We start from the raw sequence: 51,529 nt of genomic DNA on the forward strand, positions 1-51,529 counted from the left end.
GCAGGGGGAGGAGCAGCGCTCCCACGACGACACGAGGGGAGCCGCAGCGGCCACCCTCAGGCCAGCGCGCGCGGCGCCCCGCTGAGGATCGAGCGGCGCTTCTCGGCCTCGCCCCGCTCGATGGCCTCCGCGGCCGCGACGACCGCCTCCGCCTCCGCCGCCTTCACCACCACGACCCCGTCCGCGTCGCCGACGACCAGGTCGCCCGGAGAGACGACCACGCCCGAGATCGCGACCGGCTCGTCGAGGCGGCCCGGCCCGTGCTTGTACGGCCCCGCCGGGCTGACCGCCCGCGCGAACACCGGCATCCCGACGTCGCCCAGCGTGCCGGCGTCGCGCACGGCTCCGTCGATGACGAAGCCCGCGATGCCGAGCGTGTCGGCGCGCAGCCCGATCAGGTCGCCGATCAGCGCCCGGGTGACGTCGCCGCCGCCGTTCACGACGATCACGTCGCCGGGCTGCGCGGCGTCGAGCGCCCGGTGGATCAGGAGGTTGTCGCCCGGGCGGGTCCAGACGGTGAACGCGCGGCCCGCGAGGCGCGCGCCCGCCCAGACGGGGTGCAGGCCCGAGGCGATGCCGAACCGCTCCTGCGCGTCGCCGATGTTGGCGGTCGGCAGCAGTCGCGCCCGGTCGATCAGCTCATCGGTGATGAGGGGGATCCGTGACATGAGGGGTGTCCTTCCGGTGGGCGGAGCTATTCGGCGATGAGTTCTTCGATGACGGGCTTCGCGGTCTTCTCGCGCTCCTCCCAGAGGGCGGCGACCTCGGCCGCGTCCTCCCAGGTGGGCACCGTGCCGGCGGCCTCGAGCTTCTCGGCGACCTCGGGGTCCTGCGTGGCCGCCTCGAGAGCGCCCTCGAGAGCGGCGATCGTCTCCTCGGGGGTGCCGGCCGGGGCCGAGATGGCGAAGTTGTTCGTCATCGGCTCGAGCTCGAACCCGGCGTCGGCGATGGTCGGCACGTCCGGCAGGAACGGGCTCTGCTGGTCGTTGACGACCGCGAGGATCGAGATCTCGCCCGACTTGTACTGCCCGATGAAGCTCGAGACGCCGCCGAGGGCGAAGTCGACCTCGCCCGAGACCAGGGCGGCGATCTTGTCGGCCCCGCTGTTGTAGTGGACGATGTTGAAGTCGAGCCCGAGCTCCTTCTCGATCGTGCGCAGGTTGACGTGGTCATCCCCCGCGCGGGAGTCGGTGCCGACCGTGATCTCGCCCGGCGCCGCCTCGACGGCGTCGAACAACTCCTCGAGCGAGGTGTACGGGCTCGAGGCGTTCACTCCGATGACCACGTCGTTCAGCGCGAACGATCCGATCGGAGCGAAGCTCTCGCGGTCGAAGCCGGCCTGCTTGCTGGGGTCGAGGTACCGCCCGAAGATCGACGGGATGTTGGTGAAGCCGATCGTGCCGCCGTCCTTCGCGGCCGAGGCGAGGTAGTTCAGGCCGATGACCTGGCTGCCGCCCTCCTTGTTCACGACCTTCACGTTCGCGTCGAGCTCCTCCGACAGCACCGGCGCCAGGATGCGGGCGAGGATGTCGTTGCCGGCGCCCGCCGCGGACGGGACGATCCACTCGATCGTCTGCCCGGGCTCGGGGAAGGCTGCAGCCGAGGTTTCGCCGGGAGCGGCGGCCGAGGAGGTGCAGCCGGCGAGCAGGGCGGAGCCGGCGGCGAGGGCGATCAGGGCCGCTGCGGTGCGGTGGGGCGTTCGGGTCATGAGACAGACTCCTTCGTCTGGTCGGAGGGGATCGTGCGGGAGGCGCGCCGCGCGAGGGCGGCGGAGAGGGCGGGCCGGACGGCTCCGAAGAGCACGGCCAGCGCGATGACGGTGACGAGCCCGATGCTCAGCGGACCGCTGACGAACACCGAGTAGTCGCCGCGCGAGAGGGCGAGCGAGCGCTGGAAGTTCTCCTCCAGCAGCGGGCCGAGGATGATCGCGAGCACCAGGGGCGTGAGCGGCACCGCGAAGAGGGAGAAGAGGTAGCCGATGACCCCGGCGCCGAGCATCACGAGGATGTCGAACGTCGATCCGTTGATGCTGTAGGTGCCGAGGAACATGAACGCGATGATCACGGCCATCAGGTAGTGGAACGGCACCTTCAGCACCGCGACCCAGACCCGGGCGAGCGGGACGTTGAGGATCAGCAGGATCACGTTGCCGACGATGAGGCTGGCGATGATCGCCCAGGCCACCTCGGGGTTGTCGCGGAACAGCAGCGGGCCCGGGATGAGCCCGTTGATCGTGAAGGCGCCGGCCATGATCGCGACGGTCGCGCTGGTCGGGATCCCGAGGGTGAACAGCGGGATCATCGACGAGACCGCGAGTGCGTTGTTCGCCGCCTCCGGTCCGGCGACGCCCTCGACGGCTCCGCGGCCGAACTCCTCGGGCCGCTTCGACACCTTCTTCTCGAGGGCGTAGGAGGCGAGCGACGTCGCGGCGCCCGGCGATCCGGGCAGCAGACCCATGGCGAAGCCGATGACGGAGCCGCGGAGGTACGGGAGGAAGGAGCGGCGCAGGTCGCTGCGCGTCGGCAGCAGGCGCCCGACCTTCATGGGCCGGCGCGATCCGGAGGAGCCGCCGCGGGCCTGGGCGAGGATCTCGCTCATCCCGAAGACGCCCATGACCACGGCCACCAGGCCCAGCCCGTCGAAGAGCTCGGGGAGGTCGAAGGTGTAGCGCTGCACGCCCTGGCCCTGGTCGATCCCGACGCTGGCGATCGCGAGGCCCAGCCCCACGCTCAGCAGCGCCTTGACCGGGTCCTTCCCGGCGAAGCTCGCGACGAGCGCCATGCCGAGCACCGACACGAGGAACAGCTCCGGAGCCCCGAACTCGAGCGCGAGCCTGCTGAAGGGAGCGACGAGGACGAACCCGACGACTCCGATCAGGCCGCCGACGAACGAGGCGATCGCGGCCGTGACCAGGGCGGGACCGCCCCGGCCCTGCTTCGCCATCTGGTACCCGTCGAGGGTGGTGGCGATCGAGGACGCCTCCCCGGGGATCCGCAGCAGCACGGCCGTGGTCGTGCCGCCGTACGCCGCCCCGTAGAGGATCGCCGCGAGCATGATGATCGCGGTCGTGGCGTCGAGCCCGAACGTGACCGGGATGAGCAGCGAGACCGCCGCGGCCGGGCCGAAGCCGGGCAGGACGCCCACGAGCATCCCGATGATGCAGCCGATCAGCGCGAAGAGCAGGTGATCGGGGGTGAGGACGGTGAGGAGGCCGCCCCAGAGCTCGCCGAATCCCATGGTCACAGCCCCAGCCAGGCGAGGGGGACGAGGGTCGAGTGCGGCAGGGCCGTGTTCAGCCAGACCTCGAAGACGAGGCGCGAGGCGCCCGTCGTCGCGATCGCGACGAGGGCCGCGATCCAGAGCTTGCGGCCGCCGACGAGCACGAGCACGGCGGTCAGCAGGGCGACCATCGTGACGGAGTAGCCGAGCACCGGCAGCAGGAGCGCTGCGACCGCGACGGAGCCGACGACGACTCCCACCCGCGTCCATCCCCTCCGGTCGGGGAAGTGCGCGTCGTCGAGCTCGTCGTCCTCGCCCTGGAGGAACACCCCGAGCGTCGAGTCCGACACCTCCGCGATCGGGAGAGCGGCGTGGGCCCGGTGCGCGCGGAGCAGCCGCAGCGACCAGAGCAGGCCGGCGACTCCGACGAAGAGGCCCGCGACGAGGGGCATCATGCCCGCGCCGACGCCGGTCGGGGCGGTGAGGCCGTAGCCGGCACCGGAGACGACCAGGGCGGCACCGCCGAGCGCGGAGGCTCCGGCGAGCGCCCACTCGGTGACGGTGCGGGGGTCGAGCGACCGGGATCCGCCGGACGCGGTGCTTCTGGGTTCGATCGTGGACATCGTCGTCCTCCGCCTCTCTGCGGGTTCCTCGAGTCGCGGATGCAGGGCTGCAGCGCCCGACTTGCGACATTGCACAGAATTGCATGCAGCTGTCAGACTGTCAAGGCGGGACCGGTAGGGTCCTCATCGACTCGAAGGGGAGTGCGCGTGAGCTTCAAATCGGTCGTCGCGAGCAACACGCGGCAGATCAGTCCGTCCGAGCGGCGGGTCATGAACGTCCTGCTCTCGGCGACGAACGCGTCCGAGATCACGGCGGCCGAGATCGCCAGCCGATCGCAGACGCACGAGTCGACGGTGGTCCGCCTCGCCCAGAAGCTGGGCTACCGCGGCTACCCGGATCTGCGGGCCGACCTGCAGCGCGACGAGGGCTCGCACGTCGAGTCCGTGCCGGTCATGCGGGCGTCGACCGGGCACGACCTGCTCGCGTTCGCGACCGACGAGGCCGCCTCGCTCGAGCGCCTGGCGCGCTACATCCCGCAGGAGTCGCTCGACTCCGCCGCCGGGGCGATCCACGCCGCGCGGACCGTCTACCTCTACTCCAGCGCCGACGAGCGGGCGGCGCTCGATCTGCTCGCCGGCCGCCTGCGCCGGCTCGGTCTCGTCGTGGTCACCCTCGGCTACGGCGGCAAGGACCTCGCCGAGCACTTCGTGAGCTTCGACGCCACCAGCGTCCTCGTCGCCCTCGCCCTGCGCGAGGCCCCGACCTCGCTGCCGACCCTGGTCAGCGAGGCGCAGCGCCGAGGAGGCGCGGCGATCCTGGTCACGGACACGCCCGGCTACCACTTCCGCCCCGCTCCCGACCACCTGCTCGCGTCGCCGCGCGGATTCGACTCGGAGTACAACACGCTCGTCGTGCCGATCGTCATCGCCTACGCGCTGCAGCTGGCCGTCTTCCACCTCGATCCGATCCGCTACGGAGCCGTCCGCAGCGACATCGACGACCTCACGCGCCTGGTGGGCGGAGCCGACGAGATCCCGCTGCGCCCGTGACCGGCCGGCGGTGAGCGAGGGCTGGCGGCCGGCCCTCCGGGTGCAGGCCGCTCTCGTGCAGTCGGGCTGGGTCGGCATCCGGCTGATGATCGGCTACCGGGCCGTCGAGCTCGGCGCGGACGCACTCGTGCTCGGTCTCGTCGCCGCGTCGACGGCCGTCCCCGCGCTGATCGGCGCGCTGCCCACCGGCCGGCTCTCGGACCGGGTCGGCGGCGCGCGGGTCTCGCTCCTCGGGATCGCCGTCTTCGTCCTCGGCCTGGGCCTCCTGGCGCTGCCGGCCGGCGTGCCGGGTCTGCTGATGGCCGCCGCGGTCGTCGGACTCGGCAACCTCTTCGTGATGATCGGCCAGCAGACGTTCGTGGCCCACCGCGCGCGCGGAGGCTCGAGCGACAGCGGCTTCGCCACCCTCACCACCGCCGCCTCGGTCGGGCAGCTGCTCGGCCCTCCGATCGTGACGCTCGTCGCGGCCCTCGATGCCGGCGCCGGCGCTGCTCCGAACGCGCTGCTCGGCGCCGCGGCCTGCGGCGTCCTGGTGCTCGCGGGCCTGGTCGGAAGCCGGCGGCTCCAGCGCGTCGACAGGAGCACGCCCCCTGCGGCGGAGTCGTCGGCCGGCCCGCTCCTGATGCGCGACGTCGCGCGCACCCCCGGGCTCCTCCGCTCGCTCTCGGTCAGCGCGGCCGTGCTCGTGACGGTCGACCTGCTCTACACCTACATGCCGCTGTGGGCCACCGAGCAGGGCGTCCCGGCGGTCGCCGTCGGACTGCTGCTCGCCGTCCGAGCGGTCGTCTCGGTGCTCAGCCGGATCGGACTCGGTCGACTCGTCTCGGCCCTGGGCCGCAAGACGCTGCTGATCGTGTCGATCACGAGCGGAGTCGCGGCGCTGATCGCGCTGCCCCTGGTCGACGCGGGCGGTGCGGTCGTGGTGATGATCGGTCTGGGTCTCGCGCTCGGGGTCCCCCAGCCGCTGACGATGGCGTGGGTGGTGCGTCTCACTCCGGAGTCGGTGCACGGCGCCGCGCTGGGCCTGCGGATGACCGCGAACCGCCTCGCGCAGATCGCCCTGCCCGTCGCCATCGGCACGACGGCGGGCTCGCTGGGATCGGCCGGCGTGTTCTGGGCGAACGCCGCGGTGCTGGTCGCGGCGGTCGCCGTCACCGCGGGCGCCGACCTCCCGCGGGACCCTCCGCGCGACTGACCGGTCGCTCCGTGGCGCCGTGTTACACGACGGATGGCGGGTGGCTGAGCGAACTCCTAGGTTGGCCGGAGCCGTCCCGCCCCGTCGTTCAGGAGCCCGCATGTTCTCGTCCCCGTCCCGCTCGCGCCTCGCCGTGGCCGTCGGCGCCGTCCTCGTGGCCGGTCTGCTCGCGGGCTGCACCGCCCAGGCCGCGACCGAGCCCGGCACCGCCTCCGGCACCCCCGTCGAGGGAGGCTCGCTCGTCTTCGCCGACATCGAGCTGCAGACCGACTTCCAGGTGCAGAAGGGCTTCAACTACACGCAGTCGAACGTGTTCCGGAACATCGCCGACCGCCTGACCGCCTTCGACCCGGAGTCGGGCGAGGTCGTGCCGTGGATCGCCTCCGACTGGAGCATCAACGGCGACAACACCGAGTTCACCTTCACGATCCGCCCCGGGGTCACCTTCTCGGACGGCACCCCTCTGGACGCCGCCGCCGTCAAGGCGAACCTCGACCAGCTGGGACTGGGCGACGAGGCGAAGAAGATCGTCAAGAACCGCGACTTCATCGGCTACGCGAGCTCCGAGGTGACCGGTGAGGACACCGTCGTGGTGCGCCTCTCGGAGCCCAACGCCGACTTCCTCAAGGCGACCGCCGCCTCGACCGCGAGCCTCGTCTCGACCTCGACGCTGGCGCTCGACTACGCCGGCCAGGCCGACATCTCGAAGATCGTCGCCTCCGGCCCGTTCGTCTTCGAGTCGCAGGTGCCCGACCAGGAGATCCGCTTCGCCAAGCGCGACGACTACGCCTGGCCGTCGTCGATCTCGACCAACCAGGGCGCCGCGCACCTCGACGAGGTCGTGTTCCGCGCGATCCCCGAAGTGGGTCTGCGGGTCGGAGCCGTCTCCTCCGGTCAGGCCGACATCGCCCGCGGCATCCAGCCGACCGACGAGGCCGCGGCCACCGCCTCCGGCATCGAGCTCGCCGTCGCGCAGGCGCCGGAGCTGACCGCGAACTGGGCCGCGTTCCGCGGGAACGCGCCCGTCGTCTCGGACCAGGACGTGCGCCGCGCGCTGCAGATCGGCTTCGACCGCGAGGCACTCAAGGCGACCGTGCTCAGCGACAGCTACCCACTGTCGGGATCGGTGCTCAACCGCTCCGCCCCCGGTTTCGTCGACCTCGGCGACGACCTCGCCTACGACGCCGACGAGGCCGAGCGCCTGCTCGACGAGGCAGGCTGGACGGTCGGCTCGGACGGCATCCGCGAGAAGGACGGGCAGCGCCTCGCCCTCTCGGTGGCCGCCAGCCCCCGCAGCGTCGTGATCAAGCCCGCCTTCGAGTTCATCGAGTCGGAGTGGCGCAAGCTCGGCGTCGAGCTCACCAACAACGCGGGCGACAGCGCGATCCTCGCGACCGCCCTGGGCGACCCGTCCTACCCCGCCATCGGCTCGCGCCAGTTCTACCTCGGCGGCCTCGGCCCGCTGTTCAGCGCCGCCGGCAACACCAACACCTACGTCTCGGACGACGAGCTGAACGCCCTGTTCGCCACCGAGCGGGCCTCGACCGACCCGGCAGCCCGCGACGCGGTGCTCGCCGACATCCAGGAGCGCCTCGTGCTCGGCACAAACCTGCTCGTCCCGCTGTGGGACGAGGTGCAGGTGCACGCCGTCGGCCCGGGAGTGAGCGTGACCTTCGACGGCGGCACCGCGCCGCTGCTCCAGGAAGCCTGGATCCAGGAGTAGTCGTCGTGCTCCGGTATCTCGCGGGCAGGGCGGGCCAGGCGGTGCTCGTGCTCTGGCTGACCTACACGATCGTGTTCGTCGTCGTGCAGCTGCTGCCGTCCGACCCCGTCACGATCTTCCTGGCGAGCGACGCCGGAGCCGACCCCGCCCTGATCGCGCAGGTCAGCGCGCTCTACGGCTACGACCAGCCCTGGTACCAGCAGTACCTGCTGCAGCTCGCGAACCTGGTGCGCGGCGACTTCGGTTTCTCGCTCTCCTCCGGGCAGCCCGTGCTCACCCGCATCGGCGACGTCGTCGGGAGCACGGTGGCGCTGGCGTCGACGGGACTGCTCCTGAGCATCGTGATCGCGGTGGCCGTCAGCGCCGCGGCGTTCCTGATCGATTCGCCGCGCCTGAAGGCCGTGGTCGTCGCGGTGCCGTCGCTCTTCAGCTCGGTCCCCGTGTTCTGGCTGGGCATCATCGTGCTGCAGGTCTTCTCGTTCCAGCTCCGGATCCTGTCGCTGTTCCCCGACGGATCGCTGCTCTCGCTGCTCATCCCGGCACTGGTCCTGGCGATCCCGGTGTCGGCTCCGATCGCGCAGGTGCTGCTGAGCGGAGTGGAGCAGGCGTCGGAGCAGGCGTTCGTGAAGACCGCGCGGGCGAAGGGCGCCCGACCGCTGCGGGTGTTCCTCCGGCACGTGCTCCGCTCGTCGCTCGGTGCGACCACCGCCGTCATCGGCACGACCCTCGGGATCCTGCTCGCCGGCTCCGTCATCACCGAGACCGTCTTCGCCCGCCCGGGCCTGGGCTCGGTGCTGCTGAAGGCCGTGATCGCGCAGGACGTGCCGCTGGTGCAGGGCCTGGTCCTGCTGACGACGCTCGTCGTCGTCGTCACCACGCTCGTGCTCGACCTGATCGCGCCCGCGCTCGACCCCCGCGTGCTGCGCAGCCGCGGGCAGAAGGGACTGGTGCGCCTTGGCGCTTGAGCTGACCCGCACGGCCGACGACCGCAGGGCCGGCCTGCTCCGGAGCCTGCCCGCGCCGGGCCCGGCCACGATCCTCTCGGCGGCCCTGATCGTCGTCGTCCTGCTCTGGCTCGTCGCTCCCGGCTGGTTCACGTCGGCCGACCCGCTGACCGGCGACTCCGCCCAGGTCTTCCAGCCGCCCAGCGCCGCGCATCCGTTCGGCACCGACCACCTCGGCCGCGACGTGCTCGCCCGGGTGATCCACGGCACCACCCAGACGGCGCTCACCGCGGGGCTCGCCGTGGTCGTCGGTCTCGTCCTCGGCACGTTCGTCGGCATCGCGTCCTCGACGCTCGGTCCGTGGGCGGAGGCGATCGGGATGCGCGTCATCGACGCGCTCATCGCCCTGCCGGCGTTCATGATCGCGCTGTTCGTCGTCTCGGCCTACGGCGCCGGACCGGTGTCGCTGGGCATCGGGGTCGGCATCGGCTCGGTCGTGCTGTTCGCCCGGGTGACGCGCGCCGAGATCCTGCGGGTGCGCTCCCTCGACTACCTCGAGGCGAGCCTCCTCGCCGGCGCCGGCTACCTGCGCCAGCTCGTCGGGCACGTGCTGCCCGCGATCACCGGGGCACTCGTGGCCCTCGCCGTCGTCGACTTCGGAGCGGCGGTGCTGGCCGTCTCGGCCCTGGGCTTCCTCGGCTTCGGCACTCCCCCGCCCACGCCCGAGTGGGGGCTCATCATCGCCGAGGGGCGCAACTACCTCGCCAACGCCTGGTGGATGACCGCCCTGCCGGGAACCTTCGTCCTCGTCGTCGTCGTCGCCCTCGGCGTGCTCAGCCGCTACCTCGGAAAGGCGACCCGTGCCTGACGCCCCCGCCCTCGAGCTCCAGGGCCTCTCCCTCGACTACCGCCTCGGCCGGCGCTCGGCGCGCGCCCTCGACGACGTCTCGTTCACGGTCGGCCGGGGCGAGATCGTCGCCCTCGTCGGCGAGTCCGGATCGGGCAAGTCGACCATCGCGAACGCCGCGACCGGCCTGCTCCCCTCGGGCGCGCGCGTCGCCTCGGGTCGGCTGCTCGTCGACGGCGCCGACGTCACCCGGGCCCCGGAGTCGCGGTGGAGCCGGATCCGCGGCCGCCGCGTCGGCCTCGTCCCGCAGGACCCGGGCGCCAGCCTCACTCCGGTGCTCACCATCGGGGCGCAGGTGGCCGAGATCTTCGCGATCCGCGGCGAGCGCCTCTCGCGCGCCGAGCGGCGTGCGCGGTCGATCGAGCTGCTCGAGATCGCCGAGGTGTCGCGCGCGGCCGACCGGCTCACCCAGTACCCGCACGAGCTCTCGGGCGGGTTGAAGCAGCGGATCCTGATCGCCATCGCCTTCGGGCTGGACCCCGCCCTGCTCGTCGCCGACGAGCCGACGTCGGCACTGGACGTGACGGTGCAGAAGCAGATCCTGCGCGTGCTCGACCGTCTGGCCGCCGAGCACGGCACCAGCGTGCTCTTCGTCACCCACGACCTCGCGCTCGCGACCGACCACGCCTCGCGCGCTCTCGTGCTGCAGCGCGGCAGGCTGGTCGAGGACGCTCCGGTGGAGCGGATCGTGCGGGCGCCCGCCACCGACTACACCCGCGACCTCATCGCCCACGCGCGGGCGACGCAGATCGCGCCACCGCCCACGCCCTCCTCCTCCGTCCCGTCGACGGTGCTCGAGGTGAGCGGGCTCTCGAAGTCGTTCCCGGGGCGGCGCGGAGGAGCCTCCGTCGCCGCCGTCGACGACGTCTCGTTCGCACTGCCCGCGGGGCGCACGCTGGCGCTCGTCGGCGAATCCGGCTCGGGGAAGTCGACGACGGCGCGCATGATCCTGCGCCTGCTCGACCCGAGCGCCGGCTCGATCGCGCTCGACGGCCGCGACGTCACTGCGGTCGCAGGCCGCGACCGGCTCGCTCTCTGGCGCACGGTTCAGCTCGTCTACCAGAACCCCGACTCCGCCCTCGATCCGCGCTGGAGCGTCGGGCGCATCGTCTCGGAGCCGCTGCTCGGCTCCGCGTCGCCGCGCGAGCGCCGGGCCCGCGTCGAGGAGCTGCTCGACGCCGTCTCGCTGCCCGACGGAGTGATCGACAAGCGACCGGGCGAGCTCTCGGGCGGTCAGCGCCAGCGCGTCGCCATCGCGCGGGCCCTCGCTCCGCACAGCTCGCTCGTGGTGCTCGACGAGGCGCTCAGCGCGCTCGACGTGATCACGCAGGAGCGGGTGCTGCAGCTGCTCGAGCGCCTGCAGCGCGAGCAGGGGGTCTCGTACCTCTTCATCTCGCACGACCTGTCGACCGTGCGCCGCCTGGCGCACGACGTCGTGGTGCTGCGGGCCGGCCGGGTCGTCGAGCAGGGTCCGTCGCACGAGATCTTCGCCGCGCCCCGCACCGACTACGTGCGCGAGCTGCTCGACGCCGTGCCCGGCCGGCGCCTGCTCGCCGACCCCGCGACCACCCCGACCGCCGAGGACCCCCGATGACCGACGCCCCGAAGCCGCTGCGCTTCTCCGCCTTCGTGATGAACACCGCCTCCCACATCCAGCACGGCCTGTGGCGGCACCCGGAGGCGCGCCAGCACGAGTTCACGTCGCTCCGGCTCTGGACCGACCTCGCCCGCACCCTCGAGCGCGGCCGGTTCGACGCGATCTTCTTCGCCGATGTCCTCGGCCTCTACGGTCCCGCTCGTGGCGACTACACGGTGAACGCGCGCGAGGGGCTGCAGTTCCCGAGCAACGACCCGTCGGTGCTGCTGGGGGCGCTGGCGGCGGTCACGGAGCACCTCGGACTCGTGTTCACCTCCTCCGTGCTGCAGGCGCACCCGTTCGAGTTCGCCCGGCGCGTGTCGACGCTCGACCACCTCTCGGGCGGCCGAGTCGGCTGGAACGTGGTGACCAGCGCCCAGGAGAGCGCCGCGCGCAACTTCGGCGCCGACGGACTCGAGGAGCACGACGAGCGCTACCGCTGGGCCGAGGAGTACCTCGAGGTCGTCTACAAGCTCTGGGAGGGGTCGTGGGACGACGACGCGCTCCGGCGCGACAAGGCGCTCGGCCACCCGGACGACGCGGTGTTCGCCGACGCGAGCGGGATCCACCGCATCGACCACGTCGGGCAGCGCTACCGCGTGGCCGGTCCGCACCAGAGCCCGCCGTCGCCGCAGCGCACCCCGGTGATCTTCCAGGCCGGCTCCTCCCCCGCGGGGAGCGCCTTCGCCGCCCGCCACGCGGAGGGCCAGTTCGTGCTCACCTCCGGAATCGACAAGACCCGGGCGCTGATCGAGCAGACCCGCGCAAAGGTCGCGGCGACGGGCCGCGCTCCCGAGGACCTCGCCTTCTTCCTCGGCCTCGCCTTCGTCACCGGCGACACCGAGGAGGCGGCGCAGCGGAAGGCGGCCGAGCTCGACGAGTACCTCTCGAGCGACGGCTTCCTGCTGCACAGCAACCTCGCCTTCGACCCGGCGACCGGCGAAGCGCTCGACCCCGACACTCCGCTCTCGGAGCTCTCCACCGGCACCAACGTGAGCCACCTGCAGTGGATGCGCGAGCTCTCGCCCGACCCCGACCCGAAGGTGCGCGACCTCGCCACCCTCGCGGCGAAGCTGCGCGGACGGATCGTCGGCACGCCCGAGCAGATCGCCGACCGCCTCGCCGAGTGGCGCGACGCGGGCATCGACGGGATCAACGTCATCAACTGGACGCTGCCCGGCAGCTTCGAGGAGTTCGTCGACCACGTGACCCCGGTCCTGCAGGAGCGCGGGCTCGCTCAGCGCGAGTACGCGCCCGGAACCCTTCGCCAGAAGCTGTTCGGCCGCGATCAGCTGCCGGAGGAGCATCCCGCCCGGTCCTACCGCGGCACGTTCGGGGAGGTCGCGCGATGAGCCTCTCGGCCACGGACTTCGAGCGGTTCCGCTCCGTCATCGAGGAGGTCGGGCGGGACTCTCTCGTCCGCGAGCGGGAGCGGCGCCTGCTGCACCCCGAGATCGCGGCGCTGGTCGCGTCCGGGTTCACCGCGATGCGCGTGCCCGTCGAGTGGGGCGGGGCCGGAGCGACGCTGCCCGAGCTCTTCGAGCTGCTGGTCGCGCTCGGCGCGGCCGACCCCAACCTCCCGCAGGCGCTGCGCGGCCACTTCGGGCTCGTCGAGCGCTTCCTCGTCGGCGGCACCGCGCGCGACGAGGCGTGGCTCCGGCGCGCAGCGGAGGGAGCGCTGTTCGCCAACTCGCAGGCCGAGAAGGGCTCCGCGACGACGACGGAGGCGCGGCTCGTCCCGGTCGAGGGCGGCTGGCGACTCACGGGCCGCAAGTTCTACACGACGGGCACGCTCTACGCCGACTACACGTGGACCGGCGCCCTCGACCCGACCGGCGAGCGCTACGGCGCCGTCGTGCCGACCCGGGCCCCGGGAGTCGAGGTGATCGACGACTGGACCGGCTTCGGCCAGCGCCTCACCGCGAGCGGCACGACCGTGTTCACCGACGTGCCGCTCGACGACGAGCACGTCTACCGCGTGCTGCAGGAGCCCGACTGGTACACGCTCGACTTCCGGCTCCTGCTGCACCTGCTGCTCCAGGCGACCCTGGCGGGCATCGGCCGGGCGGCCCTCGACGACACACTGCGCTTCGTCCGGGCGCGGTCGCGCTCGTTCGGAGTCGCCGGCGAGAGCCTCCCGCGCGAGGACCCGCGGGTGCAGTCGGTCGTCGGCGAGCTGGCCAGCCGCGTCGCCGCGGTGGAGGCGCTCGTGCACGACGTCGCCCGCGAGTACGCCGCCGTCCGCGACCGCGAGCACGCCGACGAGGCCGAGCGCACCCGCGACTACGTCCGCGTGCAGATCCGCCAGTTCGAGGCGCAGCAGATCGCCGTGGCCGACATCGTCGCAGTGACCTCCCGCCTGTTCGAGGTGGGCGGCGCCTCCGCGGTGCTGACGGAGTCGGGCCTCGACCGGCACTGGCGCAACGCCCGCACCATCGCCTCGCACAATCCGGCGGTGTTCCGTCAGGCGGCGATCGGTGCCTACCTGCTCAACGGCACCGAGCCCGAGACCGACTTCCGCAGCACCGTCACCGCGCAGGAGCAGCCCGCATGACCCGCCCGCCCCGCCCGCTGCTGTTCAACGCCTTCGTCATGAACACGCCGTCGCACCTCCACCACGGGCAGTGGCGGCGACCGGAGGCGCGCCACGGGTCGTTCGAGGACCTCGCCTTCTGGGTCGAGACGGCCCGCACCCTCGAGCGCGGCGTGTTCGACGCGATCTTCTTCGCCGACGTGGTCGGCACCTACGGCGCGGTCGGCGCCTCGCTCGAGGTCAACGCCCGCGAGGGGCTGCAGCTGCCCACCAACGATCCCTCGATCCTCCTCGCCGCCCTGATCGGCTCGACCGAGCACCTCGGCCTCGCGATGACGAGCTCGATCCTGCAGGCGCACCCGTTCGAGTTCGCCCGGCGCATGTCGACCCTCGACCACCTCTCGAAGGGGCGGGTCGCCTGGAACATCGTCACCAGCTACCAGGAGAACGCCGCCCGCAACTTCGGCCTCGAGCGGCTGACCGAGCACGACGCCCGCTACGCGCAGGCCGAGGAGTACCTCGACGTCGTCTACAAGCTCTGGGAGGGGTCCTGGGACGACGACGCCTCGGTCCGCGACAAGGCCGGCGCCTTCTCGCGCCCGGAGGCGGTGCACCGCATCGACCACGTCGGCGAGCACTACCGGGTCGAGGGACCGCACCTGTCTGCGCCGTCGCCGCAGCGCACGCCGTTCCTGTTCCAGGCCGGATCCTCACCGGCCGGCCGCGCGTTCGCCGCACGGCACGCCGAGGCGCATTTCGTCGGCGGATCGACCCTCGAGCACACGCGGGAGCTGATCGCGTCGACCCGCGCACTCACGGAGGCGACCGGGCGCCGCGGCGACGACGTCCTGTTCTTCTCGCCCGTGTCGGTCGTCGTCGGCAGCACCGAGCGCGAGGCCCGGGAGCGCGAGGCCGAGCTCGACGCCCGGACCAGCGTCGACGCCCACCTGCTGCACGCGGGCCTGAGCGTGGACCAGGCGGACGGCACCCCGTTCCCGCCGGAGACGCGACTGCGCGACATCACGACGAACGGCAACCGCAGCACGCTCGAGTCGATGATCCGGCTGCTGCCCGAGCGCGACGCGACGGTCGCGGACCTCGCCCGCCTCGCGGTGCGGCGCCACCCCCGCGTGGTGGGCACGCCCGAGCAGATCGCGGACCGGCTCGAGGAGCTGCGCGGCGCGGGCGTGGACGGGATCAACCTGGCGCACTGGACGCTGCCGGACAGCTACGTCGAGTTCGTGGACGAGGTGATGCCGGTACTGCGCTCGCGAGGGCTGGCGCGGACGGAGTACTCCGGCCGTGGGCTGCGCGAGCGGCTGACGGGGTCGGCGCAGGTGAACCCGCGGCATCCGGCGGCGCGCTACCGCGGCGCGTTCCGCGACTGACGGCGGCGGTCGCGCTCCTCCCGACGTCGCGCGTGGCGCGCGTCCTCGACGCGGCGTCCGGAGGAGCGCCTCGCCGCGCCGGTCAGCTCGGCGAGGGGACGACCGGGTGCTCCGGCGGGTCCTGCTCGTCGCCGAGACGCGCGTCGGCGCCCTCGTCCAGGGCCTCGTCGAGGGCCTCCGGGTCGTCGATCTGCGCCGGGTCCTCCGGGGGCGCCGGGATCGAGTCGGGGTCGGGGCGGCTGGTGTCGGTGACGTCCTCGGGTGCGTCGAAGCCGAAGCTGCTCATGGTTCCTCCTCCGCGGCCCGCACCGGAGGCGGTGCCGCTGTCGGCAGCCTAGGTCGGGCGCGCGAGGCGGTCAGGGCCTTGACGGGCGGCCGTCGCCGCTCCGGCCGTCCTTCGAGCCGCGGCTCAGTGCACGTACTCCAGCAGGTCGACGCCGAGGGTGCGCATGCCCTCGAGGACCGCGAGGCGGTAGTGCAGGGAGGTGTCGTCGAACTGCGTCGTCACCGCGTAGGCGGCGGAGGCGCGCGGACCGCGCAGCACGCCCGTCTCGGCGCGCACGCCGACATCGGTGCCGGTGGTGTTGACGAGCAGCACGCCGTGGTCGGGGCGGCGGTGCGCGAGCGGATCGAGGCCGAACGCCGAGGAGACCATCGACAGGTCGGGGTTCAGCGAGAGCCAGCCGATGACGCGCGAGCTGACGGTCGAGTCGACGATCTCGCCGTTCGCGAGGGTGGCGAGGAGCCAGGTCAGCTCGCGGGCCGAGCCGATCGAGAGCTGCGGCGCGTCGTCGGGGCCGCGCTCGTCGCGCACGACGTCGAGGAGCGCGGTGCGCGAGAGGCCCAGGCCCTCGGCGCGCTCGCGCACGGCGTCGAGGCCGACCCGGCGGAGGAGCACGTTCGTCGCGAGGGTGTCGCTCGTCGCTCCGACCAGGGCCGCGAGATCGGCGATCGGCAGGGACGGGACCTGCAGGTGCTGCCAGACGCCGGAGCCGGCGACCGCGTCGGCGGCGGTGCGGTCGAGCAGGCGGAGGTTCTCCTGCGGATCGCTCGCCAGCCGGGCCGCGACCTCGACGAGCAGCAGGATCGTGCCGATGCCGGCCGTCGGCATCGAGACGGAGTCGTCGACGGCGAACAGGGTGCGCCCGGTCGCGAGGTCGACGGCGCAGGCCGAGACGACCACTCCGTCGAGCGCGAGCCGGCCGAGAGCGTCGAAGCCGCGCTGGAAGTTGTCGCGATCCTCGGAGCCCTTGTGCCGGCCGCGGCGGGCTCGTCGGGTGTCGCGGCGGGTGTCGTGGGGGATCACCACGGATCGGGCCCCTCTCCGGGGTCGGGTGAGCGGGTCGTGCGGAGGGGCGGACCACGGGTCCGTCGCCGCGCCGGGAGGGCGCGCGATGCACGGACGGACCCGGCGGCATCGGTCGGCTCTCGATGCCCGGGGTGTCGTCCGCGGGAGGGGTCGGCGGCCGCTCGGCGACCACCGGATCCTGACTACCAGATGGTGACGCGCTCGCTCGGGGAGAGCCACAGGGCGTCGCCTTCGGTGACGTCAAAAGTAGCGTAGAACTCGTCGATGTTGCGGACGATCTGGTTGCAGCGGAACTCGGCCGGAGCGTGCGGATCGATGGCGAGCAGCCGGATCGTCTCCTCGTCGCGCGACTTCTGCTGCCAGGCCTGCGCCCACGACAGGAAGAAGCGCTCGGCGCCGGTGAGACCGTCGATCACGGGCGGCTCCTGACCCTCGAGCGAGAGCACGTACGCCTTCCACGCGATGCTCAGCCCGCCCAGGTCGCCGATGTTCTCGCCGATCGTGAGGGCGCCGTTCACGTGGTGCCCGGGGGTCGTCGCGGGCGCGAGGGCGTCGTACTGCGCGATGAGCGCCTTCGTCCGCTCCTCGAACGCCGCGCGGTCCTCGGCGGTCCACCAGTCGGTCAGGCGGCCGTCGCCGTCGAAGCGCGAGCCCTGGTCGTCGAAGCCGTGGCCGATCTCGTGGCCGATGACCGCACCGATCGCGCCGTAGTTGGCCGCCGGGTCGCGGGTCTCGTCGAAGAAGGGGAACTGGAGGATCGCCGCGGGGAACACGATCTCGTTGAAGCCCGGGTTGTAGTACGCGTTGATGGTCTGCGGAGTCATGAACCACTCGTCGCGATCCAGCGGCTTCCCGATCTTGCCGAGCTCGCGGTCGAACTCGAACGCGGCGACGCGGCGGGCGTTGCCCACGAGGTCGGCCGGGTCGATCGTGAGAGCGGAGTAGTCGCGCCAGCGGACCGGGTAGCCGATCTTCGGAGTGAACTTGGCGAGCTTCTCGAGCGCGCGCTCGCGGGTCTCGGCGCCCATCCAGTCGAGGTCGACGATGGAGCGGCGGTAGGCCTCGATGAGGTTCGCGACCAGCACGTCCATCTCGGTCTTGGCGCTCTCGGGGAAGTGGCGCGCGACGTAGGTGCGGCCGACGGCCTCGCCGAGCGAGCCCTCGACGAGCGAGACGGCGCGCTTCCAGCGCTCCCGCTTCTGCGGGGTGCCGGTGAGCGTGCGGCCGTAGAAGTCGAAGTTGGCGTCGACGAAGTCGCTCGAGAGGTACGCCGCGGCGCCGCGGACGACCTGCCACGACAGCCAGTCGCGCCACGCGGGCAGGTTGTCGTCGCTCAGGAGACCGGCGAGGCCCTGGAGGAAGCTCGGCTGGCGGACGACGACCTCGGCGAGCGCCCCCTCCGGAGCGCCCATCGCGGTCAGCCAGACGCCGAGGTCGATGCCCGCGGCGAGCTCCTCGACCTCGGACCAGGAGCGGAGGTTGTAGGTCGCCTGGCTGTCGCGGCTGCGCACCTTGTCCCAGTGCACGGCGGCGATCCCGGTCTCGAGGGCGACGATGCGCTCGGCGCGCTGCTCGGCCGCGCCGATGCCGGCCAGCTCGAGCATCCGCGCGACGAACGGCGTGTACTTCTCGCGGACGGAGGCGAACTCCTCCTCGCGGTAGTAGCTCTCGTCCGGCAGCCCGAGGCCGCCCTGGTTGACGAAGACGAGGTAGCGCTCGGGGTCGCCCGGGTCGTTGTCGACGAACAGGCCGAAGAGACCCGGGACGCCGGTGCGCTCGAAGGCGCCGATCGCGGCGAGCAGGCCCACGATCGAGTCGACGCGCTGCACGGCGGCGAGGTCGTCGGCGATCGGGGTCGCACCGAGTTCCTCGGCGCGGGCCTCGTCCATGAAGGAGGCGTAGAGGTCGCCGAACATGCGCTCCTCGGAGCCCTGCTCGGCGGTCGCGGCCTCGACGATGATGTCGCGCACCGCCTTCTCGGCCTCCTCCTGCAGCGCGTGGAAGGAGCCGTAGCGCGCCTTGTCGCTCGGGATCTCGGTGCGGTCGATCCAGAGGCCGTTGACGTGCCGGTAGAGGTCGTCCTGCGGGCGCGTCGCGGGGTCGAGTTCGGGGAGGTCGATACCGGAGCGAGGCGTCGTCGAGGTCATGGCGACCACCCTACGACGGGCCGCCGACACCCGCCCGTGCGCGGGCGATCCGGGCATGTCCGCACCGGTCCGGATGCCCCTCCGGCTCGCAGGATCGCGTCCGGCTCGCGCGGAAAGGGGGTTCCTGCGAGCCGAACGGGATCCCGCGAGCCGAGGATCAGACCTGCGACTCGACGTAGGCGCGGATCGGAGTGGTCGGGTGGCCGATCAGGCGCGCGAGCGATCCGTCGGTCCCGCCGAGCAGGCCCTCGGAGATGTTGGCGTCGAGTCCGACGAGGAAGCCGACGGCGCCCTCGGGCAGTCCGGCCTCGGTGAGGATCCGCGCGTGCTCGGCGGAGTCGACGTGGGTGATCGAGGCGTCGCGGCCCGCGACCTCGCCGACGATCGCGGCGAGCTCGTCGAAGCTCCACGCGACGTCGCCGGACAGCTCGTGCACGGTGCCGACGAGCGACGCGTCGACGAGGGCGACGGCCGCCGCCTCGGCGTAGTCGGAGCGGGCGGCGCTGGAGACGCGGCCCTCCCCCGCACTGGAGAGCGTGGTGCCGGCGGAGGCGAGCTCGGCGACGGTCTGCGCGTAGTTCTCGTTGTACCAGCCGTTGCGGAGGATCACGGCGGGGACGCCGGACGCGGCGATCGCCTCCTCCGTCGCCTTGTGCTCGGGAGCGAGGATCAGGGTGCTCGTGGTGGCCTTCGGGGCGCTCGTGTAGACCAGGCGCGCGCCGGCGCGGACCGCGGCGTCGATCGCGGCGGTGTGCTGGGCGACGCGCTTGCCGACCTCGGAGCCCGAGACGAGCAGGACGGCCTCGGCGCCGGCGAAGGCGGCGTCGAGCGAGGCGGGGTCCTCGAAGTCGGCGACGGCGGTGCGCACGCCGAGATCGGCGGCGAGCGTCTCGAGCTTCGCGGCGTCGCGGCCGGTGGCGACGATGTCGGAGGCGGCGGTGCCGCGGGCGAGCAGGTGCTCGACGGCGAGGCGTCCGAGGTGGCCGGTGGCTCCGGTGACGACGAGGGTCATGAGGTGGTCCTTCCGTGGGCGGTGCGGCGAGGTTTCCGCCGACCCACCCTGCAACCGCGGATCCGTCCGAGTACTTCCCGGAATGCAGTACGCACTATTTCGTTAGTACTGAGGAGACCACTCCAGGAGGAACCGTGATCGCCACCGCCAGCACCCCGTTCGCCGCCGACGTCTACTCGGCCGACTGCGGGAGTCGCGAGATCTTCGGCCACGTGACGAGCAAGTGGGGCGTCCTCGTGCTCGCAGCACTCGCTCCCGGCACGCAGCGCTGGGCCGAGCTGCGCCGTCGCATCGGCGGCATCAGCGAGAAGATGCTCGCCCAGACGCTCCGCACCCTCGAGGAGGACGGCTTCGTGCATCGCGAGGCGCACCCGGTGATCCCGCCGCGGGTCGACTACAGCCTGACCCCGCTGGGCGCAGAGCTGGCGGAGAGGCTCCTCCCGGTCGTCGACTGGATCGAGGAGCACGCCGTGCCGCTGATAGAGGCCCGCGACGCGCGGAAGAACTAGTGGCGCGATGCCGTCGTTCCGGAGGCGGCTCGGAGTAGCCTGAAGAAGTAACCACCCGGATGTCTCGACTACCGGGCGCGGCCCCCGCCTCGGCGGGGGCCTGCTTCGTTCTGGGTCAAGTCCACCGGGGCGGTCTCCTGATCCGCCGCCCCTCCGAGTCGACGACGAGCAGGGGCAGTTGGGACGCGGCGAGGGTGCCGCGGCGGATCTGCCGGACTCCGTCCAGACCGATGCCCTCGAAGGCCTTGTTGTACCGCGGTCCCACCACCGAGACCAGGGCGACGGAGTACCCGCGCTCGCTCAGCATCCGCACCGGCGGCACGAGATCCGAGTCGTTCGTGACGATCGCGAACGAGTCGGCCCTCTGCTCGAACGCGTCGACGAGCAGATGTGACGCGAGCGCGACGTCCGTCCCCTTCTCCTCAGGCCTCTTCACACGGACGGTCACCACGCGGCCGCTGTGATCGAGCCGCTCCGGCGACTCCGGGAGGTACTGCTTCGTGAAGGTGAAGATCCCCTCGATGATCTCGACCTCGGTCGTCCGCAGCGCCCGCCAGTAGACCTGCTGCCGCTGCCCGATCCCCGGGTCGTTGGTGAGCGGCTTGAGCGGGGCCGTGAAGTACTTCACTCCGACGACCTCTCGATGAGGGAACAGGCGCTTCGCGAGGGCCGCCAGGTCGAGCCACTTGTACCGCGGGTAGCGCTGCTGGAGGAGCGCCTTGTAGAGCGCGAACCCGTCGAAGTAGACGATGACGGTTCGGCGAGCTCGCACCGCGGAAGGCTACTCGGGCTTCCGCGCTGGGATCGGATCTGCGCAGAACGTCGGTCGCGACCGAGAGGCAGAGGTGAGGTGAGCCTCTCCTACGTCGACCGACGTTCACCTCGCGTTCAGAGGCGATCCGCCGCCGGGTGACGTGCCCGCCCGCTGCCGCTGGTTCCCTCGAGGTCTCCCCACGCCTGCGAATCGAAGGACGAGACGACGATGACCGACACCTCCCGCCGACTGCTGCTGCCCATGGCCGGGCACACCCGGGGGAAGCGCAGCCCCGTCACCTGTGCGCTGAAGTGCGCCAACGCCTGCTCCGCCGCGACGTGCAACACGTCGCACAACAGCTACTTCCGCGACATCGTCGGAGCGCAGATCACGCGCCGCGGCGCGCTGGGCCTGGGCCTGGCCGGAGCGGTCACCATCGCCGTCGCGTCCCCGGGCGCCCCGACCGCCGAAGCGGCCACGGCCGCGGCCGCCGGCGACGCGTCTCCGCTCGTCTTCACTCCGATCGCCCCCGTGCCGGCGACGGTGGACGAGTTCACGGTGCCCGAGGGCTTCGCCTGGCAGCCGATCATCCGCTGGGGCGACCCGCTCTTCGCAGACAGCGCCGAGTTCGACCTCGCCGACCAGACCGGGGCGTCGCAGTCCGGCCAGTTCGGCTACAACAACGACTACACCGACATCGTCGAGGTCCCCGGCTCGAAGCGCCTGCGCGCCCTGCTCGTCGTCAACCACGAGTACACCAACGAGACCATCATGTTCCCGGCCGCCCAGCTCGAGTCCGAGCAGGAGCGCGTGCGCGCGGTCGGGCGCGCCGCTCACGGCCTCAGCGTCGTCGAGCTCGTCCGCACGGCCGTCGACCGCCCCTGGGCGTACGTCCGCGGGGGCGAGCGCAACCGCCGCTACCTGATCGACACCCCCTACGAGGTGACCGGCGCGGCCGCCGGCTCGTCGCTCCTGACGACCGTCGCCGACCCCACCGGGCGCACGGTGCTCGGCACGCTCGGCAACTGCTCCGGCGGCACCACGCCGTGGGGCACGATCCTGTCGGGCGAGGAGAACTTCAACGGCTACTTCCGCGCGACCGGGACGAGCGCCGAGGAGCAGCGCTACGGGCTGACCGACGAGGAGACCTCGCGCCTCTGGGAGCTCGACGACCCGCGCTTCGACGCCCGCACCCCCGGCTACGAGAACGAGCCGAACCGCTTCGGCTGGATCGTCGAGTTCGACCCCTTCGACCCGGAGTCGACGCCGAAGAAGCACACCGCGCTCGGTCGCCTGAAGCACGAGGGCGCGAACGTCATCATCGCTCCGGACGGCCGCGTGGTCGCCTACCAGGGCGACGACGAGCGCTTCGACTACCTCTACAAGTTCGTCTCGAAGAAGCGCTACATCGAGGGCGACCGCGCCCACAACAAGACGCTGCTCGAGGAGGGCGACCTGTACGTCGCCCGCTTCACCGGCGACTCCCCCGTCGCCGAGATCACCGGCACCGGTGCGGTCCCCTCGGACGGCGGCTTCGACGGCATCGGCGAGTGGCTCCCGCTCGTGCTCGACGGCGCCTCGAAGATCCCCGGCATGAGCGTCGAGCAGGTCCTGGTGCACACCCGCCAGGCCGCCGACGCGGCCGGCGCGACCAAGATGGACCGCTGCGAGGACGTGCAGCCGAGCCTGGTCAGCGGCCGGATCTACGTAGCCTGCACCAACAACTCCGAGCGCGGCAAGGAGGGCACGGAGGGCGCGACCGAGATCAACCCGCGCACCGAGAACCGCGACGGCCACATCGTCGAGATCATCGAGGACGGCGGCGACCAGACCGGCCGCACCTTCACCTGGAACCTGCTGATGCTGTGCGGCGACGCGGCGCAGGGCGACGTCGTCTACTTCTCCGGCTTCCCGGCCGAGCAGGTCTCGCCGATCTCCTGCCCCGACAACCTGGCGTTCGACTCCGTCGGGAACCTCTGGATCTCGACCGACGGCGCGCCCAGCGGCATCGGCTACAACGACGGCCTGTTCAAGGTGTCGCTGGAGGGCGCGGACCGCGGCAAGGTCGAGCAGTTCCTGTCGGTGCCGGTCGACGCCGAGACCTGCGGCCCGATCGTGCACGACCAGGACCAGCACGTCTTCGTCGCTGTGCAGCACCCGGGCGAGGACGGCACCTTCGAGGCGCCGACCTCGTACTTCCCGGACTTCGCGGCGAGCGGAGCGGTCCCCGCCGGGGCGTTCGCGGCACCGCGTCCGGCGATCGTGCAGATCCTGCCCGCCTCGCAGGTCGTGACGCCGACGCCGACTCCGACGGCCGGGCCGACCACGGCGCCGACCTCGACGCCGACGGCCGCCCCCACGACGGCTCCGACCGCGGGCCCGACCACGGTGCCCACCGCCGGTCCCACCGCGGCGCCCACGGCCGGACCCGCGCCGACCGGCACCGCCGCTCCGCTGCCCGTCGGCGGCACCGGCGGAGGCCTCGCCTCGACCGGTGTCGAGTCGGTCGGCCTGATCGGCGGCGCGACGGCGCTGCTCGCGGCCGGCGCCGCGGCGCTCGGCCTGAGCGCCCGTCGCAGGTCCCAGTCCGAGGGCGACTCGGAGGCCTGATCCCCGGGAGGGGGCGGGGGGCGCTGCTCCCCCGCCCCCTCCTCCCCTCTTCGCTAGGATGACCCGATGCCGACCCTCAGGAGCCGCGAGTCGGCGATCATCGCCGCCGTGCAGCAGTCCCCGCTCACCCGCCCCCTGCTGCCGATCGCGCGGGGGCTGAGCTTCTTCGGGGAGCACGCCGCGGGCTGGCTGCTGCTCGGGGTGCTCGCCGCGTTCCTCGATCCGTCGCGGTTCTGGGCCTGGGCGCTCTGCGACGTCGCGATCGTCGTCGCGCACGCCCTCTCGATCGGAGTGAAGCGCGTCGTGCGGCGTCCGCGCCCGCTCGGCGAGGGCGTGGAGGTGCGCGGCAAGGCCCCCAGCAAGCTCAGCTTCCCGAGCTCGCACTCCACCTCGACCACCGCCGCCATGATCGTGTTCGCCGTGATGCTGCCGGCGCTCTGGCCGCTCGCGGTCCTCGTCGTGGTCGCGATGATGCTCTCGCGCCTCGCGCTCGGCATGCACTTCCCGACCGACGTGCTCGCCGGGGCGGCCCTCGGCGCCCTCACGGCGCTGGCGGTCCTGCCGCTGCTGCCGCTGGTCTCGTAGGGCGCGCAGAACCTCGGCTGAGAGTGGGGTCTGTCGCCTGACAGCGGCCGGACCCCCTTCTCAGCCGACGTTCTGCGGCCCGGGTATCGCTCAGGCGCCCGGCACCGGCGGCCCGGTGCGCCAGCGCAGCAGCGCGGCCGCGTCCGCGTCGTGCGGCAGGGCGACGACGTCCTCTCCGTCCGGAGCGGTGCGGGAGTCGGTGCAGAGCACGCGGGCGTCGGTCAGCAGCGCCGCCCGCACGAGCGCCAGGGCCGCGCCGACCGGGCCGATGACCTCGGCGCCGAGCGCCTCCTCCGGTGCCGCCGCCATCCACGGCTCGGCCGCGAGCGCCAGCAGCTCGCGCTCGCGGAGCCGCTGCGGATCGATCACCAGCGTGTCGACCTGGGCCGCCGAGAGCGCCTGCACGATCGCTCCGAGCGAGAACTCGACCGTGTCGTCGTGCCGCCCGTCGTGCGTGCGGAGCGCGTCGAGCACGTCCTCCTTCTCGCGGCGCAGAAGCCGGTCGATCTGCTCCTGCACGAATTCGTCGAGGGCGCCGTCGTCGCTGCCGTCGGCGCGGGTGTTCGCGGGGAGGACCGCCAGGATCGCCGCGCTCGAGGGCGAGAGCTGCTCGGCCAGCAGCTGACGCGCGCGGATGTCTCCGGCGACGACGAGCAGCTGCGGCCGCCGGGTGCGCACGATCTCGTCGACGGAGGAGGCCAGCTCGGCCTGCGTCTGCCGCCAGATCTCCTCGGCGTGGCTGTGGAAGCGGTCGTGCCGCCATCCGCCGGCCTGCGCCTTGTGCAGGGTGTCGGTCCGTCCCTGGACCGACTCCTCCTCCTCCGGACGCTCGGCGCCCAGGCGGTGCAGGCGCACCTCGCCACCGTCGCGGGAGGTCTCGACGACGAGGTAGCGGACGTCGGGGCGATGCTGCAGCAGCGGGACGACGACGGGGAGCGTGCCGTAGGACGTGTGCTCGGGTGCGACAGGGCGGCCCGGCAGCACCTCCGACAGCACGATCGAGCCGTCGACGGCGACGGCGAAGAGACAGGAGCGGCCCTGCGGCCGTCCCGCCCCGGTGAGCAGCGCGGTCAGCGCATCGATGTCGCCCTGGGGCGCCCCCTGCCTCCGCAGCTCGTCGGCGACGGCGGTGCCGCGCTCGAAGGCGATGTCGGGCGGATCGCCCGAGTCGAGCGAGACGTCGAGGTAGATCTGCGAGACCGGTCGGAGGTCGCGGTAGACGTCGGCGAGGGTGCGCAGCGCGTGAATGGTCGGCATCCGTGTCGTCCTTTCCCATCGGGTCCGGACAGTCTCGGTCGGGGTGCGCGGCGGGCTCCACGGGGTTGACTGCTGAGGCGGGGCGGCGACTGCGGGCGCGGCGATCCGGGGTGCGCAGGATCCGGAGCGGGTGCGCACGATCTGCAGGGGACTGTGCGATCTGCAGGGGAAGTTCCCGCGACCCGACGGTCGCGCGCGGCGGCAAGCGCCTTCCGCCTGCAATCCCCTGCAGATCGTACGGACCCCCGGCGGGTACCGGGCCCGGATACGGTGGAGCGGCCACCCCTCCTGAAAGGCGACCATGCAGCACCTCACCGATCGCATCCTCTTCGGCGCGGCCTACTACCACGAGTACCAGCCGACCTCGCGCCTCGGCAGCCGCGACCTGGCGGAGGACCTGCGGCTGATGAAGGCCGCCGGGTTCACCGTGATCCGCGTCGGCGAGTCGGTCTGGTCGACCTGGGAGCCCGAGAACGGCGTCTTCGACCTGGACTGGCTGCAGCCGGTGCTCGACGGGGCGCACGAGCACGGCATCTCGGTCGTGCTCGGCACGCCCACCTACGCGGTGCCGATGTGGCTGGCGCGGCAGTATCCCGAGATCAACGCGCACCGCGCGACCGGGCAGCCCGTCGGCTGGGGCGCGCGCCAGGAGATCGACTACAGCCACCCCGCGTTCCTCTTCCACGCCGAGCGCGTGATCCGCCGCATCGTCGAGCGCTACGCCGCGCACCCCGCGGTCATCGGCTTCCAGGTCGACAACGAGCCGGGCAACGAGATCCTCCACAACCGCCAGGTCTTCGAGCGCTTCGTCGACCGTCTGCGCGCGACGTACGGCACGGTCGAGGCGCTGAACGACGAGTGGGGGCTCACCTACTGGTCGCACCGGCTGTCGACCTGGGCCGACCTGTGGACCCCGGACGGCAACGCGCAGCCGCAGTACGACCTCGCCTGGCGCCGCTTCCAGGCCTCGATCACGACCGACTTCATCGGCTGGCAGGCCGACCTGGTCCGCGGCATCACGGAGCGGATCGGCCGCGACGACCAGTTCGTCACGACCTGCATCTCGTACGAGCGCGCGACCGTGCAGGACGAGGAGCTGGTGCGCCGTCTCGACGTGACCGCAGGCAACCCCTACTACCGGATGCAGGACGGCCTCGAGCTGCCGGACGCGCGGCCGTTCGACCAGCACTGGACCACCTCTGGCACCTGGGCGCTCTACGCGACCGCCGACCGGATGTACGGCTCGAAGCAGGCGCCGTTCCTCGTCACCGAGACGGACGCGCAGGCGATCGGCATGTCGTGGTCGAACGAGCCCGCGTTCGACGGCCAGTGGCGCCAGGCCGCCTGGGCGCTGGTCTCGCGCGGCGCCACGATGATCGAGTACTGGCACTGGCACACGCTCCACCACGGGGTGGAGACCTACTGGGGCGGGGTGCTGCCGCACTCGCAGGAGCCGGGCCGCACCTACGAGCAGATCGCCGCGCTCGGAGCCGACTTCGCCGCGGCGGGCGACCGGGTGACGGAGCTGGTGCCCGACTCGGACGTCGCGATCCTGTTCTCGAACGAGAGCAAGTGGGCGCTGGAGGAGCACCCCGCGTTCAGCGACTCCGCTCAGGGCGGCGACGCGGCGCGGGGCGTGCCGCAGCCGGACCGCCGCAGCTTCCAGACGGCGCGCGACGCGTTCGCGCGAGGGGCGTTCGACGCGGGACTGCAGGCCTCGACGGTGCATCCCTCGCAGCTGACCGCCGTGCCGGCAGCGGAGTACGCGGCCGCGCATCCGGTGCTCGTCGCGGCGGCGTTCACGATCGCCGACGACTCGGAGCTGCAGTGGCTCGAGGCGTACGCGGCGGCGGGCGGGCACCTGATCGTCGGTGTGCGCACCGGCTACGAGGACGAGGAGGGACGCGCGCGCCTGCAGCGCAAGCCCGCGTTCCTCGCGGAGGCGGCCGGCGTGCACTACGACGAGTTCGCGAACCTCGCGGTGCCGGTGCCCGTCGACGCGGAGTCTGGCTTCGCGCTGCCCGAGGGTGCCCGCGCGACGGTCTGGGCCGACGGGGTGCAGGTCGACGACGCGACGGTGCTGGTGCGCTACCGGCACCCGCACTACGGTCGCTTCGCGGCGGTCACGACCCGCGCGCACGGAGCCGGTCGGGTGACCTACGTGGGCACGGTGCCGGACCTCGAGCTCGCGCGGGCGCTGATGGAGTGGGCGGTGTCGAAGTCGTCCGCCGTCTCGACTCCGTGGCGTGCGGCCTCGCCGTCGCAGACGGTCACGAGCGCCACCAACCGCCACGGCGAGCGCGTGCGGTTCGTGCACAACTGGTCGTGGGAGCCCTCGACCTTCGCGCTGCCGGAGGCTGTGGAGGACGTGCTCTCGGGCGAGGCGTCGTCGGCGGGGGACGTGCTGGAGCTCGGACCGTGGGACGTGCGGGTGCTCGTCTCGCGCGACTGACGGTTCCGGCGAGGACGGGTCGCGCTGCGGCCCCGCTGGTCGAGCGGAGTTGGAGGGGCGAATCGAGACCCACCGGACCGAGCGGATCCATTCGATGACCAGGCGTCCGGCACTGGTGGATCTCGATACGCCCGCGAGCGGGCTACTCGATCAGCAGGGAAGGGCGGCTGGGTCTCCTTGGACGAGACCGCCGCCTCCTCGCTGGTCGAGTAGCCCCGCAGGGGCGTATCGAGACCCGTCGGCCTGAGCGGATCCGTTCGATGACCAGGCGTCCGACGCTGGTGGATCTCGATACGCCCGCGAAGCGGGCTACTCGATCAGCAGAGAGGGCGGTGGGCCTTTGGAAGAGACCGCCGCCTCCTTGCTGGTCGAGTAGCCCCGCAGGGGCGTATCGAGACCCACGTGTCCAGAAGATCCGTCTTCTCCCCGCCCTGCGTCGGCGCCGAAGGCTCCCCCTCCGCTCGATGCGCCCGGGAGCGGGCTGCTCGATGCGCCCGGGAGCGGGCTGCTCGATGAGCGGGGACGAAGGGCGCGTCAGAGCAGGCGGCGGGCGGAGGCCCAGGCGGTGAGCTCGTAGCGCGACGAGAGCTGGAGTTTGCGGAGCACGGCCGAGACGTGGGACTCGACGGTCTTGACCGAGATGAAGAGCTCGGCCGCCGCCTCCTTGTAGGCGTAGCCGCGGGCGATCAGGCGCATCACCTCGCGCTCGCGGGCCGAGAGCCGGTCGAGCTCGTCGACCGACTCGGCCTGCTCGCCGGCGAGGGCGCCGAACGCGTCGAGGACGAAGCCGGCGAGGCGCGGCGAGAACACGGCGTCACCGCCCGCGACCGCCTCGACTGCGCGGCTCACCTCGGCTCCCGAGCTCGTCTTGGTGATGTAGCCGCGAGCCCCGGCGCGGATCACGCCGACGACGTCCTCCGCGGCGTCCGAGACGCTGAGCGCCAGGAACCGCACCGACTCGAGGAGCCCAGCGCTCCGCCGCAGCACCTCCGCGCCGCCTCCGCCCGCGCCGCCCGGGAGATGCACGTCGAGCAGCACCACCTCGGGGCGCGTCTCGGCGACGAGGCGCACGGCGGAGTCGACGTCGGCGGCCTCGCCCGCCACCTCGAGGGTCGGGGCGAGGTCGGCCCGCAGACCCGACCGGAAGATGGAGTGGTCGTCGACCAGCACGACGCGCGTCACGGTCTGCTCCCCAGGTGCAGGTGGACCTCGGTGCCCGAGCCGCCCGCTCCGGGCCGCACGATGGCGCTGCCGCCCGCGCGGCTCATCCGGCCGATGATCGACTCGCGGATGCCCAGCCGATCGCCGGGCAGCGCCCCGAGATCGACGCCCGGACCGCGATCGCGGACGAAGACGTCGACGCCGTCGGGCGCCGACTCGAGGTAGACCGAGATCTCGCCGCCCGCGTGGCGCGCCGCGTTGAGCATCGCCTCGCGGGTCGCGGCGAGCAGCGGAGCGGCGCCCGGCACCGAGACGCCGACGGCGACGACCTCGAGGGTCGCCGGGTAGTCGAGCTCGATGGCGCCGGCGATGGCGCGGATCTCTGCCGCCAGGTCGTTGGCGACCGGCACGTCGCGCTCGAACAGCCAGTCGCGCAGCTCGCGCTCCTGGGCCCGGGCGATGCGGGCGACCTCGCTCGAGGCGCCGGCGCGGTTCTGGATGAGGGCGAGGGTCTGCAGGACGGAGTCGTGCAGGTGCGCGGCGATCTCGGCGCGCTGCTCCTCGCGCACGCGCGCCGCCCGCTCGCCCATCAGCTCCGTCCACAGGTGCACGATCCGCGGAGCGGCCAGCACCCCCGCGACGACGATCAGCACGCCGACCGCGAGGACCGCGTTCAGGGCGCTCGGCCGGTTCGCGAGCACTGCCGCTCCGGCCAGCAGCAGGGCGGCGCACGAGGCGAGGCGCACGCGGATCTGCGCGCGCGGGGCCGCCGAGGGGTCGTCGCGACCGGGCCCGAGCGCCCACGCCACCGCGCCTCCGGCCAGCGCCGCGACCGCGACGAGCGCCCGCGTCACGGCGACGTCGTCGTACGCCCCGAGGGCGACGAGCACGGCACCGGACGCCACCAGGGCGGCCACCGACAGCAGCCCGGCGACCGGCACGGAGCGCCGGACCGCACGATCGTCGTCGCCCTCGGGCTCGGCGAGCGGCACCAGCGCCCACAGCCACAGGTAGAGGAGCACCCCGCCCCCGCCCAGCAGGGATCCGACGACCACGAAGAAGCGGGTGGAGGAGAGCGTCCACCCGAGGTGCTCGGCGAGCGCGGCGCAGACGCCGCCGAGGACGACCCGCCGGGGGCGTCGCAGCGGCGGCCGGACCGCGGTGCTCGAGATGCTCACACGAGCATCCAAACAGGTCGTCGGGGACCCGGGGGAGGAAACGAGGGTCGAGTCAGGGGATCCCCCGATGGTCGGCGCCTGTGGAGGAGCGGGACACTCTCACCATGACAGCAGAGAGCACTCCCCCGCCGAGCGGCGGAGCGGACGGGCCCGGGGCGCCCGGAACGGCCGAGAGTGGAGCCGAGCAGCCCGCACCCGAGGAGCAGGGCCGGGACACCGCACCCCCCTCCGACAACCGCTTCTTCCTGTGGCTCCGCGGCCTCGGCATCACCCGTCGCCCCGGCTGGGTCGGCGGCGTCTGCTCCGGCATCGCCGAGCGCCTCGGGATCGACCCTCTCATCGTCCGCGGGATCGTCGTGGTCGTGGCGGTCCTGGGCGGCCCCGCGCTCCTCGTGTACGCGGCCGCCTGGCTCCTGCTCCCCGACGAGGACGGCGCGCTGCCCGTCGAGCAGCTCGTCGCCGGTCGCATCGAGCGGGTGCACGCCGGCATCGGCGCCCTGATCCTCGCCTCGATGCTGCCGCTCGCGCAGGGCTTCTGGTCGCTCGGCGGCGCCTACACCGGCGCGGAGGCCTGGGCCCCCGCCGCCGGCCGCACGATCTGGACCCTCGTGGTGATCGGCCTCCTCGTCGCCCTCACCGTCTGGGTGGCGCGTCAGGCCGTCCGATCCCCCCGTCCGGAGGCTCCGGAGGAGGCGCCCGGCACGACCGAGGCCCGTCCCGACTCCGTCCCCCTCTTCCCGCCGCCGCGTCCTACCAACGTCCGGCCCGACTCGCCCGAGGACCTCGCCGAGTGGCGGGCCCGCCAGGAGGCCTGGCGGACCGAGCGCGAGGCGTTCCGCGCCCAGCAGGCCGCCTCGGCCCGCGAGACGGCACGGCAGCGGGCGGAGGAGGCGCGAGCGCGGTCGCGCGCGGCAGCCGCGGTCCGCGAGGAGCGCCGCCGCGTGCGCAGGGCGGGCAACCCGCGACTTCGGGCGAGCGTCACCCTCGTCGTGCTCGGTGCCGCGGCCGTCATCGGCGCTCTCGCCTCGCTCACCGCCTCCGGTACCACCGCGGTCGTGGTCGGCTTCGCCGCCGCCGCCCTCGTGCTCGCCGCGGCGATCGTGCTGGCCGGACTGCTGCGCCGCAGGGCCGCCCTCCTGGTCACCGCGTCGGTGCTCGTGCTGCCGACGGCGCTGGTCGCCGCGATGCTGCCGCCGGACCGCGAGCTGCTGCCGATCGGATCCTCGTACGGCGTCTCGAACGCCGTGCCGGGCGACTACGCGATGCTCACCGGCGACCTGCAGGTGACCGTCGGTCCGGACGTGGGCCCCGACGGGGCCGTGATCGACGTCTGGCAGGGCGCGGGGACCGTCTCGGTCACCCCCCTGGAGGGCACGGCCGTCCGGTTGACGGCCTCGTCGAGGAACGGGGACATGTGGATCGTCAGCGGCGACGCCCAGGAGCAGGAGTGGGCGGTCCCCGACAGCAAGCAGCTCGTCGACGGCCGCTGGGAGTGGACGCAGACGTTCGGCGATCCCGCCGCGGAGCCCGTGGACGTGCGGGTCGAGCAGGGAGCCGGCTCGATCATCGTGCACGACACGGCGGGCGCCCCCACCGACACCGGCACCCCTGCTCCGAGCGCAGTCCTGACCGACCCCGCCACCATCACCACCCCGCAGACCACGAGTGAGGACGCACCATGAGCAGCACCGAGACCACTCCCCTCCCGGGCGCTCTGACGCCCCGGCGCCCGCGGATCCGCCTCGGCGCGATCGTCTGGGGCCTCTTCGCCGCCGCCGTCGCCGTCGGCCTGCTGATCGTCTCGCGCGATCAGGGCCTGCGCGCCGAGCTGGTCGACGGGGCCCTCGCCCTCTCCCCCGGCGCGATCGCGGCGGTCGTCGTCGCGGCCCTCGGCGGACTCGCCCTGCTGATCGGCCTCGAGCGGGTGCTCGACCGGCGCTGAGCCGGCGCCCGGGCCCGTGCCCGGATCCCGTCCGGGCGGCAACCCCCTGCCCGGGCCCCGGCGCCGGGCGCAGACTCGACCACGGCTCCCGCAGCGCCGCCCGTCCGGGGCGGCGTCCGGGACGACCGGAGACGAGACCGATGCCCGACCGCCGCCCGCCCCGCGCCCGCAGGAGCGACCCCCGATGATGCTCGGGATCGCGGCGATCGTGGCCGTGGCGGTCCTCGTCGCGGTGGCCGTGTTCGCGCGCCGCCTCGGCGTCGCCGCTCCGATCGTCCTGGTGCTCGCCGGAGTCGGCCTCTCGTACCTGCCCGGGGTGCCGGAGGTCGTCGTGCCGCACGAGTGGGTGCTCGACGGAGTCCTGCCCCCGCTGCTCTACGCCGCCGCGATCAGCGTGCCGTTCATCGACTTCCGGCGGAACCTCACCACCATCACCGGCCTCTCGGTCGTGCTGGTCGCGATCTCGGCGGCCGGGGTCGGGGCGCTCCTCTTCGTCCTGCTGCCCGAGCTGGGCCTCGCGCTCGCCATCGCGGTGGGGGCGATCATCAGCCCGCCCGATGCGGTCGCCGCGACCTCCGTCGGGCGTCGTCTGGGCCTGCCCCCGCGGCTGCTCACCCTGCTCGAGGGCGAGGGCCTGATCAACGACGCGACCGCCCTGGTGCTGCTGCGCTCGGCCCTCGCCGCCGCGGCCGGCACGCTCGCGACTCCGTGGGCCGCGGTCGGCGACTTCCTGTACGCGGTGGCCGTCGCGGTCGTCGTCGGCCTCGTGGCGAGCATCCTCACCGTCTTCGTGCGCTCGCGCCTCGAGGACCCGGTGCTCAACACCGTCGTCTCGTTCACCGTGCCGTTCGTCGCCTTCATCCCGGCCGAGGGCCTGGGCGCCTCGGGGGTGCTCGCGGTCGTGGTGGCGGGCCTGCACACCGGGCACGCCTCCTCCCGCGCCTTCACGGCGCAGTCTCGGGTCAACGACCGCATCAACTGGCGCACGGTGCAGTTCCTGCTCGAGAACGGCGTGTTCCTGCTGATCGGGCTCGAGATCCGCAGTCTGATCCAGGATGCGGACGACGCCGCGCTCACGGTCCCCGCCGCGGTCGGCATCGGCCTGATCGCCACCGTCGGACTCATCGTCGTCCGCTTCGTCTGGGTCGGCCCGGTGCTCCTCGGCGAGCGCTGGCAGACCCGGCGGGCCGAGCGGCGGGCGCGCGAACAGAAGGCGGTGCTCGAGCAGGCCGCCGAGCTACCCCGCGAGGAGCGGACGAAGGCGCGCCGCCGCTACCAGCTCCGCCGCGCCGACTACCGCCACTTCAGCACCAGCGGCCTCGGCTGGCGGGGCGGCCTGGTGCTCGGCTGGTCCGGGATGCGCGGAGTCGTCACCCTCGCGGCCGCGCAGTCGCTGCCCGAGGACATCCCGTACCGCCCGCAGCTCGTGCTGATCGCCTTCACGGTCGCGGTGACGACACTCCTCGTCCAGGGCAGCACGCTTCCCCTCGTGATCCGGGCGACCGGGATCCGCGGAGTCGACGAGCCGGAGGACCAGCGCTACCTCGCGGGGCTGCTCGACGAGATCACCGAGAAGGGGCTGTCCGTCCTCGAGCGCCCGGGCGAGGTCGTCGAGGGCGTGACGGAGGTGGACCCGGACGTCCTCGAGCGCGTCCGGCAGACGTCGTTCCTCCGCTCGGAGGCGGCGTGGGAGCGGGCGCGCGGCGGCGAGCGCGACGCGGCCGGCACTCCGCACCGCCTCTACCGGGCGCTGAGGCTGGCCGTGGTGACGGCCGAGCGCGAGGCGCTGCTCGACGCGCGCTCGCGGCGGGCCTATCCGCAGCGGATCCTCACGCAGGCGCAGTCGATGCTCGACCTCGAGGAGACGCGGCTGCGGCTGCGGCGCGGCACGACGTCATGACGACCGCGCGTCAGGCCGCCGCGCGCGTCAGGATCGCCGTGACGAACAGCGCCGCCCACAGCGCCGCGCAGATCAGCAGCCGGATGTTGCCCAGCACGATGTCCTCGGGAGCCGACGCCCGGCCCTTCTCGATGTCGAGCGCGTAGAGGAACAGCGCGGCGCCGAACGGCACCATGGACGCCATCGACCACAGCGAGTCGTCGCCGTTGAGGAACAGCGACCAGAGCGCGTAGGTGATCATCGTCAGCGACGCGGCCACCGACCACACGAAGCGCAGGTACCCCGCCGTGTAGATCTTCAGCGTCGCCCGCGTGTGGCTCGCCTCCTTGCCCTCGCTCTGCAGCTTCTCGGAGTAGCGCTTGCCCGCGATCATGAACAGCGAGCCGGAGGAGATGGCCAGGAGGAACCACTGCGTGAGCGGGATGTCCGCGATCGCGGCGCCCGAGATCGCGCGCAGCACGAATCCGCCGGCCACGATCAGGATGTCGATCACCGGCTCGTGCTTGAGCCAGATGCAGTACGAGATCTGCATCACCAGGTAGGCGGCGAGCGTCGCGGCGAACCAGGTGTAGCCGACGAGGAACGTGAGCAGCGGCGGAGCGATCATCAGCACGAACGCGGCGATCCAGGCGACGCGGACGGGCAGGGCTCCCGACGCGATGGCGCGGAACCGCTTCTTGGGGTGCAGCCGGTCGGACTCGATGTCGAGGAGGTCGTTCAGCATGTACCCGCCGGAGGAGGCGAGGCTGAACGCCACGATGCCGATCACGCTCGCCAGCAGGACCTCGGGTTCGAAGATGCGCGCCGAGGCGATCGGAGCGGCGAGCACGAGGACGTTCTTGAGCCACTGCCTGGGGCGCATGGCGGCGACGAGTGCTCGAGCGGTACTCACGGCGTCGTTCCTCCGGGGTGGGTGGGGCGGCCGCAGGGCGCGGACCGCCGCGGGATTTTCGCAAGGGGCGGTGCTCAACCTACAATCTCGGGTGTCGTCCTCGTCGTTCCGGCCCGGGCGGCGGCGGGGGACATCGACGATCGGCACGGAGGAACGCTCATGCGCACGGCCGTGCTGTACGTCGTGTTCGCGATCCTCGCCACCGCGGTCAACCTGGGCACGCAGATGCTGGTCGAGCTGCTCCTCACCGGCGAGTGGGCGACCGTGATCGCCGTTCTCGCGGGCACCCTGACGGGGGTGGTCGCCAAGTACGTCCTCGACAAGCGCTGGATCTTCCGCCACGAGACCGTGAACGCGGCGCACGGCGTGAAGACCTTCTTCCTGTACGGCGTGATGAGCGGGGTCACGACCCTGATCTTCTGGGGCTTCGAGTTCGGCTTCGACGCCCTGTTCGGCACCGACGCCGCCCGCTACACCGGGGCCGTGATCGGCCTCGCCATCGGCTACGCCGCCAAGTACTTCCTCGACAAGAACGTCACCTTCCAGGGCCCGCGTGAGGAGCCAGCATGACCAGCACCGTCTCCTCCTGGGGCCTGCTCTCGCGCGACGAGCACCGCGTCGTCGCGATCACCAGCGTCGAGCAGGCGCAGGCCGCCCTCGCCCGCGGCGACGGCGGCATCGCCTACGGCCTCGGCCGCAGCTACGGCGACGTCGCGCTCAACGGCGGCGGGGTCGTCTGGGACTTCAGCGGCTTCGACCGCTTCCTCGCTTTCGACGACGAGAGCGGAGTGCTCCGGGCCGAGCCCGGCGTCCTGCTGAAGGACGTGCAGTCCGTCTTCGCGCCGCGCGGCTGGATGCTCGCCGTCACGCCCGGCACCAAGAACGTGACCCTCGGCGGAGCGATCGCCAACGACGTGCACGGCAAGAACCACGCCTCCGCGGGCACGATCGGCCGCCACATCGTCTCGTTCACGGTGCTCCGGAGCGACGGATCGACGACCCGCTGCTCCCCGGAGGAGAACGTCGAGCTCTTCGCGGCCACCATCGGCGGGCTCGGGCTCACCGGTCTGATCGTCGAGGTCGAGATCGCGCTGAAGCGGGTCCCGGGCCCGTGGATCGTCGCGGAGGACGTGCCGTTCCAGACCCTCGACGAGTACCTCGGCCTCGTGCATGAGTCGGTCGACGTCTTCGAGCAGACCGTGGCCTGGATCGACGTGACCACCCAGGGCGGCCGCCGCGGCGTCTACACGCGCGGCGACGCGACCGCCGCTCCCGAGCTGCCGGAGGCGCGCGGACGCGGCCTGCGCGTGCCGTTCGCGTTCCCCGCGTCGGTCGTCAACCGCGCCACGCTGCCCCTGCTGAACCGCGCCTACTACCGCCTGAAGGCGACCGGGGCAGGCCGCTCCGTGCAGCACTACGAGCAGTTCTACTACCCGCTCGACGCGATCGAGGGCTGGAACAGCATGTACGGCCCCCGCGGCTTCTACCAGTATCAGAGCGTCGTGCCGTGGGAGGGAGCGCTCGAGGTCACCCGCGAGATGCTCGCGCTGATCGCCGCGTCCGGCACCGGCTCGTTCCTCGGCGTGCTGAAGACCTTCGGCTCGCTGGAGTCGCCGGGGCTGCTGAGCTTCCCCGCACCCGGCGTCTGCTTCGCGCTCGACTTCCCCAACGACGCGGCGGCCCTGCCGCTGTTCGAGCGGCTGGACGCCCTTGTCCTCGCCGCGGGCGGGCGCCTGTACCCCGCCAAGGACGCGCGCATGCCGCGCGAGATGTTCGAGGCCGGATACCCGCGCCTCGCCGAATTCACCCTTCAGCGCGACCCGGGGATCTCCTCCGGCTTCTCGCGCCGAGTCCTCGGGAGCTGACGTGACCAACCACCCTTCGAAGATCGTCGTCGTCGGAGCGACCTCGGCCATCGCCGAGCACACCCTCCGCCTCTGGCTGGGCACGGGCGCGCGCCAGGCGCTGCTCGTGGGCCGCGACCAGGCCCGGCTCGAGGCCCTCGCGACCGACCTCCGCGTGCGATTCCCCGCCGCGACGCTGTCGGTGTCGGCGATCGACCTGACCGACCCGGCCGCGATCTCCTCCGTCGTCGAGACCTCGCTCGAGGGCGGGGCGCCCGACACGGTGCTCATCGCCCACGGCGCGATGACGTCGCAGGAGGAGGCCTCGGCCGACCTCGCCGTCGCCCGCGACGTGCTCGTGGTCACCGGAGTCTCGGTGGCGCTCTGGATGGAGGCGTACGCGAACGCGCTGACGTCCGGCACCATCGGCGTGATCGGCTCGGTCGCCGGCGACCGCGGACGCAAGACCAACTACGTCTACGGCTCGGCCAAGGGCCTCGTCGAGCGCTTCGCCCAGGGCCTGCAGCACCGTCTGGCCGGCTCGCGCCTCTCGGTCGTGCTGATCAAGCCCGGCCCCACCGACACTCCGATGACCGCGCACATCAAGCAGTCCGGCGGCTCGCTCGCGTCGGTGGAGTCGGTGGCGAAGGATGTCGCCGCCGCGATGGCCTCGGGCCGCGCGGTCGCGTACGCGCCGGTGAAGTGGCGCGTCATCATGACGGTCATCAAGGCGCTGCCGGCGCCGGTGTTCAACAAGCTGAACATCTAGGGCCTGTCGACGATGCGGCGCACCTCGCTCCGGCGGGGTGCGGCGTTCGTGCTCTTGCACCCGCGAAATTGTTCACGGTAACATCGGCCGATTCCTCCCCTCGGCTCACGAAGGACACCCATGCGCCCCTCCTCGAACCGCGGTCCGGACTCCTCCCCCGGGAACGGTTCCGTGACGCACCGGCCCGTCGCGTGAGCGCGACCGCGCGAGGCGCGACCACGGAGGAGGACCGCCTCGATCAGCTGCGCCGGGGTGCGTCCACCGACGACGCCCGGCGGGCGGCCGTCGAGCTGCTCATCGCCACCGGTCTGGTGCGGGACGAGCACCCGTGGGTGCTGCACGACTCCGGAACCTGGTGGATCGACTTCGACAGGGCCACCGAGGCGGTCGACGCCCTGACCGTCGAGCACGAGAAGTGGGGGCTGACGCCCTCCCTCCTGAGCGTGCTCGAGATGGCGGCCTCGCTGGCCGACGGACTCACCGTGCACCTGCGCCACGTGCTGCCCGAGCTCGACGACGAGCACACGTCGCTGGTGATGGCCGCGATCGCGGAGGCCGCCGGCCATCCGCACGCGGAGCCGCCTCAGGCCTGATCGGCCCTCCGTCGACGCCACCACCGGCGCGGGCGCTCCGCCGGGGCCTCCGCCGCGGGGCGGGCGCGCTCGGCGCGGCGCTCGCGCCAGCGCACGACCTCGGCGTCGATGTCGCGCAGCGGGGTGACGACGGGCGGACCGCCCAGGAGCTGCCGCCGCGCCTCGACGACGCGGGTGTTGAACTCCTCGAGGTGCGTGCGTACCTCCGATTCGCGGTGCAGGCGATCGAGCCGCTCGTCGAGCTGCCGGTCCTCGGCGCGGAGGAGGAACGCGACCGGGCCGATGCCCGTGAGGTTCTCGCGCTCGATCTTGCGGCGGATCCACCAGTCGGGGTCGTGGCTGCCGTTCAGCCCCTCCAGGGGCTTGCCGGCGCCGGGGAGGTCGTCGAAGTCGCCGCGGCGGATCGCCTGCTGGATCGTCGTCTCGATGAACGCGGCCCGCTCGGCGGGATCCTCCGGGATCGTCGCCTCGGTCTCGTCGGAGGTGTCGGGCGAGGGGTCGCCGGCGGAGCGCTTCGCCAGGTAGCGCGCGGCGTGGTTCTTCGCATCGGACATCGGGACACCTCCGTTCCTCCAGGCTAGGTCGGGCTCCGCGGAGGGGTCGATCCCCCTCTCGAGCGCCCAGCGACCACTCGGGATCCGCTCGGCGGACCGGAAGGGACGTACTCTCGGATCCCCTCCTGACGGGGGACCTGCAGGGGGATCGCTGCGATCTACGCTCGGCGCATGCCTCATCGCAGTGTCGCGATCGCCTCCGTCCCGCACCTCCGCACCGCCGTCTCCCGTGCTCGACAGCGTGCTGCGGCGGAGATCCTGGCGCACCTCGTCGTCGCGCTGGCGTTCGCGTCGGTGCTGCTGCTGGCGGTGTCGGCGAGCTTCGCCGGGCTGCTGCCCGCGCCCACTCCGGTGCCCGCCTTCGAGGCGTGGTCGCTGATGCGCACGTCGGCGACGCTGCAGATCGGAGTCGGCGTGCTCGCCACCGCCCTGGCCGCGCTCGCGAAGGCGGCCGGCTGCGGCTCCCACCCCGACCGCTGGTCCATCGTCGCTGCGCTCAGCGCGGCCGGCGGCGCCCTGCTGCTGGTGGCCCCTCCGGTCTGAGCGCCCTGTCGACGTCCGCACCGAGGGAACCCCGAACCGTCGAGACAGCCCGCTCTGACTGGTTCCCTCGACGGTTCGGGGTTCCCCCGGCAGCGACGACCTACGCCGGCGCGCCGATCGTCGAGTCCTCGTAGTCCTCGGTGAGGCCGTGCGGCGTCTTCTCCCACTTGTGCGGGCTGAACACGATCTGCCAGGCCGCGCGCCAGGCCGAGATCGAGTGCAGCACCCAGTAGACGGGGTTCAGCAGCGCGAACGCCGCGACCCGCCAGTTGTAGCGCTTCCAGGCCGCGAGACCCGAGACCACGATCATCAGCGCGTTCGAGAACAGCATGTTCGTCGTCCCGGCGATGATCAGCCACTCCGGGATGTCGAGCCCGATGAACTGCACCCCGATGTAGGTGATGACCGTGAAGCCCAGCACCAGCGGGTAGAGCAGGAACGCGACGGGCGTGCCCATGATCAGCGCCACGAGGCTCAGCGAGCCGAGGATCCCGTTCACGCGGAACCAGCGGATCGGGTGCCGCGTGTTCACGCCGGCGGTCATCATGTAGCCCTTGATCCAGCGGGTGCGCTGCTTGATCCACGCGGGGACCTCGGCGCACGCCTCCTCCCACGTGTTGGAGTCGACGACTCCCACGCGGTAGCCGTGCGCGGCCACGCGCAGCCCGAGGTCCGCGTCCTCGGTCACGTTGTAGGGATCCCACGCGCCGAGCTCGCGCAGCACGCGGGTGTCGAAGTGGTTCGACGTGCCGCCGAGCGGGATCGGCAGGTGCGACTGGTCCAGGCCCGGCAGCATCGCTCCGAACCAGTGCGCGTACTCGACCGCGAACATCCGGGTGAGCACGTTGTAGTCGGCGTTGAAGTAGCTCAGCGCGCCCTGGAGGCACACGAGCTGCTTCTGCGACGGATCGACGTGCTCGCGCTCGAAGGCGTCCTCGCGGAACAGCCGCACGCACTTGCGCAGCTGGTCGGGGTCGGGCCGGTCCTCGGCGTCGTAGATCACGACGAACTCGCCGCGGGCGAAGCTGAGGCCGTAGTTGCAGGCGCGGGGCTTGGTCTGCGGGCCGCCCGGCGGCACGATCACCATGCGGACGTACTCCGGCGGGCTCATCCGGCGCACGGCCGAGATGGTCTCGTCGTCGTCGGCCTCGAGCAGCACGAGCACCTCGAGCTTGGCCTTGGGGTAGTCGAGGGCGCCGATGTTCACCAGCAGCTTGCTGATGATGTTCGCCTCTTTGTAGGCGGGGATGAGGATCGTGTAGATCGGCAGCTCGTCGTCGGTCATGCGCGGAGGCTCGACCACGAGACCGCGGCGGCCGCGCTCGATCGCGACCTCCTCCTCCCACGCCTTCACCGAGCTCTGGTTGAGCGGTGCACGCAGGCCGGCCAGCGCCTTGAAGGCGATGTTCATCAGGAACAGCAGGTTCGCTCCGGCGAGCACGATCACGAAGGTGATGCTGGGCGCCAGCACCGCGCCCGCGACCACCAGGGCAGCCACGACGAGCGGAGTGACGACCTGCCAGCGGCGCAGCCCCGACTTGGCCGACTCGTCGCCGCTCTGCACCGCGAGCGCGTCGGCCGCGCCGAACAGCAGCGCGGCCCGGCACGCGTTCTCGACCGCCATGAAGATGTCCCAGTCGGTGGTGGTGCGCACCTCGATCCGCTCGACGCCCATCAGCGCGCGGGCGGTCGCGAGGACCTCGTCGGTCGGCGGGACGGACGTGGCGATCACTCCGGTGCCGTCGGGCAGCACCCGCCAGGGCACCCAGCCCGCCTCGACGAGGTTGGGCGCGCCGATGCCGGCGAGCACGACACCCTCCGGCGGCTCCTCGACCAGGTCGATCAGCGGCGCGTCCCACTGCTCGGCGAGGGCGCCGTACATCTCGCGCCGGGTGACGGCCCCGTCGATGACGAGGTGCCGCCCGATCAGCCCGCCCTCGCGGGCCTGACGGGCCAGAGCCGCGTCGAGCTGCTCCGGAGTGATGAGTCCGCGGTCGACGAGGATCTCCCCGACGCGCGCCGTGACAGCGGCCATGGTCAGCCTCCCAGCCGTTCGTAGACGACGTAGATGCCCTGCTGGAACACCGGGCGGTAGCGGGTGTCGAAGGACGGATCGCTCGTGATCGCGTCGTAGACGAGGTCGGCGACGCCGGTCTCGGACAGCTCGGGGGCGTCGGCGGTGGTGACGAAGACCCACTTCGCGTGCGTGTACGGGGCCGCGAGGGCCTCGTCGAACAGCTCGCCCGCCGAGCGGTTGAAGTACTCCGCGATCGGCACCCCGATCTCGGGCAGCAGCGCGTTGCCGGCGGCGCTCTCGTCCATCAGGATCCCGCCGCCGTCGTAGTTCTCGCCGAGGAACCGGGCCGCGGCGGTCGCTCCGGTGCCCGCCTTGATCTCGACGTAGCCGGTCGCCTCGGCGATCACGGCGTTGCGGTCGAGGTCCTGCGCCCACCAGGCGGTCTGCGCGCCGAGCAGCACGAGCACAAGGCCCAGAGCGCCGACCCCGACGCGAGGGAGGCGGCGCAGCGCGTCGACGAGCACGGCCGCGAGCACCGCGAGGAACGGCAGCACCGACAGCGCGTAGCGGTTGTTCCACCAGTTGGTCGGGAAGGTCTGGTCGTTGTTCATGTGCGTCTGGCCGAGGTAGAGGCTCAGGAGCGAGAAGGCGTACGAGACGATCATCAGCCAGATCACGAGGGCGTCGTCCGAGATCCCTCGGCGCCAGGCCAGCACGAGCGCGCCCGCGAGGCCCAGGGCCACCGTCAGCAGACCCGAGGTCTCGAGCACCGCCCAGTTGTACGACCAGAGTGTCAGGCCCGCGTTGCCCTGGTAGGCGAGCAGCCCCGCATCCGCGACCGCCTTCTGCAGGTTCGCCGCCGAGTACTGACCGTTCATGAACTCGAGCGGGTTGCTGTAGACGGCGTAGTTGTAGACCAGCCACCAGAGGATCGCGATCAGCGGCAGGATCCCGAAGGCGCAGGCCATCTTGACGGCGTAGAACAGCGACCTCTTCTTGCGCCAGGCGACGATCAGCACGACGAGCGTGCCGCCGAACACGAGCACCCAGCCCTCGTAGCGCGAGAGCGTGGCGGCCGCGGCGGGCAGTCCCGAGAACACCATCATCTCGCCGGCGCTGAGGTTGCGGCGGCTGGTCACCCAGTGCGCGAGACCCGAGAAGCAGCCGACCATCGTGACGATGAGCACCGGCTCCGTCATCGCGGTCGAGAACGCGTAGAGCACGCCCGGGTTCGCGAGCACGAGCAGCACGGCGGTGAGGCGGCCGGCGCGGAGGTGCCCCACGCGCGCCGAGATCCGGTAGACGCCGCAGGCGGTTCCGGCCAGGCAGATCATGCCCAGCAGCCCCGCCGCCCAGCCGGTGTGCCAGAGCCAGAGCGACTGCACGAACGGGATGAGGATCAGGCTCGGCACCGGCAGCCACACGGTGCCCAGCTGCGAGAACCCGGGCGCCTTCGAGTCGAAGATGCGCCGCGAGATCGAGAGGTGGCTCTGCGTGTCGGCGTAGGCGAGGTTGATCCCGGAGGAGGTCGTCACCAGGCACGCCGCGAATCCGACGATCAGCGCCGCGACGAGCACGACGACGGTGCCGGGGACCTGGCGGCCCGTGACGGGCTGCCCGAGGCGGTCCCACGCCTCCCGCCACCACCTGCGGGCGGCGGGCGCGGCGGGCTGCGCCGCCTGCTCCGTCAGCGTGCTCGTCATGGGCGGATCAGTCGGCGGAGGGGGTGCGCGGGACCTCGGCGGCGTGCTGGCCGTGCGTCGGCTCCTCCGCCGCGCGCTCCTGCGCGTCGACGTAGGCGGCGACCTTGCGGCTGCGGCGACGGCGGGCGAGCCAGCCGAGCAGGATCAGCAGTCCGATGACGACCGCCGCGACCAGGAACCAGATCGCGTACGACGAGTAGTCGTCCTTGACCTCCTCCTGCGGCGTGATCTCGTTGCTGTCGATCGCGACGGGGTCGGCGGCCGTCGATCCCGAGACCGCCAGGTTGCCGGGCAGCGCGAGCCAGCCCTCCTCGGCCGCCCAGCCGGCGACCGAGGCCTGCAGGGCGGAGGAGGCGGTCGGGTCGCCGTCGGGGCTCCAGCCGCCGAGCAGCACCACGTCGCGGCCGTCGGTGGTGAAGGCCTCGAGCGCCGCGTAGGGAGCGTCGGTGCCGACGCCGTAGGTCAGGCGCGCGCTCTCGATCGCGGTGAAGGGGGCGAGGCGCAGCGGCGTGCGCAGCTCCTCCGCCTCGTCGGTGCCCGCGCCGACGACCAGGCCGGAGCGGTCGGAGCCGACGAAGTCGTCGATCCCGACGACCGACACGGCGAGGGGGTCGGGCTGCACGCGCTGCAGGGCCGTGACCAGGTCGCCCGCGCTGCGCAGCGCATCCGCTCCGGTCGCGGACTCGCCGAACGCCACCGCGAGCTCGCCGCCGAAGGCCTGGGGGAAGCGGCCGAAGCCGGGAGCCGCGGACTCGCCGCGGACGCCGGTCACGGTCGAGCCGGCGCCGTCGAGGAAGAGCTCGATCGGCACGGAGTCGGCCGAGCCGATGCAGAGGCCGTCGCTCTCGCGCACGGCCGAGAGCCGCACCGACAGGCCGTTCGAGGACGCGAGCTGGCCGGTCGGGACCGAGAGTTCCATGTCGACGGCGGTCTCGGCGCCGAGCACGCTCGAGCCGATCAGGAAGTCGTTCCAGTAGACGTTCGCGGTGGCGGTGACGCCCTCGGGGATCGCGGAGTGGGTGCCGACCAGATCGAGGTCGATCGCGGAGACCGGGCCGCCGAACGCCGACTGGGTGATGGTCGTGTAGCTCACGGCGGTGCCGCCGCTGCCCAGCGCCACGCGGTCGGCGCCGAAGTCGGCGAGGGTGTGCTCGAGCGAGCCCGACGGGATCACCTTCTGGGCGAGGCCCGTGGTGGTCGCGCTCGACGCGAGGCCCGCGTACTCGCTGCCGAGGGCAGCTCCGGCGGCGGCGAGGTCCGCCGAGGCGCCGCTGACCGTGAGGACCGGCGTCCCGCCCTCGTCGCTGATCGACGTGACGACGTCGCCGTCGGTCGCCTCGAAGCGCACGATGCGGTGCTGCGCGGCATCGGAGTCGGCGATGCCCTCGGTCGCGCCGTCCTCGGCGACCGTGATCGCGACACCCGAGGAGGGATAGCGGACTGCAAGAGAGCCGGCTGCCGAGAGCCCCGCGGCGCGGAGGGCGTCGTCGGCGCCTCCGGGCACGACGATCGCGACGGCGGTGACGGTGTCGGCGAAGAAGTCGCCGACGGTCGTGGGGGCGGCGGGGATGCCCTCGGTGACGACCCCGAGGCCCGAGACGATCAGCGAGCGGCCCTGCACCTCGCAGAGCGCGCCGGTGGATCCGGTGGCCCCGGTCAGCTGGAAGCCGATCGCGAGCACGCCGTCGACGACGTCGGCCTGCCCCACCGGGATGTCGAGGGTCGACGCGGTGGCCGCGTCGAGCGTCAGCACGGTGCGCCCGGAGACGACGACCGCGAGCGAGCCGGTGAGCGGCTCCTGCGCCTCGAGAGCGCCGAGGACGCGGGTGGGAGTGACGCCGTCGGCGATCGGGAGGGTCAGGTACTGCAGCGGCGCACCCGCGGTGACCGTGAGGGCCGCGTCGGTCGCGGCGGCCTGCACGACGGCTCCGGTCACCGGATCGACGAAGTCGGCGGCCGCCGCGGTCGACGCGGTTCCGAGGGCGAGGGCCACGGCGAGCGCCGGGGCGACGGTGGAAACGAGCACGCGACGGCGCAGGGGGGAGGAGGAGAGCATCTGGGGTCGACGGTCCGATCGGCATTCGGGAGCCCGGAACGCCCCGGGTTCGAGGATGGAGAGTCGAACGGTCGTGCTCTGGCCTCGGCGAGTGCCGTGGAGACGGCTGTCTAACGGCCCGTTCTGGGGTCAGTCTAGGGAGGTGACGGGAGCCGATCCGAGGTCGTCGCGGTACGGTGCCGCCCCCCGTCAGAGTGGCACGACAGGGGCTCGCGGGCAGTGCATGCTGGGCACGCGGGCGCGGATCGCATGCCGACGAAGACTCGTGCGCATCGGCCCCCCTACGGAGGTTGCGCGGTCGTGCCCCGCGGCTCGACGGTGAGCCATGCCCCTTCTCACCGCCGTGACCGCCGAGATCACCCGCCGCGGTCTCTTCTCCGCACCCCTCGGCACGACCCTCATGACCGCCTCCCCCTCCGACCCCGTCCTCCACTCCGAGATCGCCGCGCCGTACGGCGTCGCCGGACTCGACGCCGACGCCCTCGTCCCCCTCGCGCAGCTGCCGGAGTCGGTGCGCACGTCCTCCGGTGAGCGCCCGGTCGCCAAGGGCGAGCTGGTCTACAACGTGCAGGACTACGGAGCGACCGGCGACGGCACGACCGACGATCTCCCCGCCATCGACGCCGCGATCGACGCGGCGGTCGCCACCTACGGCGGAGTCGTCTACTTCCCCCGCGGCATCTACCGCATCGCCGGATCGATCGGCCGCGCGAGCGGACTCGCGAGCATCGCCTTCCGCGGCGCCGGGGAGCTGTCGACCCGCATCCGCTCGCTCACGGACGCGCCCGTGGTCACCGGCGCGTTCTCGGCCTGCCGTTTCGACAACCTCATCCTCGACGCGAACGGCCTCGGCTCGCCGTGCATCTCGGCGCACCTCGACAAGACGGTGCTCGACTCGCTGCAGCTCTACGGCTGGACCGGCTACGGCATGCGCCTGAACGACGGCACCTTCGGCGACCTGGGGCTGCTCAACCGCATCCAGCGCTGCAGCATCGACCAGTGCACGGGCATCGGCATCTGGGCGAGCTACCGGATGATCGACTCCTGGATCGTCGAGAACAACATCGGCGCCAGCTACGCCGACATCTCGGTCGAGGGCGGCCCGCTCCGGATCCTCGGCAACCACCTCGACGGCTCGCCGCAGATCAACATCGAGCTGCGCGGCAACCGCCGCATCACCATCGCGAACAACATCATGGAGGGCGCGCGCAAGCAGTCGCTCGTCTACACGATGCCGCCGTGGCTGACGGAGGATCTGGCGCAGATCCAGATCGTGGGCAACGCGATCAGCAACGGAGGCAAGGCCGCGGCGAACACCTACGCCGCCATCTCGATCCTCGGAGTGTCGCCGACCGCCCGCACGGCGGGCTTCTCGATCACCGGCAACATCTTCGCCTGCGAGGACGCGGGCGCCGGCTGGACGCACTGCGTGGAGGCGCTGAACGCGCGCGCCGTGTCGGTGCTGGGCAACCAGTGGGCGACGGGGCACATGAACGCCAAGCCGGTGCGCGCCGTGGGCAGCACGGCGTACGAGGTGATCGGGAACCACGGCGACAACGCGGTGAAGACGACGTGAGTGCGCTGCAGAACCTCGGCTGAGAGTGGGGGATGACGGCTGACAGCGGTCATCCCCCCTTCTCAGCTGAGGTTCTGCCGGTCACCGCCAGGCGAGGGCCGACCGATCGGCCCAGTAGCCCCCCGGATCCTGCGCCGGCAGCCCCTCGGGGAGCGGCGCGGGGCGGGTGCGCAGGTTCTCGCGCAGCTGCGTCGAGGTCACCGCCCCGCTGAGCACGACGTCGGCCCACGGCTGCGCCAGTGCCGCTCCGAGCGCGAGCTCCTCGGGGATCCCCGCGAGCCGCCGCACCGCCTCCGGAGCGCGGCCTCCGACGAGCCGCCCGTTCGCGAGCGCCTCCTTCACCACGACGAGCACGCCGGCGTCGTGCGCCTCGGCGAGCGCCGACCCGGCCGAGCGCTCGAGCAGGTTCCACGTCGTCTGCACCGCGGTGAACGGCGACTCCGGGATCGCCCGGGCGAGCGCGATCGTGCGCGCCTGCTCCGGCCCGCTCGTCGACAGCCCCACCCGCACGCCCGAGGCCGCGAGGCGGCGCAGCCGGTCGAGCAGCACCCGGTCGGTCAGCGCCGGGCTGTCGGGAGTGATCGAGTGCACGAGGTAGCGGTCGGGAGCGGAGCCCAGCGCCTCGAGCGTTGCCGACCACTGCCGCTCGAACATGCCGACCGAGTGCTCCTTGCGCTCGTGCACCGGCGCGTCCATCGCCCAGGCCCCGAGGTACTCGTAGCCCCACTTCGACTCGACCGTCAGCTCGGCGCGGCGCTCCGGATGCTCGGCGAGCCAGCTCCCGAGGAACTCCTCGGCCCGCCCGTAGGAGCGGGCGACGTCGACGAAGCGGACTCCCTCGGCCCACGCGACATCGAGCAGCTCGTGGGTGCGGGCGCGGAGGGCGTCGACGCTGCGGTCCTCGGGCGGCCCGAGGTCGCCGTCGCGGCCCGCGGTGATGTACGCCGGCCGGCCGACGGCGGCGAGGCCGAGTCCGACGCGCGCGGTGGTGGTTGCCATGGTGACCGTTCCGTCCGGGGAGGGGGTGCCTCCACCGTAGACGCGAGCACGGCGGCTCTCAGCTCCTCTCGCGCCACTCCGCCACCGAGAGCGCGTACAGGACGGAGTCGTCCGACTCCGAGGAACGGCGCAGCCCCAGCAGCTCCATCGCCTTCACCGAGGCGCGATTGCGCGGATCCGCCCGTCCGAGGACCCGGTCGGCCTGCAGCGACTCGAAGACCACGTACAGCAGCGCCCGTCCGGCCTCGAGCGAGTAGCCGAGGCCGGCGGTCTCCGGATGCAGGAACACGCCGAGCTCGCACCCGTCCTCCCGCCGCACGATCACCGCGTCCCCGATGAGCCGTCCCGTCGCGAGCTCCTCCAGGCCGTAGAAGCGCCGGTTCCCGTTCGCGGCGAGGCCCCACTCCGGAGCCCGCTCCGCGAACCACGCCGAGTACTCGCCCTGGGCGAGCGGCGGGTGGCGCAGGAACCGCGAGGCGCGGGCGTCGCTCCGGTACGCCGTGACCGCCTCGTCGTCGTCCTGCCGGAGCGGGCGCAGCAGGAGCCGCTCCGTCCTGTGCTCGTCCCGGGCGTCCATCCGCCCAGAGTAGGAGGACGGACGCGCGAGAATCGGGGGATGAGCGCCCGACCCGCACTGATCGAGACGCTCGAGCGGCATCAGGTGATGGTGTACCTGCTGACCGTCGGCGCGGCCCTCGGCGCGGGTCTGCTGCTCCCCGGAGCCGCGCGGCTCGACGCCGCGATCACTCCGGTGCTCGCGCTGCTGCTGTTCGCGACGTTCCTCGGGGTGCCGTTCGCCTCGGTGCTCGGGGCGTTCCGCGACGGCCGGTTCCTCGCGGCGGTGCTGGTGCTGAACTTCGTCGCCGTGCCCGCGGTCGTCTTCGTGCTGACGCGGCCGATCGCGGGTGAGCGGGCGCTGCTGATCGGGGTGCTGCTGGTGCTGCTCACACCCTGCATCGACTACGTGATCGTGTTCAGCGGGATGGCCGGAGGGGCGTCGGCACGTCTGCTCGCCGCGGCGCCGCTCCTGATGCTCGCGCAGATCCTCCTGCTGCCCCTCTCCCTCCTCCTGTTCCTCGGGCCCGGCGCGGGAGAGGCGGTCGAGATCGGTCCGTTCGCCGAGGCGTTCGCGGTGCTGATCGTGCTGCCGCTCGCTGCGGCCGCCGGGCTTCAGGCCCTCGCCGCGCGCACGGCGATCGGTCGGCGGATCGAGGGTGTCGTGCTCGCCTCGATGGTGCCGCTGATGGTCGCGACGCTGGCCGTGGTGGTCGCCTCGCAGGCCGGCGTGGTCGGCGGGGCACTGCCGCAGCTGGGGCTGCTCGTCGTGCTCTACGCCGCGTTCGCGGTCGTGATGACGCTGATCGGCGCGGGAGCCGGCCGTCTCGCGCGGCTGGACGCGCCCGCCCGGCGCGCGCTGCTGTTCAGCGGCGTCACCCGCAACTCCCTCGTGGTGCTGCCGCTCGCGCTGGCGCTGCCCGCGCCGCTGGACCTCGCGCCCGTCGTCGTCGTCACGCAGACGCTGGTCGAGCTGGTCGCGATGGTGCTGCTGGTGCGGTTCGTCCCCCGGCTGATCCCGGAGCGGCACGCGGAGGAGTGACGCCCCGGCGCGCGCGGGAGGATCCCGCGCCGTGCGGCCGACTGTCAACCTCCGTCCCTTCTGCGAGCGCCCGTCCTAGCGTCGAAGGCGAGGACGCCCCCACGTCCTCGCGCCGGTTCCCGCCTGCTCCGGCGCGAGCAGCCAGCATCGGAGTATCCCGTGGCCCAGACCAGCACCCGGCGCGCGCAGACCGCGCCCGATCCCGACGACTCCCGCAAGCCCGACGACCCCACCGACGTCACCGAGCGCTCCTGGGGCTACGTCCTGAAGAAGACGCTGCGCGAGTTCGGCGCCGACCAGTGCACCGACCTCGCGGCGGCGCTGACCTACTACGCCGTCCTCGCCCTGTTCCCCGGCCTGCTGGCCGTGGTGTCGATCCTGGGCCTCTTCGGCCAGGCCGAGCAGACCACCGACACCGTGCTCGAGATCCTCGGCGGCTTCGCCTCGCAGGACGTGCTCGACACGATCCGCGGCCCAGTGCAGGAGCTCACCTCCTCCCCCGCCGCCGGTCTCGCCTTCGTCACCGGTCTCGTCGGAGCGCTCTGGGCCGCCTCGGGCTACGTCGGCGCGTTCGGCCGCGCCATGAACCGCGTCTACGAGATCGACGAGGGGCGCCCGATCTGGAGGCTGCGCCCGACGATGCTCGGCGTCACCCTCTTCTCGGTCGTGCTGCTCGTGATCGCCGGGCTCCTCCTGGTGCTCAGCGGACCGGTCGCCGAGGCGATCGGCGGGGCCATCGGACTCGGCGACGCCGCACTGACGGTGTGGAGCATCGCGAAGTGGCCGGTGCTGATCGCGATCATGATCGTGATCATCGCCGTGCTCTACCACTGGTCGCCGAACGTGAAGCAGCCGAAGTTCCGCTGGACGAGCCTCGGCTCGATCCTCGCCCTCGTCATCTGGGCGCTGGCCTCGGCCGGATTCGCGTTCTACGTCGCCAACTTCGGCAACTACAACAAGACGTACGGCGCGCTCGGTGGTGTGATCGTCTTCCTCCTCTGGATCTGGATCACCAACCTGGCACTGCTCTTCGGCGCCGAGTTCGACGCCGAGCTCGAGCGCGGCCGCCAGCTCCAGGCGGGCATCGAGGCGGAGGAGCACATCCAGCTCCCGCCGCGCGACACCCGCAAGAGCGAGAAGCAGGCCGAGAAGCACGCCGAGGACGTCGCGGACGGCCGGAAGCTGCGCGAGACCGCGGGGCGCGAGACCGCCGACCGCGACTGAGCGGAGCCGCCGAGCGAGCGGGGGCCTCGACGCACCGCGCCTCCCGCTCGCGTAGCGTCGGACGGTGACCTCGCCCGACCGCCGCAGCCTCGACCGCAGGATCCTGCGCCTCGCGGTGCCCGCGCTGGGCTCCCTGGTCGCCGAGCCGCTGTTCCTCCTCACCGACTCGGCCCTCGTCGGGCACCTGGGCGCGGTGCCCCTCGCCGGCCTCGCGCTCGGCGCCGCGGTGCTGCAGACGATCGTCGGTCTGATGGTGTTCCTCGCCTACAGCACCACTCCGCTGGTCGGCCGCGCGCTCGGCGAGGGCGACGAGCGGAGGGCCGTCGCGGCCGGCATCGACGGCGGCTGGCTCGCGCTGGCGCTGGGCGCGGTGCTCGCGGTCGCCGGCGCCGTCACCGCGCCACTCGTCATCGGGCTTTTCGGAGCGGAGGCGGCGGTCACCGAGGCCGGCGTCCGCTACCTCGCCGTCAGCATGGCCGGGATCCCCGCCATGCTCGGGATCTTCGCCCTCACCGGACTGCTGCGCGGCTTCCAGGACACCCGCACGCCCCTCGTGATCGCGGTGGCCGGATTCGCGCTCAACGCCGGCCTGAACGCGGTGCTGATCTACCCGGCCGGCCTGGGGATAACCGGGTCGGCGCTGGGGACGGTGATCGCCCAGTGGGCGATGCTCGGCGCGTACGCGGTCATCGCCGTGCGGCTGGCGCGACGCGTCGGGGCGCCGCTGCGCCCGCACCTCGGCGGCGTCCTGGGCTCCGCCGGGTCGGGCGGCTGGATGCTGCTGCGCACCGCGAGTCTGCGCGCGGCGATCCTGCTCGCCGTCGCGATCGCCGGCTCGCTCGGGGCGGAGGAGCTCGGCGCGTTCCAGGTGGCGATGACGCTCTTCGGAGCGGTCGCCTTCGCCCTGGACGCCCTCGCCATCGCCGCGCAGGCGCTGCTCGGCCGGCTGCTCGGCGCAGGGGACCGCGCGCAGGCCCGCGCCGTCACGAAACGGTGCGTGACCTGGGGAATCGGGGCGGGGATCGTCCTCGGCGCGCTCGTCGCGGGGCTCAGCGGCGTGCTGCCGTTCGCGTTCTCGAGCGATGCGGAGGTGCTGCGCCTGCTGCCCGCGCTGATCGCGATCGTCGGCATCACGGCTCCGCTCGGGGGCTACGTGTTCGTGCTCGACGGGGTGCTGATCGGAGCCGG

General features: G+C 72.6%; 43 protein-coding genes and 1 pseudogene. 25 read left to right on the forward strand and 19 right to left on the reverse strand.

The window, feature by feature from the left end; translation table 11 throughout:
* Positions 1-56 precede the first annotated feature (56 nt).
* Genes ASF46_RS17110 through ASF46_RS17125 form a run of 4 tightly spaced genes read right to left on the reverse strand, consistent with a single transcriptional unit; the run spans position 57 to position 3,842 of the window.
* A complete protein-coding gene (locus ASF46_RS17110) occupies positions 57-668 on the reverse strand; it encodes a methyltransferase (RefSeq protein WP_056868756.1) in 612 nt (203 codons plus the stop codon).
* A 26-nt stretch (positions 669-694) separates the two neighbouring features.
* Positions 695-1,708, reverse strand: coding sequence for a Bug family tripartite tricarboxylate transporter substrate binding protein (locus ASF46_RS17115; protein WP_056868757.1), 1,014 nt, complete (start codon positions 1,706-1,708; stop codon positions 695-697).
* Entirely contained in the window at positions 1,705-3,237 is a 1,533-nt protein-coding gene (locus ASF46_RS17120) for a tripartite tricarboxylate transporter permease (RefSeq protein ID WP_056868758.1), read from the reverse strand. Before ASF46_RS17120 ends, ASF46_RS17115 begins: the two co-directional genes overlap by 4 nt.
* Before the next feature lie 2 nt (positions 3,238-3,239).
* The gene (locus ASF46_RS17125; RefSeq protein WP_056868759.1) at positions 3,240-3,842 is read right to left on the reverse strand and encodes a tripartite tricarboxylate transporter TctB family protein; all 603 of its coding nucleotides are present in this window, start codon (positions 3,840-3,842) and stop codon (positions 3,240-3,242) included.
* A gap of 147 nt (positions 3,843-3,989) precedes the next feature.
* Between ASF46_RS17125 and ASF46_RS17130 the strand changes: the two genes are divergently transcribed.
* From ASF46_RS17130 to ASF46_RS17170, 9 genes are all read left to right on the forward strand, one after another.
* Complete coding sequence (locus tag ASF46_RS17130; RefSeq protein ID WP_162240197.1) at positions 3,990-4,832, forward strand: MurR/RpiR family transcriptional regulator; 843 nt, start codon at positions 3,990-3,992, stop codon at positions 4,830-4,832.
* A 10-nt stretch (positions 4,833-4,842) separates the two neighbouring features.
* Entirely contained in the window at positions 4,843-6,027 is a 1,185-nt protein-coding gene (locus tag ASF46_RS17135; RefSeq protein WP_056868761.1) for an MFS transporter, read from the forward strand.
* Between the two features lie 100 nt (positions 6,028-6,127).
* On the forward strand, positions 6,128-7,750 hold the full coding sequence (locus ASF46_RS17140; RefSeq protein ID WP_082485641.1) for an ABC transporter substrate-binding protein: 1,623 nt from the start codon (positions 6,128-6,130) through the stop codon (positions 7,748-7,750).
* A gap of 5 nt (positions 7,751-7,755) precedes the next feature.
* On the forward strand, positions 7,756-8,715 hold the full coding sequence (locus ASF46_RS17145) for an ABC transporter permease (RefSeq protein WP_056868762.1): 960 nt from the start codon (positions 7,756-7,758) through the stop codon (positions 8,713-8,715).
* Positions 8,705-9,562, forward strand: coding sequence for an ABC transporter permease (locus ASF46_RS17150; RefSeq protein WP_157602728.1), 858 nt, complete (start codon positions 8,705-8,707; stop codon positions 9,560-9,562). Before ASF46_RS17145 ends, ASF46_RS17150 begins: the two co-directional genes overlap by 11 nt.
* Entirely contained in the window at positions 9,555-11,195 is a 1,641-nt protein-coding gene (locus tag ASF46_RS17155; protein WP_056868763.1) for a dipeptide ABC transporter ATP-binding protein, read from the forward strand. The genes ASF46_RS17150 and ASF46_RS17155 overlap by 8 nt, the downstream gene beginning before the upstream one ends.
* Positions 11,192-12,589 carry an LLM class flavin-dependent oxidoreductase gene (locus tag ASF46_RS17160; protein WP_056868764.1) on the forward strand — a complete coding sequence of 466 codons (1,398 nt, stop codon included), beginning with the start codon at positions 11,192-11,194 and terminating at the stop codon, positions 12,587-12,589. The genes ASF46_RS17155 and ASF46_RS17160 overlap by 4 nt, the downstream gene beginning before the upstream one ends.
* Positions 12,586-13,791, forward strand: coding sequence for a hypothetical protein (locus ASF46_RS17165; protein ID WP_056868765.1), 1,206 nt, complete (start codon positions 12,586-12,588; stop codon positions 13,789-13,791). Before ASF46_RS17160 ends, ASF46_RS17165 begins: the two co-directional genes overlap by 4 nt.
* Positions 13,788-15,158: an NtaA/DmoA family FMN-dependent monooxygenase gene (locus ASF46_RS17170; protein ID WP_056868766.1), complete on the forward strand. Its 1,371-nt coding sequence runs from the start codon at positions 13,788-13,790 to the stop codon at positions 15,156-15,158. The genes ASF46_RS17165 and ASF46_RS17170 overlap by 4 nt, the downstream gene beginning before the upstream one ends.
* A gap of 82 nt (positions 15,159-15,240) precedes the next feature.
* Here the strand turns inward: ASF46_RS17170 and ASF46_RS17175 are convergent, their stop codons facing one another.
* The 4 genes from ASF46_RS17175 to ASF46_RS17190 form a co-directional block, all read right to left on the reverse strand.
* Entirely contained in the window at positions 15,241-15,444 is a 204-nt protein-coding gene (locus ASF46_RS17175; RefSeq protein WP_056868767.1) for a hypothetical protein, read from the reverse strand.
* A gap of 123 nt (positions 15,445-15,567) precedes the next feature.
* A complete protein-coding gene (locus ASF46_RS17180) occupies positions 15,568-16,467 on the reverse strand; it encodes a serine hydrolase (protein ID WP_055794082.1) in 900 nt (299 codons plus the stop codon).
* 182 nt (positions 16,468-16,649) lie between these two features.
* Entirely contained in the window at positions 16,650-18,614 is a 1,965-nt protein-coding gene (locus ASF46_RS17185) for a M13 family metallopeptidase (protein WP_056868768.1), read from the reverse strand.
* A gap of 157 nt (positions 18,615-18,771) precedes the next feature.
* The gene (locus ASF46_RS17190) at positions 18,772-19,626 is read right to left on the reverse strand and encodes an NAD(P)H-binding protein (protein WP_056868769.1); all 855 of its coding nucleotides are present in this window, start codon (positions 19,624-19,626) and stop codon (positions 18,772-18,774) included.
* Between the two features lie 134 nt (positions 19,627-19,760).
* Between ASF46_RS17190 and ASF46_RS17195 the strand changes: the two genes are divergently transcribed.
* Entirely contained in the window at positions 19,761-20,135 is a 375-nt protein-coding gene (locus tag ASF46_RS17195) for a winged helix-turn-helix transcriptional regulator (RefSeq protein WP_056868770.1), read from the forward strand.
* Positions 20,136-20,250: 115 nt separating this feature from the next.
* On the opposite strand, the gene ASF46_RS17200 is transcribed toward ASF46_RS17195, so the two are convergent.
* Positions 20,251-20,907 carry an NYN domain-containing protein gene (locus ASF46_RS17200; RefSeq protein ID WP_056868771.1) on the reverse strand — a complete coding sequence of 219 codons (657 nt, stop codon included), beginning with the start codon at positions 20,905-20,907 and terminating at the stop codon, positions 20,251-20,253.
* Positions 20,908-21,117: 210 nt separating this feature from the next.
* Between ASF46_RS17200 and ASF46_RS17205 the strand changes: the two are divergent.
* Together ASF46_RS17205 and ASF46_RS17210 are read left to right on the forward strand one after the other, a co-directional pair.
* Positions 21,118-23,166: pseudogene (locus tag ASF46_RS17205) on the forward strand (PhoX family protein); the annotation flags it as partial.
* Positions 23,167-23,565: 399 nt separating this feature from the next.
* Positions 23,566-24,084 carry a phosphatase PAP2 family protein gene (locus tag ASF46_RS17210; protein ID WP_056868772.1) on the forward strand — a complete coding sequence of 173 codons (519 nt, stop codon included), beginning with the start codon at positions 23,566-23,568 and terminating at the stop codon, positions 24,082-24,084.
* A gap of 90 nt (positions 24,085-24,174) precedes the next feature.
* On the opposite strand, the gene ASF46_RS17215 is transcribed toward ASF46_RS17210, so the two are convergent.
* Positions 24,175-25,341, reverse strand: coding sequence for a Vms1/Ankzf1 family peptidyl-tRNA hydrolase (locus ASF46_RS17215; protein ID WP_056868773.1), 1,167 nt, complete (start codon positions 25,339-25,341; stop codon positions 24,175-24,177).
* 301 nt (positions 25,342-25,642) lie between these two features.
* On the opposite strand from ASF46_RS17215, the gene ASF46_RS17220 reads away from it, so the two are divergent.
* The gene (locus ASF46_RS17220; protein ID WP_056868774.1) at positions 25,643-27,793 is read left to right on the forward strand and encodes a beta-galactosidase; all 2,151 of its coding nucleotides are present in this window, start codon (positions 25,643-25,645) and stop codon (positions 27,791-27,793) included.
* 534 nt (positions 27,794-28,327) lie between these two features.
* Here the strand turns inward: ASF46_RS17220 and ASF46_RS17225 are convergent.
* Together ASF46_RS17225 and ASF46_RS17230 are read right to left on the reverse strand one after the other, a co-directional pair.
* The gene (locus ASF46_RS17225) at positions 28,328-28,975 is read right to left on the reverse strand and encodes a LuxR C-terminal-related transcriptional regulator (RefSeq protein ID WP_056868775.1); all 648 of its coding nucleotides are present in this window, start codon (positions 28,973-28,975) and stop codon (positions 28,328-28,330) included.
* On the reverse strand, positions 28,972-30,132 hold the full coding sequence (locus tag ASF46_RS17230; protein WP_235577008.1) for a sensor histidine kinase: 1,161 nt from the start codon (positions 30,130-30,132) through the stop codon (positions 28,972-28,974). The genes ASF46_RS17225 and ASF46_RS17230 overlap by 4 nt, the downstream gene beginning before the upstream one ends.
* 104 nt (positions 30,133-30,236) lie before the next feature.
* Here ASF46_RS17230 and ASF46_RS17235 point away from each other — a divergent pair, with 104 nt between their 5' ends.
* From ASF46_RS17235 to ASF46_RS17245, 3 genes are all read left to right on the forward strand, one after another.
* Positions 30,237-31,814, forward strand: a complete 1,578-nt coding sequence (locus tag ASF46_RS17235; RefSeq protein WP_157602731.1) for a PspC domain-containing protein — start codon at positions 30,237-30,239, stop codon at positions 31,812-31,814.
* A complete protein-coding gene (locus ASF46_RS17240; RefSeq protein WP_056868778.1) occupies positions 31,811-32,074 on the forward strand; it encodes a hypothetical protein in 264 nt (87 codons plus the stop codon). The genes ASF46_RS17235 and ASF46_RS17240 overlap by 4 nt, the downstream gene beginning before the upstream one ends.
* A 184-nt stretch (positions 32,075-32,258) precedes the next feature.
* On the forward strand, positions 32,259-33,974 hold the full coding sequence (locus ASF46_RS17245; protein WP_056868779.1) for a cation:proton antiporter: 1,716 nt from the start codon (positions 32,259-32,261) through the stop codon (positions 33,972-33,974).
* 10 nt (positions 33,975-33,984) lie between these two features.
* Here ASF46_RS17245 and ASF46_RS17250 read toward each other — a convergent pair whose 3' ends face one another.
* A complete protein-coding gene (locus tag ASF46_RS17250; protein ID WP_157602734.1) occupies positions 33,985-34,866 on the reverse strand; it encodes a decaprenyl-phosphate phosphoribosyltransferase in 882 nt (293 codons plus the stop codon).
* Between the two features lie 159 nt (positions 34,867-35,025).
* Between ASF46_RS17250 and ASF46_RS17255 the strand changes: the two genes are divergently transcribed.
* The 4 genes from ASF46_RS17255 (at position 35,026) to ASF46_RS17270 (ending at position 38,072) form a co-directional block, all read left to right on the forward strand.
* Complete coding sequence (locus ASF46_RS17255; RefSeq protein ID WP_056868781.1) at positions 35,026-35,436, forward strand: GtrA family protein; 411 nt, start codon at positions 35,026-35,028, stop codon at positions 35,434-35,436.
* Positions 35,433-36,731 carry an FAD-binding oxidoreductase gene (locus tag ASF46_RS17260; protein ID WP_056868782.1) on the forward strand — a complete coding sequence of 433 codons (1,299 nt, stop codon included), beginning with the start codon at positions 35,433-35,435 and terminating at the stop codon, positions 36,729-36,731. Before ASF46_RS17255 ends, ASF46_RS17260 begins: the two co-directional genes overlap by 4 nt.
* A 1-nt stretch (position 36,732) precedes the next feature.
* Entirely contained in the window at positions 36,733-37,479 is a 747-nt protein-coding gene (locus tag ASF46_RS17265; protein ID WP_056868783.1) for an SDR family NAD(P)-dependent oxidoreductase, read from the forward strand.
* A gap of 191 nt (positions 37,480-37,670) precedes the next feature.
* Positions 37,671-38,072, forward strand: coding sequence for a hypothetical protein (locus ASF46_RS17270; protein WP_056868784.1), 402 nt, complete (start codon positions 37,671-37,673; stop codon positions 38,070-38,072).
* On the opposite strand, the gene ASF46_RS17275 is transcribed toward ASF46_RS17270, so the two are convergent.
* Positions 38,063-38,626 carry a DUF1992 domain-containing protein gene (locus ASF46_RS17275; RefSeq protein ID WP_056868785.1) on the reverse strand — a complete coding sequence of 188 codons (564 nt, stop codon included), beginning with the start codon at positions 38,624-38,626 and terminating at the stop codon, positions 38,063-38,065. The two genes, ASF46_RS17270 and ASF46_RS17275, sit on opposite strands and share 10 nt — an antisense overlap.
* Before the next feature lie 171 nt (positions 38,627-38,797).
* On the opposite strand from ASF46_RS17275, the gene ASF46_RS17280 reads away from it, so the two are divergent.
* Positions 38,798-39,169 carry a hypothetical protein gene (locus ASF46_RS17280; RefSeq protein WP_056868786.1) on the forward strand — a complete coding sequence of 124 codons (372 nt, stop codon included), beginning with the start codon at positions 38,798-38,800 and terminating at the stop codon, positions 39,167-39,169.
* Between the two features lie 100 nt (positions 39,170-39,269).
* On the opposite strand, the gene ASF46_RS17285 is transcribed toward ASF46_RS17280, so the two are convergent.
* The 3 genes from ASF46_RS17285 to ASF46_RS17295 are packed head-to-tail and all read right to left on the reverse strand — an operon-like array spanning position 39,270 to position 44,945.
* The gene (locus ASF46_RS17285) at positions 39,270-41,204 is read right to left on the reverse strand and encodes a glycosyltransferase (protein ID WP_056868787.1); all 1,935 of its coding nucleotides are present in this window, start codon (positions 41,202-41,204) and stop codon (positions 39,270-39,272) included.
* A 2-nt stretch (positions 41,205-41,206) separates the two neighbouring features.
* Positions 41,207-42,889: an ArnT family glycosyltransferase gene (locus ASF46_RS17290; protein ID WP_056868788.1), complete on the reverse strand. Its 1,683-nt coding sequence runs from the start codon at positions 42,887-42,889 to the stop codon at positions 41,207-41,209.
* 7 nt (positions 42,890-42,896) lie between these two features.
* Positions 42,897-44,945: a hypothetical protein gene (locus ASF46_RS17295; RefSeq protein ID WP_056868789.1), complete on the reverse strand. Its 2,049-nt coding sequence runs from the start codon at positions 44,943-44,945 to the stop codon at positions 42,897-42,899.
* A 325-nt stretch (positions 44,946-45,270) separates the two neighbouring features.
* Between ASF46_RS17295 and ASF46_RS17300 the strand changes: the two genes are divergently transcribed.
* Positions 45,271-46,521: a glycosyl hydrolase family 28-related protein gene (locus ASF46_RS17300; RefSeq protein WP_056868790.1), complete on the forward strand. Its 1,251-nt coding sequence runs from the start codon at positions 45,271-45,273 to the stop codon at positions 46,519-46,521.
* 81 nt (positions 46,522-46,602) lie between these two features.
* Here the strand turns inward: ASF46_RS17300 and ASF46_RS17305 are convergent, their stop codons facing one another.
* A complete protein-coding gene (locus ASF46_RS17305; protein WP_056868791.1) occupies positions 46,603-47,520 on the reverse strand; it encodes an aldo/keto reductase in 918 nt (305 codons plus the stop codon).
* A 58-nt stretch (positions 47,521-47,578) separates the two neighbouring features.
* Positions 47,579-48,097: a GNAT family N-acetyltransferase gene (locus tag ASF46_RS17310; protein ID WP_056868792.1), complete on the reverse strand. Its 519-nt coding sequence runs from the start codon at positions 48,095-48,097 to the stop codon at positions 47,579-47,581.
* A gap of 39 nt (positions 48,098-48,136) precedes the next feature.
* Here ASF46_RS17310 and ASF46_RS17315 point away from each other — a divergent pair, with 39 nt between their 5' ends.
* From ASF46_RS17315 to ASF46_RS17325, 3 genes are all read left to right on the forward strand, one after another.
* On the forward strand, positions 48,137-49,117 hold the full coding sequence (locus ASF46_RS17315) for an arsenic resistance protein (RefSeq protein WP_056868793.1): 981 nt from the start codon (positions 48,137-48,139) through the stop codon (positions 49,115-49,117).
* A gap of 159 nt (positions 49,118-49,276) precedes the next feature.
* Entirely contained in the window at positions 49,277-50,341 is a 1,065-nt protein-coding gene (locus ASF46_RS17320) for a YihY/virulence factor BrkB family protein (RefSeq protein WP_056868794.1), read from the forward strand.
* A 64-nt stretch (positions 50,342-50,405) separates the two neighbouring features.
* Positions 50,406-51,529: MATE family efflux transporter (locus ASF46_RS17325; RefSeq protein WP_082485643.1), on the forward strand; the 1,124-nt coding region annotated here is incomplete at its 3' end.

Source organism: Rathayibacter sp. Leaf296 (genome assembly GCF_001423045.1).
In the GTDB taxonomy this organism is placed as follows: domain Bacteria; phylum Actinomycetota; class Actinomycetes; order Actinomycetales; family Microbacteriaceae; genus Rathayibacter; species Rathayibacter caricis.

Coding starts and splice junctions, on each gene's coding strand:
- ASF46_RS17290 (WP_056868788.1), bottom strand. CDS start 42,889: ATGACGAGCACGCTGACGGAGCAGGCGGCGCAGCCCGCCGCGCCCGCC.
- ASF46_RS17110 (WP_056868756.1), bottom strand. CDS start 668: ATGTCACGGATCCCCCTCATCACCGATGAGCTGATCGACCGGGCGCGA.
- ASF46_RS17190 (WP_056868769.1), bottom strand. CDS start 19,626: ATGACCCTCGTCGTCACCGGAGCCACCGGCCACCTCGGACGCCTCGCC.
- ASF46_RS17295 (WP_056868789.1), bottom strand. CDS start 44,945: ATGCTCTCCTCCTCCCCCCTGCGCCGTCGCGTGCTCGTTTCCACCGTC.
- ASF46_RS17255 (WP_056868781.1), top strand. CDS start 35,026: ATGCGCACGGCCGTGCTGTACGTCGTGTTCGCGATCCTCGCCACCGCG.
- ASF46_RS17115 (WP_056868757.1), bottom strand. CDS start 1,708: ATGACCCGAACGCCCCACCGCACCGCAGCGGCCCTGATCGCCCTCGCC.
- ASF46_RS17120 (WP_056868758.1), bottom strand. CDS start 3,237: ATGGGATTCGGCGAGCTCTGGGGCGGCCTCCTCACCGTCCTCACCCCC.
- ASF46_RS17245 (WP_056868779.1), top strand. CDS start 32,259: ATGATGCTCGGGATCGCGGCGATCGTGGCCGTGGCGGTCCTCGTCGCG.
- ASF46_RS17170 (WP_056868766.1), top strand. CDS start 13,788: ATGACCCGCCCGCCCCGCCCGCTGCTGTTCAACGCCTTCGTCATGAAC.
- ASF46_RS17240 (WP_056868778.1), top strand. CDS start 31,811: ATGAGCAGCACCGAGACCACTCCCCTCCCGGGCGCTCTGACGCCCCGG.
- ASF46_RS17140 (WP_082485641.1), top strand. CDS start 6,128: ATGTTCTCGTCCCCGTCCCGCTCGCGCCTCGCCGTGGCCGTCGGCGCC.
- ASF46_RS17210 (WP_056868772.1), top strand. CDS start 23,566: ATGCCGACCCTCAGGAGCCGCGAGTCGGCGATCATCGCCGCCGTGCAG.
- ASF46_RS17235 (WP_157602731.1), top strand. CDS start 30,237: ATGACAGCAGAGAGCACTCCCCCGCCGAGCGGCGGAGCGGACGGGCCC.
- ASF46_RS17305 (WP_056868791.1), bottom strand. CDS start 47,520: ATGGCAACCACCACCGCGCGCGTCGGACTCGGCCTCGCCGCCGTCGGC.
- ASF46_RS17285 (WP_056868787.1), bottom strand. CDS start 41,204: ATGGCCGCTGTCACGGCGCGCGTCGGGGAGATCCTCGTCGACCGCGGA.
- ASF46_RS17300 (WP_056868790.1), top strand. CDS start 45,271: ATGCCCCTTCTCACCGCCGTGACCGCCGAGATCACCCGCCGCGGTCTC.
- ASF46_RS17315 (WP_056868793.1), top strand. CDS start 48,137: ATGAGCGCCCGACCCGCACTGATCGAGACGCTCGAGCGGCATCAGGTG.
- ASF46_RS17310 (WP_056868792.1), bottom strand. CDS start 48,097: ATGGACGCCCGGGACGAGCACAGGACGGAGCGGCTCCTGCTGCGCCCG.
- ASF46_RS17185 (WP_056868768.1), bottom strand. CDS start 18,614: ATGACCTCGACGACGCCTCGCTCCGGTATCGACCTCCCCGAACTCGAC.
- ASF46_RS17175 (WP_056868767.1), bottom strand. CDS start 15,444: ATGAGCAGCTTCGGCTTCGACGCACCCGAGGACGTCACCGACACCAGC.
- ASF46_RS17215 (WP_056868773.1), bottom strand. CDS start 25,341: ATGCCGACCATTCACGCGCTGCGCACCCTCGCCGACGTCTACCGCGAC.
- ASF46_RS17275 (WP_056868785.1), bottom strand. CDS start 38,626: ATGTCCGATGCGAAGAACCACGCCGCGCGCTACCTGGCGAAGCGCTCC.
- ASF46_RS17160 (WP_056868764.1), top strand. CDS start 11,192: ATGACCGACGCCCCGAAGCCGCTGCGCTTCTCCGCCTTCGTGATGAAC.
- ASF46_RS17260 (WP_056868782.1), top strand. CDS start 35,433: ATGACCAGCACCGTCTCCTCCTGGGGCCTGCTCTCGCGCGACGAGCAC.
- ASF46_RS17165 (WP_056868765.1), top strand. CDS start 12,586: ATGAGCCTCTCGGCCACGGACTTCGAGCGGTTCCGCTCCGTCATCGAG.
- ASF46_RS17220 (WP_056868774.1), top strand. CDS start 25,643: ATGCAGCACCTCACCGATCGCATCCTCTTCGGCGCGGCCTACTACCAC.
- ASF46_RS17280 (WP_056868786.1), top strand. CDS start 38,798: ATGCCTCATCGCAGTGTCGCGATCGCCTCCGTCCCGCACCTCCGCACC.
- ASF46_RS17125 (WP_056868759.1), bottom strand. CDS start 3,842: ATGTCCACGATCGAACCCAGAAGCACCGCGTCCGGCGGATCCCGGTCG.